Origin of the sequence: Mucispirillum schaedleri ASF457 (genome assembly GCF_000487995.2) — a bacterium.
Lineage (GTDB): Bacteria > Chrysiogenota > Deferribacteres > Deferribacterales > Mucispirillaceae > Mucispirillum > Mucispirillum schaedleri.
On the sequence record NZ_CP097562.1, the window covers coordinates 901,028 to 958,698 of the forward strand.

General features: G+C 31.2%; 49 protein-coding genes (2 of these 49 running past the window's edge). 23 read left to right on the top strand and 26 right to left on the bottom strand.

Annotated features, from left to right (window positions below; all coding sequences use genetic code 11):
- Positions 1 to 460, top strand: the final stretch of a protein-coding gene (locus N508_RS04240; protein ID WP_023275164.1) for a DUF362 domain-containing protein. 605 nt of this gene lie to the left of the window's left edge; 460 of the gene's 1,065 nt are visible here — the last part of the coding sequence; its start codon lies beyond the left edge, outside the window; the stop codon is at positions 458 to 460.
- 259 nt (positions 461 to 719) lie between these two features.
- On the opposite strand, the gene N508_RS10970 is transcribed toward N508_RS04240, so the two are convergent.
- From N508_RS10970 to N508_RS04275, 6 genes are all read right to left on the bottom strand, one after another.
- Complete coding sequence (locus tag N508_RS10970) at positions 720 to 2,084, bottom strand: methyl-accepting chemotaxis protein (RefSeq protein ID WP_023275165.1); 1,365 nt, start codon at positions 2,082 to 2,084, stop codon at positions 720 to 722.
- Between the two features lie 124 nt (positions 2,085 to 2,208).
- Positions 2,209 to 4,029, bottom strand: a complete 1,821-nt coding sequence (gene uvrC / locus N508_RS04255; protein WP_023275166.1) for an excinuclease ABC subunit UvrC — start codon at positions 4,027 to 4,029, stop codon at positions 2,209 to 2,211.
- Positions 4,030 to 4,034: 5 nt separating this feature from the next.
- Positions 4,035 to 5,246, bottom strand: a complete 1,212-nt coding sequence (gene argJ / locus N508_RS04260; RefSeq protein ID WP_023275167.1) for a bifunctional glutamate N-acetyltransferase/amino-acid acetyltransferase ArgJ — start codon at positions 5,244 to 5,246, stop codon at positions 4,035 to 4,037.
- Positions 5,247 to 5,480: 234 nt separating this feature from the next.
- Positions 5,481 to 6,482 (bottom strand): N-acetyl-gamma-glutamyl-phosphate reductase, encoded by a 1,002-nt coding sequence (argC, locus tag N508_RS04265; protein ID WP_023275168.1) that lies wholly within the window; start codon positions 6,480 to 6,482, stop codon positions 5,481 to 5,483.
- Positions 6,483 to 7,042: 560 nt separating this feature from the next.
- Positions 7,043 to 7,450, bottom strand: coding sequence for a pyridoxamine 5'-phosphate oxidase family protein (locus N508_RS04270; protein ID WP_023275169.1), 408 nt, complete (start codon positions 7,448 to 7,450; stop codon positions 7,043 to 7,045).
- A 198-nt stretch (positions 7,451 to 7,648) separates the two neighbouring features.
- Complete coding sequence (locus N508_RS04275; protein ID WP_023275170.1) at positions 7,649 to 9,697, bottom strand: methyl-accepting chemotaxis protein; 2,049 nt, start codon at positions 9,695 to 9,697, stop codon at positions 7,649 to 7,651.
- A gap of 569 nt (positions 9,698 to 10,266) precedes the next feature.
- Between N508_RS04275 and N508_RS04280 the strand changes: the two genes are divergently transcribed.
- The gene (locus N508_RS04280; RefSeq protein WP_023275171.1) at positions 10,267 to 10,869 is read left to right on the top strand and encodes a cytidylate kinase-like family protein; all 603 of its coding nucleotides are present in this window, start codon (positions 10,267 to 10,269) and stop codon (positions 10,867 to 10,869) included.
- 44 nt (positions 10,870 to 10,913) lie between these two features.
- Positions 10,914 to 12,290 carry an MFS transporter gene (locus N508_RS04285; RefSeq protein WP_023275172.1) on the top strand — a complete coding sequence of 459 codons (1,377 nt, stop codon included), beginning with the start codon at positions 10,914 to 10,916 and terminating at the stop codon, positions 12,288 to 12,290.
- A gap of 53 nt (positions 12,291 to 12,343) precedes the next feature.
- Here N508_RS04285 and N508_RS04290 read toward each other — a convergent pair whose 3' ends face one another.
- Positions 12,344 to 14,308, bottom strand: a complete 1,965-nt coding sequence (locus tag N508_RS04290; protein WP_023275173.1) for a heme lyase CcmF/NrfE family subunit — start codon at positions 14,306 to 14,308, stop codon at positions 12,344 to 12,346.
- A 306-nt stretch (positions 14,309 to 14,614) separates the two neighbouring features.
- On the opposite strand from N508_RS04290, the gene N508_RS04295 reads away from it, so the two are divergent.
- The 6 genes from N508_RS04295 to N508_RS04320 all read left to right on the top strand — a co-directional run bounded on the left by N508_RS04295 (position 14,615) and on the right by N508_RS04320 (position 18,715).
- Complete coding sequence (locus N508_RS04295) at positions 14,615 to 15,052, top strand: DUF6194 family protein (protein ID WP_023275174.1); 438 nt, start codon at positions 14,615 to 14,617, stop codon at positions 15,050 to 15,052.
- Positions 15,053 to 15,118: 66 nt separating this feature from the next.
- A complete protein-coding gene (locus N508_RS04300) occupies positions 15,119 to 15,679 on the top strand; it encodes an RNA polymerase sigma factor (protein WP_023275175.1) in 561 nt (186 codons plus the stop codon).
- Between the two features lie 11 nt (positions 15,680 to 15,690).
- Positions 15,691 to 16,230 (top strand): hypothetical protein, encoded by a 540-nt coding sequence (locus N508_RS04305; RefSeq protein WP_023275176.1) that lies wholly within the window; start codon positions 15,691 to 15,693, stop codon positions 16,228 to 16,230.
- Entirely contained in the window at positions 16,231 to 16,899 is a 669-nt protein-coding gene (locus N508_RS04310; protein ID WP_023275177.1) for a hypothetical protein, read from the top strand.
- A gap of 431 nt (positions 16,900 to 17,330) precedes the next feature.
- Positions 17,331 to 17,888 (top strand): hypothetical protein, encoded by a 558-nt coding sequence (locus tag N508_RS04315; RefSeq protein ID WP_076654094.1) that lies wholly within the window; start codon positions 17,331 to 17,333, stop codon positions 17,886 to 17,888.
- On the top strand, positions 17,819 to 18,715 hold the full coding sequence (locus tag N508_RS04320; RefSeq protein ID WP_143815552.1) for an IS3 family transposase: 897 nt from the start codon (positions 17,819 to 17,821) through the stop codon (positions 18,713 to 18,715). The genes N508_RS04315 and N508_RS04320 overlap by 70 nt, the downstream gene beginning before the upstream one ends.
- Before the next feature lie 296 nt (positions 18,716 to 19,011).
- On the opposite strand, the gene gatB is transcribed toward N508_RS04320, so the two are convergent.
- The 10 genes from gatB to ftsY form a co-directional block, all read right to left on the bottom strand.
- Positions 19,012 to 20,478, bottom strand: coding sequence for an Asp-tRNA(Asn)/Glu-tRNA(Gln) amidotransferase subunit GatB (gene gatB / locus N508_RS04325; protein ID WP_023275178.1), 1,467 nt, complete (start codon positions 20,476 to 20,478; stop codon positions 19,012 to 19,014).
- On the bottom strand, positions 20,478 to 21,938 hold the full coding sequence (gatA, locus tag N508_RS04330; protein WP_023275179.1) for an Asp-tRNA(Asn)/Glu-tRNA(Gln) amidotransferase subunit GatA: 1,461 nt from the start codon (positions 21,936 to 21,938) through the stop codon (positions 20,478 to 20,480). Before gatA ends, gatB begins: the two co-directional genes overlap by 1 nt.
- A complete protein-coding gene (gene gatC, locus N508_RS04335) occupies positions 21,938 to 22,213 on the bottom strand; it encodes an Asp-tRNA(Asn)/Glu-tRNA(Gln) amidotransferase subunit GatC (RefSeq protein ID WP_023275180.1) in 276 nt (91 codons plus the stop codon). The genes gatA and gatC overlap by 1 nt, the downstream gene beginning before the upstream one ends.
- 67 nt (positions 22,214 to 22,280) lie before the next feature.
- The gene (locus N508_RS04340) at positions 22,281 to 23,645 is read right to left on the bottom strand and encodes an aldehyde dehydrogenase family protein (protein WP_023275181.1); all 1,365 of its coding nucleotides are present in this window, start codon (positions 23,643 to 23,645) and stop codon (positions 22,281 to 22,283) included.
- 328 nt (positions 23,646 to 23,973) lie between these two features.
- Positions 23,974 to 25,101 (bottom strand): DNA recombination protein RmuC, encoded by a 1,128-nt coding sequence (locus N508_RS04345; protein ID WP_023275182.1) that lies wholly within the window; start codon positions 25,099 to 25,101, stop codon positions 23,974 to 23,976.
- Positions 25,102 to 25,104: 3 nt separating this feature from the next.
- Positions 25,105 to 28,485: an AAA family ATPase gene (locus tag N508_RS04350; RefSeq protein WP_023275183.1), complete on the bottom strand. Its 3,381-nt coding sequence runs from the start codon at positions 28,483 to 28,485 to the stop codon at positions 25,105 to 25,107.
- A gap of 70 nt (positions 28,486 to 28,555) precedes the next feature.
- Positions 28,556 to 29,569, bottom strand: a complete 1,014-nt coding sequence (locus N508_RS04355) for an SPL family radical SAM protein (protein ID WP_023275184.1) — start codon at positions 29,567 to 29,569, stop codon at positions 28,556 to 28,558.
- 33 nt (positions 29,570 to 29,602) lie between these two features.
- Positions 29,603 to 30,391, bottom strand: a complete 789-nt coding sequence (locus N508_RS04360) for a hypothetical protein (protein WP_023275185.1) — start codon at positions 30,389 to 30,391, stop codon at positions 29,603 to 29,605.
- Positions 30,392 to 30,394: 3 nt separating this feature from the next.
- Positions 30,395 to 33,946, bottom strand: a complete 3,552-nt coding sequence (locus N508_RS04365) for a hypothetical protein (protein ID WP_023275186.1) — start codon at positions 33,944 to 33,946, stop codon at positions 30,395 to 30,397.
- Positions 33,933 to 34,883, bottom strand: a complete 951-nt coding sequence (gene ftsY / locus N508_RS04370) for a signal recognition particle-docking protein FtsY (protein WP_023275187.1) — start codon at positions 34,881 to 34,883, stop codon at positions 33,933 to 33,935. Before ftsY ends, N508_RS04365 begins: the two co-directional genes overlap by 14 nt.
- 197 nt (positions 34,884 to 35,080) lie before the next feature.
- Here ftsY and N508_RS04375 point away from each other — a divergent pair, with 197 nt between their 5' ends.
- From N508_RS04375 to N508_RS04435, 13 genes are all read left to right on the top strand, one after another.
- Positions 35,081 to 36,652 (top strand): tetratricopeptide repeat protein, encoded by a 1,572-nt coding sequence (locus N508_RS04375; protein ID WP_023275188.1) that lies wholly within the window; start codon positions 35,081 to 35,083, stop codon positions 36,650 to 36,652.
- Positions 36,653 to 36,676: 24 nt separating this feature from the next.
- Complete coding sequence (locus tag N508_RS04380) at positions 36,677 to 37,318, top strand: hypothetical protein (RefSeq protein ID WP_023275189.1); 642 nt, start codon at positions 36,677 to 36,679, stop codon at positions 37,316 to 37,318.
- The gene (gene ispE, locus N508_RS04385; RefSeq protein WP_023275190.1) at positions 37,318 to 38,172 is read left to right on the top strand and encodes a 4-(cytidine 5'-diphospho)-2-C-methyl-D-erythritol kinase; all 855 of its coding nucleotides are present in this window, start codon (positions 37,318 to 37,320) and stop codon (positions 38,170 to 38,172) included. The genes N508_RS04380 and ispE overlap by 1 nt, the downstream gene beginning before the upstream one ends.
- Before the next feature lies 1 nt (position 38,173).
- Entirely contained in the window at positions 38,174 to 39,118 is a 945-nt protein-coding gene (locus N508_RS04390; protein WP_023275191.1) for a ribose-phosphate diphosphokinase, read from the top strand.
- A 3-nt stretch (positions 39,119 to 39,121) separates the two neighbouring features.
- Positions 39,122 to 39,679: an aminoacyl-tRNA hydrolase gene (gene pth / locus N508_RS04395; RefSeq protein WP_023275192.1), complete on the top strand. Its 558-nt coding sequence runs from the start codon at positions 39,122 to 39,124 to the stop codon at positions 39,677 to 39,679.
- A gap of 52 nt (positions 39,680 to 39,731) precedes the next feature.
- Positions 39,732 to 41,777 (top strand): sodium-translocating pyrophosphatase, encoded by a 2,046-nt coding sequence (locus N508_RS04400; protein ID WP_023275193.1) that lies wholly within the window; start codon positions 39,732 to 39,734, stop codon positions 41,775 to 41,777.
- A gap of 794 nt (positions 41,778 to 42,571) precedes the next feature.
- Positions 42,572 to 43,111 (top strand): TetR/AcrR family transcriptional regulator, encoded by a 540-nt coding sequence (locus tag N508_RS04405; RefSeq protein ID WP_023275194.1) that lies wholly within the window; start codon positions 42,572 to 42,574, stop codon positions 43,109 to 43,111.
- An 81-nt stretch (positions 43,112 to 43,192) separates the two neighbouring features.
- A complete protein-coding gene (locus tag N508_RS04410; protein ID WP_023275195.1) occupies positions 43,193 to 43,561 on the top strand; it encodes a twin-arginine translocase TatA/TatE family subunit in 369 nt (122 codons plus the stop codon).
- Positions 43,562 to 43,565: 4 nt separating this feature from the next.
- Positions 43,566 to 44,360, top strand: coding sequence for a twin-arginine translocase subunit TatC (gene tatC, locus N508_RS04415; protein WP_023275196.1), 795 nt, complete (start codon positions 43,566 to 43,568; stop codon positions 44,358 to 44,360).
- Positions 44,353 to 45,339, top strand: a complete 987-nt coding sequence (gene moaA / locus N508_RS04420) for a GTP 3',8-cyclase MoaA (protein WP_023275197.1) — start codon at positions 44,353 to 44,355, stop codon at positions 45,337 to 45,339. Before tatC ends, moaA begins: the two co-directional genes overlap by 8 nt.
- Positions 45,329 to 46,423: a hypothetical protein gene (locus tag N508_RS04425; RefSeq protein ID WP_155944388.1), complete on the top strand. Its 1,095-nt coding sequence runs from the start codon at positions 45,329 to 45,331 to the stop codon at positions 46,421 to 46,423. Before moaA ends, N508_RS04425 begins: the two co-directional genes overlap by 11 nt.
- Complete coding sequence (locus N508_RS04430; RefSeq protein WP_251930667.1) at positions 46,424 to 47,125, top strand: response regulator transcription factor; 702 nt, start codon at positions 46,424 to 46,426, stop codon at positions 47,123 to 47,125. It abuts the gene before it with no gap.
- A gap of 16 nt (positions 47,126 to 47,141) precedes the next feature.
- A complete protein-coding gene (locus N508_RS04435) occupies positions 47,142 to 48,266 on the top strand; it encodes a hypothetical protein (RefSeq protein WP_023275200.1) in 1,125 nt (374 codons plus the stop codon).
- 1,176 nt (positions 48,267 to 49,442) lie between these two features.
- Here N508_RS04435 and N508_RS04440 read toward each other — a convergent pair.
- From N508_RS04440 to N508_RS04475, 8 genes are all read right to left on the bottom strand, one after another.
- Positions 49,443 to 49,811: an META domain-containing protein gene (locus N508_RS04440; RefSeq protein ID WP_023275201.1), complete on the bottom strand. Its 369-nt coding sequence runs from the start codon at positions 49,809 to 49,811 to the stop codon at positions 49,443 to 49,445.
- Between the two features lie 102 nt (positions 49,812 to 49,913).
- Positions 49,914 to 50,381, bottom strand: a complete 468-nt coding sequence (locus N508_RS04445) for a universal stress protein (RefSeq protein WP_023275202.1) — start codon at positions 50,379 to 50,381, stop codon at positions 49,914 to 49,916.
- A 20-nt stretch (positions 50,382 to 50,401) separates the two neighbouring features.
- Positions 50,402 to 50,770, bottom strand: a complete 369-nt coding sequence (locus tag N508_RS04450) for a response regulator (protein ID WP_023275203.1) — start codon at positions 50,768 to 50,770, stop codon at positions 50,402 to 50,404.
- A gap of 2 nt (positions 50,771 to 50,772) precedes the next feature.
- A complete protein-coding gene (locus tag N508_RS04455; RefSeq protein ID WP_023275204.1) occupies positions 50,773 to 51,567 on the bottom strand; it encodes a TatD family hydrolase in 795 nt (264 codons plus the stop codon).
- Between the two features lies 1 nt (position 51,568).
- Positions 51,569 to 53,488 (bottom strand): methionine--tRNA ligase, encoded by a 1,920-nt coding sequence (metG, locus tag N508_RS04460; RefSeq protein WP_023275205.1) that lies wholly within the window; start codon positions 53,486 to 53,488, stop codon positions 51,569 to 51,571.
- A 20-nt stretch (positions 53,489 to 53,508) separates the two neighbouring features.
- Positions 53,509 to 54,324: a PSP1 domain-containing protein gene (locus N508_RS04465; protein ID WP_023275206.1), complete on the bottom strand. Its 816-nt coding sequence runs from the start codon at positions 54,322 to 54,324 to the stop codon at positions 53,509 to 53,511.
- The gene (locus tag N508_RS04470) at positions 54,311 to 55,207 is read right to left on the bottom strand and encodes a DNA polymerase III subunit (protein ID WP_023275207.1); all 897 of its coding nucleotides are present in this window, start codon (positions 55,205 to 55,207) and stop codon (positions 54,311 to 54,313) included. The genes N508_RS04465 and N508_RS04470 overlap by 14 nt, the downstream gene beginning before the upstream one ends.
- Positions 55,192 to 56,121, bottom strand: a complete 930-nt coding sequence (locus N508_RS04475; RefSeq protein ID WP_023275208.1) for an MOSC domain-containing protein — start codon at positions 56,119 to 56,121, stop codon at positions 55,192 to 55,194. Before N508_RS04475 ends, N508_RS04470 begins: the two co-directional genes overlap by 16 nt.
- 132 nt (positions 56,122 to 56,253) lie before the next feature.
- Here N508_RS04475 and N508_RS04480 point away from each other — a divergent pair, with 132 nt between their 5' ends.
- Positions 56,254 to 56,523: a hypothetical protein gene (locus tag N508_RS04480; protein WP_023275209.1), complete on the top strand. Its 270-nt coding sequence runs from the start codon at positions 56,254 to 56,256 to the stop codon at positions 56,521 to 56,523.
- A gap of 117 nt (positions 56,524 to 56,640) precedes the next feature.
- On the opposite strand, the gene N508_RS04485 is transcribed toward N508_RS04480, so the two are convergent.
- On the bottom strand, positions 56,641 to 57,671 hold the 3' portion of the coding sequence (locus N508_RS04485; protein ID WP_023275210.1) for a methyl-accepting chemotaxis protein. Its footprint extends 937 nt past the window's final position; 1,031 of the gene's 1,968 nt are visible here — the last part of the coding sequence; its start codon lies off the right edge, out of view — the gene reads right to left on this strand; its stop codon occupies positions 56,641 to 56,643.

A 57,671-nucleotide genomic window follows, 5' to 3' on the forward strand; every position in this document is an offset into this window, starting at 1 on the left:
TAAAATGGCATGCGATGCTGGAGCCATTACAATATCTAAACATGCTTCTATTAATGATAAATGTGTAGGCTGTGCAATGTGTATATCAGCATGTCCAAAACATGCTGTTGATGTTGATTACAATGTAGCATGTGATACTCTGCAGCAGAAAATTGTAGAATATGCAGCAGCAGTTCACAGCCATTTTAAAGAAGTTGTATATGTAAGTGTGCTTACTTCTATTGTGCCAGCCTGCGACTGCCATGGTGGAAACGACGCTCCACTTATTCACGACTTAGGATTTATGGCTTCAACTGACCCTGTTGCCATTGATAAAGCAAGCTATGATTTAGTTGTAAAAACAGCAGGAAAAGATGTATTTCAGGAGGCATGGCCGCATTTAAACCCACAAGACAGCTTTGCACATGCAAAAAAAATCGGCTTTGGAAATACTGAATATGAGCTTGAAATAATTAAATAATAATATATCAAGATATATGGGAATAGTGTTTTAAAAAGTTTGTAATTTTAACTACAAGAGAAATAAGTCATAATGAGCTTGAAATATAGCGAAGTATATAAAAGAGAAGACAACTTAAATATATTATACTCTACTGCAATATATATAATTTAGATTTTTCGCCTTTAAAATCAGGCTCAAAATGAATTCAATGTGAAAGCTATAGTCATACTGAGCCTAAAAGGCGAAGTATCTAAAAATAATAACTGAAATATAAAAGCTAATTTTTGTTGGCAAGCTGCTCTGAAAGTCTGTTATTTTCCTGCAGCATTTCATTAATCTGCTTTGTAGATGATGCAGTTTTTTCTGCCAGTTTTCTTACTTCATCTGCAACAACTGCAAACCCTCTGCCATGCTCTCCTGCTCTTGCCGCTTCAATAGCTGCATTTAAGGCAAGCAGATTAGTTTGATTTGCAATATCGTCAATAACTTTAATAATACTTGTTATATCATTTAAATTTTTAGCTGCAAGTTCTGACTGAGATTTTTCAATTTCTCGCATACGCTCTTCATTTTTTAATGCTTCTATATTACTTAATACACCTACAATTCTTAATGGACTGCCGTTTTCATCACTCTGCCTTTTGCATTGAAGTCTAAACCATTCATAATTATCACTATTTGCAGTTTTCATTCTGCATTCTATATCAAAATAATGTTTAATATCACTGCTGTGTAAAAGAGTTTCAAAGGATTTTTCCACAAGCGGCAGTTCTTCCCTGTGGATAACACCAAATAATGTTTTAATATGATTATCAAGGGTATCTTCCGAAGAATAACCTAAAAGCTCTTTAAAACGCATAGACCACCAAAACTTGTTCTGGCTGTCTGTAATATTTTTTGAATTATCATAAAGTCTGGCACTCCAAACACCATCACTTACCATATTTTGCGAATAATTAAACCTGACAAGCGTTTTTTCAAGCTCTATTTTGTTTGTTCTATCTTCATCAATATCTGTTAAAGAGCCGCCAATCATTAATGGGTTGCCTGCTGCATCTCTTTTTACAGTTCCTATTGCCTTAAACCATTTATATTCACCACTTTTTAACTGCAAACGATATGTTACATTATAAGGTGTTTTGTCTGTTTTATCTGTGAGAGATGCACAAAAAGCTGCAAATATGGCATCATGTTCTGCTGGATACAGTTTTAATGACCAGCTGCCTAAAACATTAGGAAAATCTTCTTTATCATTATAACCTAACATTCTTCTAAATTTATCCGACCACACAAAAGGAGTGTCTTCATTGATTTTACCATCTTTTGGATAGTGCATATACCATAAGCCGTCATTAGATGAATCTACCATTAACTGGTTTTCTTCCAGGGCAGTCCTTACTTCATCAAGCTCTTTTCTAAACTCTTCTTCAACTGCTTCAATCTGCTGCACACTAACACTTTCTCCCTGCTGGTCAGATTTACTTAAAATAGAAGACAAAAGTTTTGGTATAGCTTCATATTTACCAAGAAATAAGTGCTTATTTTTTTCAACTACATTTGAACTGCCTGTTTTATTAACATCTTCCAAAATATTAATAATATCATCAAGTATTTTTTCTTTATATGCACCGCTGCCAAACATAAACTTATCTCCTTTTTGCAGAAATATAATCAACAGGATAAAACACACATTTAATGTTTTATTATATAGAAAATATACTTATTTGTCAATCATAAACAAATATAGAATATAACATCGTTAGGAATTATTTATTTTTTTCATTAATAATATATTCATAGACTTTTTCTGCCAGTTCCTGTGGCAGCTTGCCGTAATCCCTTATAATATTAACTGATAATTCTTTTCTGGTATGTATATCTGGTATTGCTGTTAAAAGATGTTTCAGCCTTTTTTCACCCATTCCAGCAATATTTAAAAGCGGTGATTTAGAAATATTTTTTAAAGCAAGGTTTCTAGAATATGTTATTGCAAAGCGGTGAGATTCATCTCTCAGCCTTTGTATAAAATGTAAAAGCGGGTCATTTTTACGCATAATAACAGGATTTTTTCTATTTAAAAGATGTATCTGCTCAATAGTATCTTCAAAATCATGCTTTAATGGACGCAGAGACCTGCTTTTACTAATTGATATAAAAGGTGCAGTAATACCAGCATTTTCTGCTGCTTTCACAGCAGAATTAAGCTGACCTGTGCCACCATCTATAATATATAAATCTGCCTCATCGTCGCTGCCTTCTCTGATATTTTCACCTTTTCTGCTGAAAAGTTCACTCATAGATTGAAAATCATCATTTTCAGCAGACTTAATTCTATATTTTTTATAATACTGTTTTGCAAACTCTCCATTTACTGCCACAACAGACACCCCAACAGTAAAGCTGCCGCCTAAATGGGAAATATCCACACATTCTACTCTTGATACTTTTTCCACACCAATTAACTCTGCAAGCCTGCTGGATACATCTTTTCTTTCCCCTACTTTTAAAAGATACTGCTCTGTCTGCAGCTCTGCATTTTTTTGAGCAAGGTTTATGAGCCCCTGTATACCCCTTTTTCTTATATGCACCTTTTTACCTGCCATTTTAGAAAGAGCCTCTTCTAATGTTTCATTATATTCTTCCCCATCACCTTCTAATGCAATAAATTCTGGAAACTGCCTTGTATTTGAATAAAACTGCATAACAAATCTTTCTAAAAGCTCATCTTCTGTATCTGCAAAAAAGTGAGTAGATACACCAATCATTCTGCCGCTGCGGACAAATATCTGAGTAATACCTGTTACTCCAGAAATAGAATGCTTGTAAAATACATCAATATTTCTTTCATCGCTTATATTTGTAACAGATTGTTTTGAAAACAGCTTATCAAGAGATATTATTCTATCCCTTATTTTTCCGGCTTCTTCAAAGGCAAGGTTTTTTGCATATTCTTTCATTTGTGCATTCATCATATCTTTTACTTCATCTACATTTCCTTTAAAGAAATTTTTGATAGACTGGACTGTTTTCATATAATCTTCACGGCTGATTAAATTTTCACAAGGTCCAGAGCATTTTTTTATCTGGTATTTTAAGCAGATTTTACCTTCTTTTAAGCGAAATGATGAACAAGTTCTTAATGGAAAGGCAGATTGCAGCATTTCAATAATATGCTTTAAATCTCCTACATTTACAAATGGTCCAAAATATACAGCATTTTCATCCTGAGTATTCCTTGTCAAAATAAGGCGTGGATATTCTTCATGAGTTAGTTTTACATACGGGTAGCCTTTAGAATCTTTTAGAAGAATATTGTATTTAGGCATTTCTGTTTTTATAAGGTTAGCTTCTAATAAAAATGCTTCTACTTCATTTTCTGTAATAATTGTTTTTACAGAAGAAGCATGAATAAGCATTTTTTCAGTTTTTATAGTTTTCTCCCCAGCATTAAAGTAAGAAGAAAGCCTGTTTCTTAAATTTTTTGCTTTGCCTACATATATTACTCTGCCCTTAGCATCCATAAACATATAGACACCGGGTTTTTGAGATATATCTGAAAGATTAATTTGAAATTTTGGTTTTGCCAAAGAAATCAGCTCCTGTAATCAGCATTGATTTTAATATAATCCTGAGTTAAATCGCATGTATAAAATTTTGTCATACTGCTGCCAGCATGCAAATCTATTGTAATTGTATACTGCATTTCCTGCATGATATTATATGCTTTTTCTTCTAATGAATAGTCTATAATTTTACCACCTGAAACATAGTGCATATCATTAAAATAAATATCTGTCTTATCTGGGTCAAATTCAGCACCGCTTGCACCCGCCGAAGCCATAAGCCTGCCCCAGTTTGGGTCGCAGCCTGCAAACATTGTTTTTACAAGTGGTGAATTGGCTATTTTTGATGCACATAATTTTGCTTCTTCAAAATTAGCAGCATTTTTTACTTCAATAGTTATCATTCTGCTGGCACCTTCTCCATCAAGAGCAATCTGTCGTGCAAGATAATCCATAATATCAAGAAGCCCTGCTTTAAAATCTTCATAATTATTTTCATCTACTTTTGTGCCACTCATACCATTTGCAAGTAAAAGAATGGTATCATTTGTGCTCATATCACCATCAACAGTGACCCTGTTAAAAGTTACATCTACACATTCATTTAATGCAAGCTGCAAAAGTTTTCTATCAATTAAAGCGTCTGTCGTAATGAACGAAAGCATTGTGGCAAGGCTTGGAGCTATCATACCTGCACCTTTTGTGCAGCCGCCGATAGTAAAAAGCCCTGCTTTTGTTTCCACACATACTGCTGTTTCTTTTACAGTAGTATCAGTTGTCATTATTGCTTTTGCAAAATTAATACCATTATCATCTGCAAGACTGTCTATTAAAACATCTTTTAAATCTATAATTTTTTCAACAGGTAAAGGCACCCCTATTACGCCAGTTGATGCTATTAACACACTTTCACTTTTTATTTCTAATCCATCTGCATAAACTTCTGCTATTTTCTGGCAGTTTTTATATCCATCTGCCCCAGTGCAGGCATTAGCATTGCCAGAGTTTGCAAATACAGCTGAAACTTTGCCGCCTTTTTTTAATATTTCCATATCATATAAAACTGGTGCAGCTTTTACTACATTGCTTGTAAAAACAGCAGCAAATTCACAAGGCTCATCGCTGCAAATTAATCCACAGTCATCTCGCTCTGCTTTTTTTCCTTTTATATCTCCACTAGCAGAAGCTGCCCTAAACCCTGCTGGTGTTGTTACCCCGCCATAGCTTACTTTACCTAACATAATATCCTCCTTATTAAAAAATACATCCTGTATTTTTTAAAACACGGAAATGCCCGAATAAATCGGTCATTCCTTACGCTTCGCGTCGCTTCGTCCTGAAGCTCCTATATATCCTCCTTATTAAAAAATACATTCTATATTTTTTAAAACACGGAAATGCCCGAATAAATCGGTTTTCCAAGCCACTTTTTCTTTCTACTCATCTGGAAAAAGCAGCTTCATCTTATTAATTTATTATATTAATCCAGTTGTTTCTTCAATATTCTGCATTATATTAAAACACTGCACAGCCTGACCAGATGCACCTTTTAAAAGGTTATCAATAGCAGAAACTATTATAGCTGTATCATCTTTTTTATATACTGCAATATCTATAAAGTTAGTGTTTGCCACATACCTTATAGCAGGTATTGTATTTTTAATCCTTACAAAATATCTGCCTTTATATTTTTCTTTTATAGTATTTTCAAGCTCATCTTTTCCTGCTTTTGTTTTAAAATAAATAGTAGATAATATACCGCGGTTTACAGGCAGCAAATGTGGTGTAAATATTACATGAGTATTTTTCTGTGCTTCTGAAAGTATAAAATCAATTTCAGAATTATGGCGGTGAGAAAATATACCGTATGGTTTTAAATCTTCATTAGCTTCACAAAATATATTAGTAAGGCTTGGTTTTCTGCCTGCTCCACTTACTCCTGATTTGCTGTCTGCTATAATAAACGAATTATCATCAATTAAGCCGCTTTCAAGCAGTGGATAAAGTGGGGTAATAATAGATGTAGGATAGCAGCCTGCACCTGCAATAAGTGAAGTTTTTTGTATTTCTTTTGTATATATTTCTGCCTGACCGTAAACTGCCTTTTCTAAAAGATGACTTGCAGTATGATCTGTGCCATAAACTTCTTCATAAATATTTTTATCTTTTATACGGAAATCAGCACTTAAATCTATAACAATTTTACCTTTTTCATATAAAAATTTTGCTGATTCCATAGCTGTTTTATGTGGAAGACATAAGAAAAAAACATCTGCTTTTTTTGATACTTCTTCTAAATCATTTTCTACAAGTATCATATCACATACACCCTGCATTAACGGATATATTTCAGAAAACGGCTTTCCTGCATAACTTTCTGATGTGATAACTGACAGCTCTAAATGGCTGTGCCTTGCAATTATTTTTACAAGCTCCACACCTGTATAACCTGTTGCACCAATAATACCTGCACGCATAACTTCTCCCTTAAAATAAAATGATTACTTTGTTACTTATATAATTTATTTCAGCAAAAATAAATAGAAATATTTATAAAACTTATTTATAATTGTAAAAAATGGATAATTAATTAACGAAATTTTTAATAAATGTCTTACTGAACCTGCCAGACAGACGAAGGAACTAGATTGTAAATACTGCATATAATTATTACGCTATAATTTGCTGCTGGCAGTAGAAATTTGTATATTCTAGATTCTTCGCTATGCTCAGAATAGACATTGTGCAGCGGTAACTCCGAATAATAAAACTATTACAATCAAGTCATTTTGAGCCTGATTTTAAAAGGCGAAAAATCTAAATTATATATATATTACGATAGTGCATAATATATTTAACTTGTATATTTTTTAGATACTTCGCTTAAACACTTAGTAAGACACAGAAACAGGCTCAGGATGAGCCATCTGAAAGCGAGCGATAGACGAACTTGTTTCAGCAGAGCATGATTAAAAAAATACATATTATTAGCCAATAATTTCTATAAATATTAAAAATATAATCAATAAAATTAAAGTTAAAATTTTATTTTTAAATCTCTTTCTAAATCAGATAATACTCCATTCTCTATTTCAATATAGAAAACTTTTACATTTTCTTCTGTTTCATTTTTATTTTTATAAAATTTATCTGTTATATCTGAATGCTCTAAAACATGTGTAATAATTGATTTATCATACTCAAAAACAGCTTTTCCTTTTATCCTTATCCATCTGCCTAAAATAACTGAGCACAGCTCTAAATTATTATCTTTTTGAAGCTCCTGATATACAAGTTTACTTTCAGTAACTGCAAACCATAATGTTTCTCTAAAAAATCCAAGAGTTATCATAGGTCTTATTTTAGGAAGTCCATCAAGCCCTATATTTGCAAGCATTAATATAGAATTATGCTCAATAAATTTCTTAATTTCTTTATTTATCATATATTTATCCTGTCAGTTATAAGTCATTAAATTTTATTAATGAAAGATTTTATTATATATAAATTTGAATATATATTATTATAACTTTTTTTATAAAAAAAGATTTAGTTACTTTTTAAATATATTAAGGTCTCAATATAAAAATGAGACCTGTATATTTCAATATCTTACTGAGCCTGAAAGGCGAAATATCTAAAACTATTTACTAAGTTTAAACACAGATAAAGCATTTCTTAATTCTGTAACATGGTTTTCTATTTCATCAGCATAAGAATGCATACTTGTCATTTGCTGACCAATTTCTGCAATAGCTCCATTGATTTCACCAAGACCTTCTATCATATCTTTTGATTTACCATCAATACTATCAGAGCTTTCCATAGAAGATTCTGCTACTTTTGCTACTTCCTGCATACTTCCAGCCATTTCAACGGCACTTCTGCGAACAACATCAGCAGTATCAACCATTTTATATATTTCTTTGGAATTTGCAGTAATAGTTTTACTAGCATTAACAATACCCTGCAAAACTTTATTAATAATATTATTAATTTCTCCAAGTGAGGACTGTGTTTTTTCAGCAAGTTTTCTCACTTCATCTGCAACTACTGCAAACCCCCTGCCATGTTCACCTGCACGAGCTGCTTCAATCGCTGCATTAAGTGCTAAAAGATTTGTCTGGTCTGCAATTTCATCAATAACTGTTAAAACAGTTTTAATATCTTCCGCTTCTCTTACAAGCTCGTTAATATCATTTGCTATTTCATTTTCCACTTTACTTTCAGCTTCAACTTCCTGACTTAATGTATCAATAAGTTTCTGCATATTTGTAAGTTCGTTTTGAGTTGAAAGCATTAAATCCATAGTTCGTTTTGATTCTTCAATATTATCTTCAGATATTCTGCCAATATCCATACCTATATCAATATTGCTGTGTGCAAGCTGCTCGCTGTTTGTAAGAGTGTTTGTAACTGCATTTGATGCTTCCACAAGTTTTCCTGCAATATTCATATTAGCTTCACTCTGGTCTTGCAGTGAAAGTAATATTTTCTTAATGAAAACAATAAAATCATTAATGGAAGCAGCAATATGACCTATTTCATCTTTTGAAGATAATGCTAATTCTTCTGATAAATTTTTATGCTCAGCAACATTTGTAAGATATTTTTTTATTCTATCTATTCTAATAATAAAATCAGATGCTATTATAAGTGCAAAAGCAACATTAAATATTAAGCCAAATACAAAAAATACTATCAAATATATTAATTTAAGATTACCTTTATGAATATTAATATACAATACTTCGTTTACAAGTTCGCCAATAATTTCTTCAACCAAATACATGTTATCAATATGTTCTGTTATATCTGAAAACCATTGTGAAGCTTCAATAGAAAAATTTAAACTTTTTGCATTAGTCATAATATCTTTTTCATATTCCTGTATTACAACCCCTGTTTCTTCAACGGTTAAATGATAATTTTCAATAATTTCTTGAGCTTTTGAGTAATTATGAGGCAGTAGTTGAAAAAAGTAGTTCATATATACATCTTTTTTAGCGATAGTTGCCACAAACTTTGCATACTGCACTTCAGAAAAAACATTTGACCTTAATATAATATTTCCGTTTGCTCTTTCCTGACCAGTATATTCTTTTGCATACATAAAGTTTAAATATGCTATTAATACTTTTGTAATATCGTTATCAGGGCTTATTTTTGAGGCAATAACTACAGATTGAAGTAAGTCACCAATTAAATTGGTATAAAAATTTACTACTTCAGGACCATTTACTGAAAAATTATTGATTTTATTCCTAAATTCGCTTATTGTTTTTAGATTACTGCTTATTTTATTTATCTGCTCCATATATATTTTATCATATTTTTCCACATCCATAGTGTTTACAAATTCATAATATTCCTGTATAGCTGAGTCAGATGCTTCTCTTTGTTCGTCTAACAATGCTCTTGTATCGTCAAGTCTATCAGTCATATATCCTGCACTCATACCGCGTTCTATTTGCAGATTATGTGCAACAAGCGATACTTTATTGGAAATATTGATAATACTTGTCATATTTTTATTAAAGACTAAATAGTCGTATGTATCATAAAATACCAGAGAAAAAAATGCAATGATGCCAACTGCTGGGAAAAAGACAAGCAGCACTATCTTAACTTTTATACTGATACTGCGGACTATTGTAAATACCCATCCAAATAATAAATTTAGCAACTTCATCACCGTACCCCCAATAAACTAACTCTATACTATATATTTATAACATAATTATAAAAATTGTCTACATCTTTTTATAATAAGTATTCGTGGAACTTTTTGATAAGTATATATTATATAAGAAGTTGCTTTGAAAATTTGACTATGAGAAAAAATATAAACAATACTGATTAAAAATATATTAAAATTACTAAACTTATCCAAAAAAAATGATGCATTCAGACCAGAGCATATTATATCAGGCTAATGAGTTTAGAAATTTGTTCAGTGGCTTAATCCAAAATTTTTGGATAAGTTCAAAGTCTATAAAGAATACTGATAAGCTCAACTATGTCATTTTGAGCCTGATTTTACAGGCGAAAAATCTAAATTATATATATTGCAATAGTGTATAATATATTTAAATCATTTGTTTTTTAGATACTTCGCTTAAAAATCAAGCTTAGCAAGACACAGAAGCAGGCTCAGGTAATGGTGCAAGTCCATACTAATATTTTATAGTTATTGTTCTTGTATTTCAAAAATCTGTGTGTTACTATGTATTTGAAATATTACATATATAGGAGGCAGATATGGCTGGCTGTATTATCACTATAAGCAGGGAATATGGTTCTGGTGGCAGAATTATTGGTCAGGCACTTGCAGAACAGTTAAATATTCCTTTTTATGACAGAGGCCTTGTTGAAATGATTTCTGCAAAAAGCGGTTTATCAGAAAAGTTTATTAATGAGGCAGAGCTTTATAGAGAAGAAGCTATAAAATATGCAGGCTATGATGTAACACTGCAAATGCCTTTAACTCATGTGGTATTTCATGCAGAATCAGAAGTTATACAGAAAATAGCTGATGAGGGCGACTGTGTCATAGTAGGAAGATGTGCTGATTATGTGCTGCAAAATAGAAAAGATGCTTTAAATGTTTTTGTCTATGCTTCTATTGAAAACAGAATAGAAAGAGTTAAAAAACTATATGGTGATAAAGTAAACAATGTTAAAGCATTTATTAAAAGATATGATAAAGACAGAGCTGCATATTATGATTACTATACTGATAAAAAATGGGGTGATTTACGCTCATATCATTTAAGTGTAAATAGTGATATGGGTATTGATTCATGTGTAGAAATAATAAAAACAGCATACAACAAATGGAAAGATGGAGTTCAGCTTATTTAAGTCATATCTTCTTAATCTGCATTATATAATATGCAGGTGAAAATATGAGTAATTTATTTTCAGCAAGGCTTATTGTAACAGTAATATCACTTGCTGTCCTTACTTTTATGGGAATTTTTTCAGAAACAAGTTTAGCTATTGTATCTCCCCATTTAATGGAAGAATTTAATGTGTCTGCTGTTGCTGTTCAATGGCTTACTTCTGGATTTCTGCTGCTTTTAGCTGCTGCTATTCCGCTTTCCCCTTTTTTAATAAAAACAATATCTACCAAGCTGCTTTTTAAATTTGCAGTTACTATATTTATTGCAGGAACTATCATAGGAGCTTTTGCCAGTAATTTTGCAATGCTGCTTGCAGGCAGGCTTATTATGGCAATAGGCACAGGCTGTTCCCTGCCGCTTTTAACAAATATAGTTCTTGAAGAAACAACACCTTATCAGCGTGGCACACTGCTTGGTATTGTAGGGCTTGTTGTAAGCTTTGCACCAGTATTAGGTCCTGTTTTAGGTGGATTAATAGCAGAATATCTTGGCTGGCGGTGGGTATTTCTTTTTATGCTGCCTATTCTTGTTGTTTCATTTATTATGGGCAGTGCTGCTATAAGAGATATTAGAAAAGGTGAAGTATATCATCTTGATATAAAATCTTTTTTTATAAGCAGTGCAGGGCTTATATTATTTATTATGGGATTAAGCAGCCTTTCTGCAAAATATGGCATACTGCTTATATTTATAAGTTTAGTATTTTTAGTTATTTTTATTCTACTGCAGCTTAAAGTAAAATATCCGCTTATAAATATAAGAATATTAAAATATAAAATGTTTACATTAGGTCTTATAACAGTATGTATGCCAATGGCATCTGTTCTTGCTCTTGCTTTTTTAATACCAATACTTGCACAAATGGGATTAGGGGAAAATGCATTAAAAGCATCATTTATTCTGCTTCCGGGCACATTGCTTTCAGGGCTTCTTGCACCTTTTATGGGTGCAAAATATGCAAAATTTGGTGTTCGCAGGCTTATTATACCCGGCTTTATTATTATGAGCCTTGCAATGATTTATCTTTTGCTTGTAGAAGTATCATTTAGCACGACTTTAATAGGTTATATATGTTTTATGACAGGAGCAGCATTTTGTCAGGTGCCTGCACAGACTAATGCATTAAATGCACTGCCGCAGAAATATAATGCAGACGGCATTGCAATACTCAGCACTTTGCAGCAGACAGCAGGGGCAGCAGGCACAGCACTTGCTTCTGTATTATTATCTTATGGTGCCAAAAAGGCATATAATGCAGATATTGATAATATATATGTTTATGGCATTAATTATGGTTTTATGCTTTGCCTTGTGTTTGTGTTGACTGGGTTATTTGCAGCTTTGCAGATAAAAACTACACTTGAAAAAGAAAATGAATAAATGATACAAAAAAATACCCCATTTGTTTATTTTAAAATGGGGTTTAATATATATTATATATGTGAATTATTTTCAGCTACAAAATAGCTTTTTTTATTGACAATATCCTGCTCTTTTCTTTTAAATACAAATGCTCCAAAGAAAGCACCAATTACCATTATAAGACAGCCTGCCCAAATCCATGAAACAAATGGCTGATGTATAAAAAGTATAACCATAGATAAATCATTATGGTTAATATTATAAAGAGCAAAGTATAAATCACCAGTCAACTGTGAATAGTATGCAACTTCTCTAAATTTTTCAGTAGAATGACGGTTATATGTTCTTATTTCAGGGTATGCTGTTGTAATAAGTTTATCATCTTTATATATTTTTATAGGCACAAACTCAGAAATATAGTTTTTCTCTTGAAGATTTGAATAAGAGCCGACCTGAAATACATAGCCTTTATAATCTAAAACAAATTCAGGTTTCACACTGTATTCGCCTTTAAACATATAAAATGATGACATTACTATGCCAAAAGCAATAATAACAAGTCCAATGTGTATAATCATAGCTCCGTAAAATCTATTTGCCTGCAAAATAGATTTTAAACCGCAGCTTTTAAGTGATGTAAATGTGCGGATAAGAACTGCAGCTGCAGAAAAGAATATTGTAAAATTTAATGCTAATGACATTTTATTATTATATCCAAAAGCTGCCATAATGATTACTCCAATAACTGCGGCAGCAAAGGAAATTATTAATCTTATTTTATATTTTTTCATATTTGATATTTTAAAGCCAGTTAAAAGTCCATAACCGCTGGTTAAGAAAATCAACATAAAAAATGGTGCAGTAGCTCTGTTATAGTATGAAATTGCATAATTAGCACCTGTAAATAAAGGTGTTAATGTGCCAAAAGCAATAGCTAATGATATTGCTAAAAACAGCCAGTTAGATATTAATACAAAGCCAGTTCTTGATAAAAATTTAAATTCTTCTTCATCTGCTTTAATAAGCTCTTTAAATTCTTTGTTAGAAATGAGTGTAACAATATATACAACTAATGATATTACAATATATACTAAAAAGTAGTAGCCGATAGGATGTGGTGCAAAGCTGTGCACAGAGTTTATTAAACCGCTTCTAGTAATAAATGTTCCTAAAATAGTAAGTTCAAAAGTAATTATTAATAATATAAATGTCCAGACTTTTAATTTGCCAGTTTTTTCATAAACATAAGCAGAATGTAAAAATGCTGTAGCTGTAAACCAAGGCATAATAGAAGCATTTTCAACAGGGTCCCATGCCCAGTATCCGCCCCATCCAAGCTCTACATAAGCCCACCATGCACCAATAACTATACCTACAGTTAAAAATGCCCATATAATCATAGACCAAGGTCTAGCCATTTTAATCCAAGTGGCAGAAAAATCTCTTGATAAGATTGCACCAAGAGAGTGTGCTGCAATTACAGTAAAGCCAACATAACCAACATATAAGGTAGGCGGGTGAATAACCATGCCGGGATTTTGAAGCAGCGGATTTAAACCAGAGCCATCACTTGGCACTATTCTTGTAAGCTCAAATGGATTTTGTAAAAATGAAACAAGAAGTGTAAAAAATAATGTTGTCCCAGCCATAATAAGCATAACACCAAGCTGATATGTATCATTCATATTTTTTATGCGAAAAAGCTCAATTGTCCCAAAAATAACAAGTAAAAGCACCCATAAAAGCAAAGAGCCTGCCTGACCACCCCAAAATGCACTGATTTTATAAAACATTGGAAGTGAGTTATCACTGTAACGGGCAACATAGTCAATAGAAAAATCACTGATTGCAAAAGCCATAAAAAGCACTAATGATGCAATGATTATGGCGATTGTTGTGCCAATAAATAACCAGTTACCTATAGATTTTATATTGTAAGATTTTGTTATGTAAGCATATATATATGCTGCAACAGAAGCTAAGCAAAGTATGAGAGCGGATATTTGAAAAAACATCCCAATAGAGCCTAATTCCATAAAAGCACTCCGTTTGTTAATATTGATAATAATTTATAGCTTAAAATTATGTAAAAAGTATGTAATACTTATAGAATACATATAAAATTGATATATAAGATTTTTAAGTGGCAATACATATTATTTGACATATCAGAAATAAAACATTATTGTTTTTTAGCTGGATGATTTATTAAAATATCGGCATTGAATTATGGCAGCTCTTTTAGTTAAAATATTTTTAATTCCAGTAATGAATAATTAGTTATTATTGAAGATGTTAAAGCCATAATAGAAGCCACTTATAATAACCATTGAGGTATAAAAATGAAAGCTGATGATATTATTACATATTGTTTTGATAATTATGGTTATATAGACTATCGCCATACTTCTTATGGACAGGAGCTTTTTTACAGGCAGGGCAGTATAAGCACATTTTTCTTAAATATTTTGGAATTTGATACTGATGACGATAATTTTTCAGACCTTAACCACCCAGATAAATATAGAGTTTCATTGTGTATACCTTCTGAAGAATATAATAAATTATTCAGCCAGTTATGCCCTTATGATAAAAAGTATGTATGTTATAAGGGGTGTGATTATACTAAGCCTGATATAATAATGCCGCACCCTGTAAAAAGTAAAGAATATTTTATTCAGTGCATAAGCCCATCAAAACTAATATTTGAAAAAGTTTTAGACAATCTTATATCTCTAAGTTATAAAAGAGCAAGGCAGGAATATTTACTTAAAAGATAATGTTCTATGTAACTTTTTAATTTTTTTTGCGACTAAAACAGTGATAGGTAATTAAAGAGGGATACTGTGGAGATTAATGATATAGATATTATCATTGAAGTATTAGATGGTAATACTGATAAGTTTGCAATACTTATAGATAAATATAAAAATAAAATATTTAAGATAGTATCTATGCATGTTCCACAGGACTATGTGGAAGAAGTTGCAAACGATATATTTTTTAAAAGTTATAAATCGCTTAAAACATTTAAAAATGATTCTCCACTTATTAACTGGCTGACTGTTATATCTATTAGAACATGTAAAGATTTCTGGCGTAAAAAATATGCTCAGAAAGATATGCCGATGTCATCTTTTAGTGAAGAAACAGAGCAGACTATTGAGCAGGGTATAGATTACAGAACACCTGAAGATAATATTTTAGGTGAAGAAAAGTATAAAATGCTTATGAAAGCAATGGAATATTTAAAGCCTGTAGAAAGAACTATTATTTCTATGATGTATGCAGAAGAAAGAAGTGTTGCAGAAATTGCTTCAATTACAGGCATGACAGAATCAAATGTAAAAGTAACAGCATTTCGTGCCAGAAAAAAATTATCAGAAATACTTAATACTATGATGTAGAGGAGTATGATATGGAAAAAAAATATACTGAAAAAGAAATTGAAAATATATTAAAATCATTAAAACATAAAGAAATATTGCCGAAATCTGATTTTACACTTAGTGCTATGCAGCGTATAAAAAATGACAGCAGTTTTGATGATGATATTATGAAATTAGACGAAACAGATGATATGCTTGAATGTCTTGCTTTTATAGATGAAGTAAAACCAAGTGATAATTTTACAAATAATGTAATGGCAAAAATAAAAACAGAGCAGAATTTTAAATATGATGAAGAAAATATTGATAGTGTATTAAGCCTGCTTAGTAAACAGCCAGTTGTAACTCCGTCAAAAGATTTTACAAGTAAAGTAATGACAAAAATTGATGAAACTGATGTTAATTATAATGTTATATCCTTTGAAAAAGTATATAAAAAATTCTTAATAGTTTCAGCTGTTGCAGCAGCTGCTGCTGTTCTTTTAGCATTTAATCTTTTTTCAAATTATGACCCTGCAATGGCAGAGTTTATGGTAACAGATTATTTTAATATGGGGTTGTATAAATAAATGACAGTTAAAAAATCTATTAAATTTATATTTGCATTTTTGACTATATTTTTTCTAGGTGCATTAACTGGTGCATCTATTATGCCAGTTGTTTTTAATAAAGTAGGCGGCAACCCTTATTCTATTAATGTATTATCTGAGCGAATATATAATACCCACCTTTTAAAAAATGCAGGTCTTACACCAGACCAGAAAGCTGCTCTTGATGAACTTTCTGCAAAATATGTATTAAAATACACTGCAGAAAGAGATATGTTTATGGCAAAACGAAGAACATTATACAGTAATTTTAAATTTGATGTAGATAAAATATTAACACCTGCTCAGTATACCAGCTTTGTTAATAAATCTGATGCTTTAATTAAAGAAAGAGAGCGTTATAATAAATCTGTAGAAGAAAAATGGCGTGCAGAAAGAGCCAAAAAAACAAATGCAAAATTACAGTCAGCAGGCTATGAGCAAAAACTGAAATATATAACTATTTCTGTGCCGACAGAAGATATTATTCCTAAAGATTTAAAAGATGCTGATAAGCAAAATAAAGCAGTTTTTGACTTTTTAAATAGATATATGATAGACAGAGTTAAATATAACTGGGATACATATCATGTGTATCATGAAGTAACAAATTATAAAGATATTATTAAGACAGAAGATGTAGAGCCATAGGTAATATAGATAATTTAAATATATCATACACTACTGCAATATATATAATTTAGATTTTTCGCCTTAAAAAATCAGGCTCAAAATGACAATATATGAACTATTATAATAACTGTGACTATGAAAACTTATACAGAAATACAGCTTATTACAGTTAGGTCATACTGAGCTTGATTTTTAAGCGAAGTATCTTTATTTATCTTTTATTAAAAAATTCATCCGTGAATTTTTTAAACCACACTTTGCCGAAACAAGTTCGGATATCGCTTACTTTCAGACGGGACTTCCTGTCCCTACATTGTCATACTGAGCCAAAAGGCGAAGTATCTAGAATATACAAACTGCAACAATGATAAAAATAGTATGTATAGTTATTGAAACTTATAATATTGAACTTACCCGAAAAAGTTGGACGAGCCATATAAGGAGTGTATATGGCAAGAAAATACAGCTATGAGTTTAAGAAATATCTAGTAACAGTCTTAGAAAGCGGTATAATGAGTGCCAGTGAATTATCAAGATGCTGTAAAATTCATAAAGGAGTAATATGTAATATCTATAACAGATATAAGCATTCAGGCGAATCAAGTTTACATCATAGCTTTACCCGCAATGAATATAGTAGAGATTTTAAATTAAATGTGTTAACTTATAAGGCATCAAATAATTTAAGTTATGAGCAGACAGCACTATATTTTAATATACCATCAGCATCAGTAATATATGACTGGAATAAGTTTTGCAGTAAGTTTATTGGAGATAATATGTCAGATAAGAATATCCCGAACAGTAAAAAGAGTAAACACTCAAACTCTACTGATATTAAACTCACTAAATCAGATGATAGTGAAGAAGTAAGACAATTAAAAGAGAGAATATCAGAGCTTGAAAAAGAGCTTTATTACAAGTCAGCGGAGAATGCATATTTAAAAAAGCTGGAAGCCTTAATGCAGTCAAAGGAACAGAGAGTTCAACAGAAAAAGCACAAATAATAACTGCATTAAGGCTGTATTACAGTTTGGATATCCTGTTGTCTGTGAGTAATATGAAAAGAAGCACTTACTATTATAATGTTAAAAAGCCTGCTGCATTAGATAAATATGCAGAAGTCAAGACATCTATATTAGAAATATATGAAAAATCTAACAAGACTTATGGTTATCCAAGAATATCAAAGGTATTAGAGAAACTGGGTTATACTTATGACAGGAAGACAGTGTATAAATTGATGAAAGAACTAAAAATTTCATCACTAATCAGGGTTAAGAAAAGGTATAAACAAGGCAGAGTAAGTCATATATGCAGCAATAAATTAAACAGAGCCTTTACAAGTGAGAGACCATGTTTAAAATGGGTAACAGATGTGGCAGAGATAAAAATTAATAATGAAAAGGTGTATTTATCAGCAATAATGGATTTGTATAACAGAGAAATAACAGCATACAGTGTAAGCAAATATAATAATGAAGAAATGGTAATAGATAATTTAAAACAGGCAATAGATAAAACAAAAGATACAACAGGGTTAATGATACATTCAGACCAGGGTATATTATATCAGGCTAATCAATTTAGAAAGTTATTAAAGGAAAATAATATAGAGCAGAGTATGTCAAGGCGTGGCAACTGCTATGATAATGCTGTTATGGAAAGTTTCTTTGCTACTTTAAAATGTGAATTGGTTTATATTAACAAATTCAAAAATATAGAACAGTTTAAATATGAACTTGAAAAATATATTGATTTCTATAATAATTACAGAATAAAAGCTAATGGACTTACACCTTTACAGGAAAAAGAAATTTATTTAGTGGCTTAGTTCAAAATTTTTGGGTAAGTTCATACTTCGCCTAAAAATCAGGCTCAAAATGACTTATATGACAAAATTTTTTGGACTAAATTAAAAGCCTTATCTAATAATCACTGGATGCACTAAACAGTAAATAATTACTGCAGTTCATTGAGACTGCATACTGCCAAAAGTATAAAAAATTAAACCAAACTTATAATAAAAGTTTGGTTTAATATATTAAATTATAATGCAAAAACACTACTTAATTTACACTGTTTAAGAAAAGTGATTTTATAATGTATGATATATTTATCAACACAGTTTTATTTTAACTTTTCTTTTAGTATATTATTAATAATTCCGGGGTTTGCTTTACCCTGTGTAGCTTTCATTGCCTGACCAACAAAAAAACCAAAAAGTTTTTCTTTACCAGCTTTATAGTCTTCCACATTTTTAGGGTTATCAGCAATAATTTTATCAATAATTTTTTCTATTTCTTTTGTATCTGATACCTGTTTTAAACCTTTTTCATCAATAATAGCTTCAGGCTCTTTATCAGTTTCTTCAATCATAGGCAAAAGCTCTTTTGCTATCCTTAAACCTATTGTGCCATCTTCAACTAATGCTGTAATTCTGCCTAATCGGGAAGCAGTAGTTTTTAAATCTCTAATATTATCAACCTGTTTTTCACCCATAATGGCTGCAAGCTCTACAAGGATTAATGATGCAGCTTTCTTTGCATCACTGCCTTTTTCTCTAACTGCTTCTTCAAAATATTCTGCAACAGATTTTTCTGCAACAAGCCTTTTAGCATCATCTTCACTTAATTTATATTCTGCCATAAATCGTTTTGATTTTTCATCAGGCATTTCAGGCATACTGCTTTTTACTGCTTCAAGAAGTTCATCACTAACTATTAAAGGAAAAGCTAAATCAGGGTCTGGAAAATACCTGTAATCATTAGCATTTTCTTTACCCCTCATACTTCTTGTTTCTTTTTTATGTGCATTAAAAAGCCTTGTTTCCTGATATATTTCTTCTCCATTGTCATAAGCATCTACATGGCGGTTTGCTTCATATTCAATAGCCTGCATAAGATAGCGGATAGAGTTTACATTTTTTATTTCGCATCTTGTTCTAAGCTCAGTAGAGCCAGCAGGTCTAACAGATACATTGGCATCGCATCTCATAGAACCTTCATTCATATTGCCATCACATGTTTCAAGATAACGGACAATACTTCTTAATTTTGTAAGATAAGCACCTGCTTCATAAGGTGAACTCATATCTGGTTTAGAAACTATCTCCATCAATGCAACACCAGAGCGGTTTAAATCTATACAGCTTTTGCCTGAAAGCATATCGTGTATTGATTTACCAGCATCCTGCTCTAAATGCAGCCTTTCAATACCTATTGTTTTAGTAGAGCCGTCTTCAAGCTCTATTTCAAGACTGCCGTTGCCAACTATTGGTTTATCAAACTGGCTTATTTGATAACCCTGTGGCAAATCTGCATAAAAATAGTTTTTTCTTGCAAAAACTGATTCTTTATTAATCACTGCATTTAATCCAAGCCCTGTTTTTACTGCCTGCTCTACACAAAATTTATTTACAACAGGCAGCATTCCGGGAAACCCCGCATCAATAAATGCCACATTATCATTAGGTGTTCCACCGCTTGCAGCAGAAGCACCAGAAAAAAGTTTTGCATTTGATATAACCTGACAGTGAACTTCAAGACCTATTACAACTTCATAGTCGCATGTTCTTCCTTTTATTATGTAACTCATTATTTTCTGCTCCAACTATTATTTTGTTCCAGCACATAAGCACCTTTAAAAAGAGTTTCTTCATCAAAGTCTTTACCAATAAGCTGTAAACCGATAGGCAGTCCGTTTTCTGATGTTTTTAAAGGCACTGATATTGCAGGAAGTTTTGCTAAGTTTACTGGCACTGTAAAAGCATCCTGCAGATAGTTTGTTACTGGGTCAAATGTTTTACTCTCTTCTATTGTAAAAGCAGTTGTAGGTGCAACAGGTGTTAAAATCGCATCTACATCTTTAAATGCATTAATATAATCCTGTCTAATAAGTTTGCGGACATTTAATGCTTTTAAATAATATGCATCATAATATCCTGCTGATAAAACATAAGTGCCTATCATAATACGCCTTTTCACTTCTGCACCAAACCCTGCACTTCTTGTATTTTCATACATTTCATCAAGAGATGAGCCTTCAACTCTTAAACCAAAGCGGACACCATCATATCTTGCCAGATTAGACGAAGCCTCAGCTGGTGCAATAATATAATATGCAGCAAGAGCATATTTCATATTAGGAAGTGATATTTCTTTTACTTCTGCCCCTGCTTTTTCTAATATTTCTTTTCCTTCCTGCCATGTGGCAGCAATTTCTGCATTTAAGTCATTATTTAAAAATTCTTTCGGCATACCTATTTTTAAGCCTTTAACACCATTTTTCAGTGTGGCTTTAAAATCTGGCACTGCAATATTTGCACTTGTTGAATCAAATTCATCAAACCCTGCCATTTGTTCAAGCATTATTGCTGCATCTTCTACAGTTTTAGTCATAGGTCCTGCCTGATCAAGTGATGAAGCATAAGCAATTATTCCATAACGGGAACATCTGCCATATGTTGGCTTAATACCCACAATACCGCAAAATGCAGCAGGCTGACGAATAGAGCCGCCTGTATCTGTTCCTGTTGCTCCTGCACACATACCAGCAGCAACTGCAGCAGCTGAGCCGCCTGATGAGCCACCTGTTACAACTTCTGCTCCATCAAGTCTTTTCACAGGGTTTACTGCCTGACCAAAATAACTTGTTAAGTTAGCTCCACCCATAGCAAACTCATCAAGATTAGTTTTACCAATAAAAACACTGCCTGCTTTTAAAAGTTTTGATGTAACTGTTGATTCATAAGGGGGAACAAAATTTTCTAATATTCTGCTTGCAGCAGTAGTTCTAATATTTTCTGTGCAGAATAAGTCTTTTATACCAAGCGGCACGCCATCTAAATCTGAAAGTCTTTTGCCACCAGATATTCTTTTATCGCTTTCTGCTGCCTGTCTTAAAGCATATTCTGCCGTTTCAGTAATAAAAGCATTATACTTTCTTCCATTTTCCATTTTTTCTATATATGCTTTTGTAACTTCTGTTGAAGAAAACTCTTTATTATTCAACCCTTTTGAAAGTTCTGCTATTGATAATGATGTTATATCTGCCATTATTCCACCACCTTAGGAACAGTAAAAAAATGCTCGTATGGCTCATAAGCATTTTTCATAAGTTTTTCTGACAAATTGCCAGTAGTAACTTTATCTTCTCTCTGCCTTAATGGTGCCGCTTCTTCTATACCATTAACAGAAGATGTATCTGCACTTTGTAAAATATCCATCCACTTTAAAATGTCATTTAAGTCTTTTGCCATACTGTCTACACCGCTTTCATAAAATTTTAAGCGGGCAAGTTTGGCAATATGATTAATTTCTTTTGTATCCATAACCTGTCCTTTTATATTTTTTGTCAAAGTAATATTACATAAGTTTTTATATATTGAAAAGTAGAATTTATCTGTAATACCAAAATCTTACTAATTTTTCTTTATTTCCTTTTGGAAAAAACCGTAACTTATTATCAAAAAAAGAATATTTTTTATATATATGCTTTTGGTGAGAAAATGTTTCAAAGCTGTATTTTCCATGATATGCACCTATACCGCTGGCTCCTACTCCGCCAAAAGGTGCATAGCTGTTAGCAATATGCATTACAACATCATTTACTGCACCACCGCCAAAAGAAATATTACTGATTATTTTATTTTCAACTGTCTTATCTTTTGTAAAAATATAAAGTGCAAGTGGTTTTTCAAGAGATTTTAACTGGTCTATCACATCATTAATATTAGTGTATTCTATTACGGGCAGGATAGGTGCAAATATTTCTTCCTGCATTACTTTATCGCTGTATGTTACATTATCCATAATAGTTAAATCAATTTTTAATTTCTGCGGGTCAATTACACCGCCAAACACAACTTTTGAGCTGTCTATAAGACGGGCTGCCCTTTCAAAATGCTTTTTTGATATAATTTTAGGAAATTCTTCATGCTTTGATGAATGAGCACCAAAAATCATAGAACTTTCTGCTGTCATTGCTCCTATTAATTCATTTTTTATTCTTGAATGGCAGAGAATATAGTCTGGAGCAACACAAGTCTGACCAGCATTTAATACCTTACCCCATATTATTTTTTTAGCTGTATCTTTTATATCTGCACATAAATCAACAATACATGGACTTTTGCCACCTAACTCTAATGTAACAGGGGTTAAATTACTGCTTGCTGATTTCATTACTATTTTACCAACATTTTGGTTTCCTGTAAAAAATATATAGTCAAACCTTTCTAAAAGCAAAGCAGCTCCTGCAACTGCATCTCCCCTTACTGCTCTTACATACTCTCTTGAAAATGTTTCATTTATTATCTGAGAAAGTATTAAAGATGTATTTTCAGAAAATTCTGAAAGTTTAACTAATGCACAGTTGCCTGCTGCAATTGCTGCTATTAAAGGGGATAATGTAAGCTGCACAGGATAATTCCACGGAGAAATAATTAAAACTACACCATAAGGCTCATAGTGGATACTGCTTTTTGCAGGCTGAAGCGTTAGTGGAACTTTTATTTTTTTAGGTTTAGCAATTTTTTTAAGGTGTTTTATATAATAGTTAAGTTCTTCCATAACAATACCAGTTTCTGTTATAATGGAATCAAAGGAAGATTTATTTAAATCATCATGCAAAGCCTGTAAAAGTGCTTCATCATATTTAAGCAGTGTTTTTTTCAATGCTTTCAGCTGTTCTAATCTATATTTTATGCTTAATGTCTCGCCACTTTTAAAAAACTCCCGCATAGCAGGCACAATATTTTTCATAATATACTCCATACAAATTATGTATGAATTATAAAATATTATTACTGAATAATCAAGCAATATAGAAAATGATACACCACTATTTTTTTAAACTTATACAAAAATTTTAGACTAAACCACTAAATAAATTTATTTTTTATGGAAAATGTAAGTTTGGTATTTAAAAGATAAGATAATTGAAATATATTATATGCTGCTGTAATATATTTAATCTAGATTTTTCGCCTGTAAAATCAGGCTCAAAATGACTAATACATAAAATTTTTATAAATCCAAAAACTATCTATCTGGCTGCTTACCACAAAAAAACTATGTCAATGTGGCAGATTTATTCAATTTCATCACTTTTTAAAGCCTCCAGCTTATTCATTGAAGATTCTAATTTATTATTTCTTGTAGTCCTTAAACTGTCATATTCTGAAGATACTTTGCCTATTAAATCACCAAGTTTTATAAAGCCGTCTGAATATTTTACCCATTCTTTACGAAAAGCACTCATTGCCTGCATTAATTCTTTTGCCCGCTTTTCCACAGCAAAATTTTCTGCTGCCTGTCTGATAACTGCCAAAACTGATATTGTTGTAACAGGAGAGCATATCATAATACCTTCTTTTGATGCCATATCTAAAAGTTCTGGTGCTGTTTCAAAAATAAATGAATATATTTTTTCATTAGGAATAAACATTATGGCACAGTTTACAGTGCCGTTTTCTGTATCAATATATTCTCTGCCAGAAATTGCTTTTATATGGTTTTTTACATCTTTTATAAACTCTTTTACATAAAGTGCTTTTTCATTTTCTGGAGCTTCTATATATCTTTTATAATTTTCATAAGGAAATTTTACATCCATATTTAAAGTTGTGCCGTTAGGAAGTAAAAATGTAAAATCAGGTCTTTTTCCTGTAGCTTCACTTTTCTGCTGGCGGGTATAGTTTATGCCTTCTTTAAGTCCAGCATAGCTTAATACATCATCTGCCATACGCTCTGCCCACTGACCCCTGCACTGCTTTGATGAAAGTGTTTCTTTTAAACCGCTTGTAACATGGAAAAGCTCTCTTGTTTTAGCACGGCTGTCATCTATAATGCTTTTTAATTCACCCATCTGCATATTTCTTGCATTTTCCATAGTATTAATAAGACCTGTTAATTTCAAAAGCTCACTGTTTAATGTTTCTATGCGTTTTTCTATAATCTCTTTCTGACCGCTTATTTCTTTTGCTGATATTTCACACTCACTTTGGAGCCTGCCAGAAAGCATATCCGTAGTTTTTGATAAAGTATCAAGTGAGATTTCTGCAAAATTGCTTTTTAAAAGAGCAGTTGCTTCATCAAGAGCTGCATTAAACTTTTCATCACTGCGTTTAGATATTAGTCTTGTGATAAACCATACAAATAATGCACCAAATACCATACCAGAAATAAATATACTAATAATATATACTGTATTTGACATTAACTACCTGCCTGCTCTTGCCATCTGCTCTAATGTAACAGACAGTATTGTAGATACACCATATTCCTGCATAGCAACACCATATATAGAGTCTGCTATACTCATAGTATTATGGTTATGAGTAATAAGTATAAACTGAGTTTTATCAGAGAGTGCTTTTACCATACCAACATACCTTTCAACATTCGCATCATCAAGCGGTGCGTCTACTTCGTCAAGAAAGCAGAATGGAGTAGGTCTTTGTAAAAATAATGCAAATAAGAGTGTCATTGCAGTAAGAGCTTTTTCTCCGCCTGATAAAAGTCCCATGTGCTGTAATCTTTTGCCCGGAGGCTGGATATATATTTCCACACCACTTATAAGCATATTATCAGGGTCAGTTAATTTAAGCTCCGCCTCCCCGTTGCCAAATAATATATGAAATACTTCTACAAATTTATCTTTAACAGAGTTAAATGTTTCTTCAAACATTCTGACTGTTGCTTCATCTGTTTCATGAATGAATGAGTTTATATCATCAATAGAGCCTTCTAAATCATTTCTTTGGTCTGTTAAAAATTTATATCTTTCTTCTGCATCTCTGTAATCATTTAAAGCATTTAAGTTAATAGGTCCTAAATCATCTAAACGGCTTTCTATTTTATTCATTGCTTCTTTTATTTTTCTGGGCTCTCTTTCCATATCTGCATAAGTTAAATAATCATGGGATATTTCTAATCCATATTTTTCCATATACTGTGCTGCACTTGCTTCTAAAACAGAAGTAATACCTGCTAAATCAAGCTCATATTTACGGATTTCATCATCACCAGTTTTGATTTCTGCATTAATATTTTCTGCTTTGTTTCTAATATCTTCTATATTTTGACGCATTTCATCAAGCATTAGGGAAGCATTTCGCACTTCATCTTCTAATGACAGAACATCTTTTGATAAATTATCAAGTTTTTCTTTCAAAAGCTCCAGTTCTTCATTCCATTTTATTTCATCTATATTTAAAAGATGATGCAATCTTTCTTCAAGTTTTTCTATATTATTTTTTACTTCTTCCCTGATGCTTCTTTTACTTTTAAGCTCTCTTTTAAGAGAATTTGTCTTTTCTTCTTTCTGAGCATACTGTATTTTTATTTCTGTATGTTCCTGTCTTTTTTCATCTAAGTTATCTTTTATCAGCTCCAGCTTTTCTTCAAGACATGAGCGTTTTTCTTCTAACTCTGCCTGCTTTTGGCTTGCAATATTAATATTATCTTTCAAATTTCCTATCTTTTTAATATTTTCTGATAAAGTAATGTCTGAAAGCTCTATTTCCTTTGCAAGAGTGCTTTTTCTTTTTTCAAGCCTTTCATATTCCTGCAAAACACCAGTATATTCTGCTTCTTTTTTAAGAAAAGCATCTCTTGAATTATTATATACTGCCTGCATATCATTTAAAATATTTATCTGTTCTTCTAAATGATTATCTATATAGCCAATAATTTTTTCTGTTTCATAAATATCTGCACCAAGCCTGTCTATTTCTCTTTCTGCATCTAGTATACTTTCTTTTAAAGATATAATCTGAAACCCTTTATCTTCTTCCCCTGCTTTTCTATAAATATTATTAACAAGATAAATATTTTTATAAACTTCATTTACCTGCATATTTTTAAGATTACTGCTTATATTTTCTATATCACTTTTAAAAACAAATTTTACAGAAGAATTAAGTGTAGATATTTTTTCAAAAAGCTCATCTTTTCGTTCATCATTAAATACTATCACATCACCAATATCTATAAGTTTTGTGTATTCCATATCCAATAAAAAATCAATTAAAAGCCCTGCAATATATGGCTTTAATACTGCAGTATCATCATTAAAAGAAGTAGCAGCCTCAAGCTGTTTATTAAAAAATGCTATATTATTTTCACAGCTTTTTATTTCTGCTTTTAATTCTCTGTTTTTTGCTTTTTCTTTTTCTTTCTGTTCTTTTAAATTTTCAGTATTTTCTTTTGCAGTATTTAAGTTTTCTTCATTCTGCATCATTTTAAACTTTAAGTTATCCATTTCCTGATAAAAACTATCTTTTTTATAAGCAGCTTCATTAAAAGCATCATTTATAGACTGCTGCTCTTTTTTAAGCCTTTCTATATCCTGCTTTATATGTTCATAACCTGCTTCTACCCTTATAAGCTCATTCCGCTTATTTGTAACAGTGCCAGTATATTCTATATAAGCAGTATCTGTTTCCTGAAATTCATCTTCTATATCTTCTTTCTGGCTTATTAAATCATCAATAATATCAGACAGTTCTGCAAGTTTATCTCCTACAAACTCTAAAGCATCACTTGCAGTATCAAGCTCATCTTCAAGGCTTTCTATACTTTCTGCCATTTCTTCATATCTTGCACTTTCCTGTTTAATGCTTGCCTGTAAACTTGCTTTTATATCATCACTTGATGCAATTTTAGTTTCAAGAGCTTTAATATCGCCTTCTGTATTTGCTTTTTTTGTAGCAGTCTGCACTCTTTTTTCCTGCAAATGCTCATATTCTTCCTGTCTAGTGTTATAGTCATTATTTGCTACATTTTCTATGCGGACAAGTTCTGCATATTTTGCAAGCATATTTTCTAAATTCTGCTTTTTCTCAATTAAAAAAGATTTTAACTTACTGCTGTCTTCTGCTTTTATGTAGTAAGATGTGCAAAGATATGACTGTTCAAGCCTTTTGAAATTGCTTTGCAGCTCTTCATAAATTTTCAGCTGCTCCACCTGAGATGATAATGACTGCATCTGTGTAACAATTTCTTCAATAATATCTGTTACTCTGTCAAGATTATCCCTTGTCTGCTGCAGTCTTCTTTCTGCTTCTTTTTTCTTATCTTTAAATTTTGTAACACCCGCAGTTTCTTCTAGAAAAAAACGCAGTTCTTCAGGGCTTGCATTAATTATCTTATCAACTTTGCCCTGCTCAATAATAGATATACTTCTAGCACCAAGCCCTGTATCCATAAATATATCTTTAATATCTTTTAGGCGGCATTTCCTGTTATTTATATAATATTCTCTTTCACCAGTTTTATAAAATTTGCGGGTAATTGTTATTTCTGAAAATGTGCCGTATTTTGCAGCAACTGCCTCATCAATTTCTGATAAAGTAAGACCTACTTCTGCAAAACCAGCAGGTTTTCTTTTTTGTGAGCCGTTAAATACAATATCTTCCATTTCAGCACCACGAAGCTCTTTTGCATTCTGCTCACCAAATACCCAGCGGACAGCATCCATTATATTACTTTTTCCACTGCCATTAGGACCTACAATAGCAGTTATTCCATCAGGAAAATCTACTGTTGTTTTATCTACAAATGATTTGAAACCGTGAAGGTATAATTTATTAAATTTCATAATGCTGTATTTTGCTTGATTTTGATTTTTTTTTCAAGGACTATTTTATATTTTTAAGCATATATACTGATTATATCTGTAGAAAATATTTTTCAAATTCTTCCCGCTCTCCCGGGTCATAATTTAATATCTTTTCCCATATACTGCTGTGCTCCATACAGTAATATATAAATGGCTTATTCCAATATTTTTTAAGTTTTTTTGTAACAAAGTGTATCATTTTTATTCTTTCAGCCTTAAAATATCTTGTTTTACCGTCTATTCCTTTTATAAAATCACCTTTTGTTAAAATAGATGGATTTTTTCTCTGCCTTATAATATTCATAAGCTCATAAGGACATCTAAATGTAGATATGCTTATATATTCTACGCTTTCTTCTTTTATTCTTGATGTTAAGTCCTCTATTAATTCACCATATATTTTTTCAAAATTATCTGACATAATTAATGGGTCAAAATGAAATCCTACTTTATATCCATAATCAGATACAGTTTCTGCTGCTTTTAACCGCCTTTCAAGAGCAGCAGTGTATGGTTCTTCTGTATCTATAATAGAAGCAGGGTTTAAGCTCCATGATACCATTACATTTTTCGGATTTAGGTTAAGCAGGTTATCAATAACATCTGATTTAGTTTTAAATTCAAATAAAATATTATCTAAATTATTAACAAATGGCACTATTATTTTTGAAAGCGGGATAGTTTTATCCATTGCAAGACTATCGCTTAATTCACCGCTTCCAATACGCCGTTTCTGCTCTTTTACTGCGGATTTTATATCTTGCAGCACATTATCTGTATTTCCTGCAACTCTTATATGCTTGTGTGGAAGATACAGCTGTAAAATACAGTAAGCACAGTCAAAAGGACAGCCCTGCATAATATCTACCACATGATAATTACAGCACCTGTATATATTTGTTGCAGGGCAGCGATGAACAAAATTATCTGTATGGCATGATATTACTATATTGCTTTTTTTATCTTCTATATCAAACCCGTCATCTATTACTTCTATATTATGCTCTTTTGCAGCAAGCTCCGCAAGGCTGGTATTTTGAGCTGATTTTTCTACATATATCATATATTTTAATGCATCCCTTTTTTATGAAATAAACTATTTTAATCCATATTTTTCTAACAATTCATAAAATAATTGAATATTTAATTTATTCTTTTCTAAAATATTCAGCATATTTTCATAATCTTTTATATTATTAATATCAAAATAAATATTTAATTTTGGTGTTTCAAAGCTGTCTAAATTATTTATTTTTATATTTTTAAAATTATTAATTAATTCTGCATACTTTTCGTCTATTTCTATATGGCTTTTACTTCTTGTATCTGGAAAAATAAAATCATTTCTGTATTTTTCTGGGATAATATCTTTAAAATCACATACTTTTTCAACATATTTACGGAAACCCTGCATAGAAAAATCATTATATTTAATATGCTCTGCAATAAAATTAATAACATTTGCCTGCAGATTTATTATTAAAGAAACGGTTTTTAGAGGTATATCTTTTTTATCAATAAAATCTATTAAATTTTCAGGCAGACCTAATGCTTTTTCAAGTGTTTCAAAACTTTTCCTGCCCTTTATATTTTTTTCTTGAAATATATTTATTTTATTAATATCTGCATTTAATTTCTGACATATTTCATAGACTTTCATAAGTGTTTTAAATGAAATATTATTTATAAAACTTACCAATAAATTTATGGCTTGTATTGCAGAATATTCCCCATAATAAATATATTCATCTGCATTATTTTGAAAGCCGCTTATTTGATAATGCAGACCTTTTATAGATAAAGCAGCAGGCAGAATATTTTTATCGTCATATATATTAAATAACTCACTGTTTATATTATCTATTTGCTTTACTATTATTTTCATATCTTACCTGCTGAAAATATCTGCATAAGATAATATACTTTCCATACATTTATCCTGCATATTATCTGCACAGGAATTAAGAGACTGAAAATCTTTATAAATCATTTCATAGTTTTCTACAACATCATTAGGATAAAAATATTTAGATGCATTTTCTGATTTTATTTTATAAAGTTTTTCAATATATGCTTTTGCTGTAAGCAAAGGTCTGTTTGTGCATATCAGCATTTCTTGATACCAGCCGTCATTACAATTAATTTTTGCTTCTTCTCTTAAAACAGGAAGTATCATATTAGATATTTCTTCAACTTTATCTATAATAACTTTTTCGCTTTTATAATAGTATGCAGGGAAAAAGCCATAGCCAACTTTATTATCAATAATACTTACTGCAAGTATATTGTTATCTGACCTGATAAAGCCTATAAAAGCAGTATCTCCATTATTAGATATTAATGATTTATAATATTTATCATCTGATATAATTTTATCTATCTCTTTTGCTGCCTCTTTATCAAGTATTTTAAGATTTTTATTATTAACTATAAAAAGTATTTCCTTTTTTATGCCAACACCGTCGTTATAGGTTATATCATTTTTTTTATCATAAAAATAAGCTGCTGCAATGATTACTGGATTATCTTTTTTTGCAGATATGTCATAAAAATAAAGCTCGTTTTTAATAAGTGTTTGCGAAGAAAATTCCTGTAAATAATCAATATATTCATTTACAGCTTTCATAATATCTTTTTTATCAAATTTGGAAATATTAAACCGTTCTTTTACCTGCTCAGGCAAAATTTTATCCCCCCGTCTTTCCTTTGCTTTATCCACATCGCCAAGCGGAGACTGCGGCTCTCTATCATATTCTTTTTGATATACAATATTATCTATATATGAAAATGTTCCCATATTTGAAACACCGTGCAGTAATTTTTGTTTTTTAATATCTTCTGTATCTTTTCCTGTAATTGCATTTATAGAATAATTTTTTTCATATTCTGTATTGAAAAAATAAGGGGAACGGATTTCCATTTTAGTTATTTTATTTTCAGTTTCTGTTGTATTTACTATATAAGTCTTATTATTAAATGGGAAAATATATAAATGACCATTATATACATTATCTGTGCAGTGCTGTGGTCTGTAAGAATTACTGTCACCCTGTTCTTCCATATCTAATTTATAATATCTTGGGTATAGATAGCTGTATTTATCATCAAGCACTTTGCTTTCTAAAATAGTAAGAATAGAAAATTCATTAAACTTCTCAATCTGCACCATTTCATAAAAATCATCATTATATATATCAAAATACCCCTTATTAAATGCAGCATAAGGCAAAAGTCCCATATCTTTAAGCTTATTAAAAGACATAACGGGGTCATAAGCATCTAAATCAGGTATAACAGTTATAAGATTTGCAATATCATCAGCATAATAAATGTGAATATTAGATAAATAAGATACAATATCATCTTTTGTAACATTATTTTCAATTAATAAATAATTGATTTTGTCTTGAAGTTCATCTATATTATGCAGCCCGTTCAATAGATAAAGAGAAAGTATATAATAAAATCTATCCTTATTATTTTCCATATTGTCTCTTAGAAAATTAGCAGCTTTCAGCATTTTCCTGTTTCGAAATGAGAGACCACGCGTTCTGCTTATTTCCATATCTTTTGTCTTGTGAATACTGCCTTTTAAAAGTTCGTCAGAGCAGGAAAGCTGTGTGCTTTTGCTATCATCATATTTATATCCTAAATAAAATATATTATACCAATTTTCTCTGTGCTGCACTCGTAATGATCCAACTAATGTGTCTGCTATCAAACCAATAATATCATCTTTTGTATAATCTTCTCTTAAAAGAAAATCATTATCTGAAATATCATCATATCTTGATAAAAAACGGGAATAATTAAGCCCGTCAATATATTCATCATATTCATTTAACTCATATTTATTTAACAAGTCTTTATCTATATAAAGATTAATTGGTTCATCATCAAAATCGGTATTTTCGGTATTTTCAGACACATTTTTATTCATATATCTGCCATTTATATCACTGCTTTTAATAAAACAGTCTTTTTTACCGTCGCATTTTAATTTATACAGATATTTAGCCATAATCATACTTTCTCTATTACCGCAGATTTCAGCAGTGCCTGTTTCTGTATCATTTAAACAGTCCACAACACCACGAAACTTGAATAATCTGCTTTTATCTGGCTGCTGCTCTCTTATATCGCCATTCCATACTGTTGCAGCTTTTCCATTATTATCATATTTTATATAATCTTTTTGAATATAACCATATTCATATTCGCTTGATATTTTAGGAAGATTGTTTTTTTCTCTGTTTAAATAACCTGTGCGGAAATAAGCAGGATTTCTGAACTCTGCTTTTAAAGGCATGCCGTTATTAATTTCAACAGTATATACTGCTCCATTTAATGCTAAAATATATACAGGATTATCATAAAGCACATCATATTTCTTTTGTAAATCATAATGGTTATTATTTATTTTATGCAAAGGCTCCACAATATCTGCCATATATGTATCAATGCCAGTATTTTCATATTCAATAAAAAACGGATTTAAAGCATATTTATCCCCTCTTTTCATTACAGTAACAGGAATATAATCATCATCATTTAAATAGTTATATATGCCGCCTTTTGATAAAACTAAATCCATAAAACCTTTTTCAGCACTATCTCTTAATATCTCCACAACACCTGTATTTTCATTATATGCAGTATAAGTCAGCAAAGATGTCATTTTTTTATTAATATCATCATCAAATATATTTACACTTATTCCGCCCAGTTCTTTCCAAAGAGCTGCATGCTCTTTAATTTTTTCTAATCTGTATAACTCATCTGAAGCAATATAAGAAACAGCAATCATTAAATGTGCATCAGCTTTTATTTTATCACTTTCTTCTTTTAAATCATTATCAAGAGCATATAAAAGCATATTCCTTGCTTTCAAAAGGGATAAATTTACTTTATTGTAAAACCTTGTGCCTTTTTCAAAATCTGCATAACATTTGTTTCTAATATCATTTTTATAAATCTTATCCTGCTCAAAGGAACCTTCAGGAAAACAGTATTTTCCAAAGTTTGCTGTTTCTGTCAAAAATTCTTTATTTATATATACATACGATATGATATTATATGCATCATTTATAGATACTCCATTATTTAAAAATTCATCAAGTTTTTTTGCCGCATCATTATCTAAATTATAATTATTTTCTTCACCAATAACATATTTTTTAGGAAAATATTTCTCATAGTCATTTTCTTTTGAAACATCCAGCAAAAAAGCATAAGAAGTTTCTTTATTATATTTATTTGTTCCAGCATTTTCAACATCAAGTTTATTATCAGCTTTTTCAAAAAGCACATAATCTTTTGGAGCCTTAATATTATCAATATTAAACTCTTCACTTTTTTTGCATGCTGGCAGCAAACATATAATAACACATAACAAATATAATTTTTTCATTACTGCAGCTAATATTTTATTTTTCATCATTAAACATAGCCTCCACAAATCTTTCTGCATCAAAGGGGCGTAAATCATCTATACCTTCCCCAAAACCTATATAACGAACAGGAAGTTTTAATTCGCTTACTACTCTCACAGCAACACCGCCTTTTGCAGTGCCATCAAGTTTTGTAAGCACAACACCATTGACATTTACTGCATCTTTAAACATTTTTGCTTGAAGCAGAGCATTCTGTCCACTTGTAGCATCAAGAACTATTAAACTTTCCTGCACAGGATATCCAAGAGCTTTTTCTGCCACTTTATATATTTTTATAAGCTCCTGCATAAGATTATGTTTTGTATGAAGTCTGCCAGCAGTATCAGCAATTAATACATCTATATTTTTTGCCTTTGCACTCATTATGCCGTCATGAATAACAGCAGCAGGGTCACTGCCATCTGGCTGTCTTATGACAGGAATATCAAGCCTTTGCCCCCACACTGCAAGCTGGTCTGCTGCTGCTGCCCTGAAAGTATCGCCTGCTGCAAGCATTACTGATTTGCCTGCTTTTTTATACATATTAGCAATTTTTGCAATACTTGTTGTTTTACCTGCACCATTTACACCAGATACAAGCACAACATAAGGCTTTTTAGACATATCTTCTTTGAAATCTTCTGTATCTTTTAACAGCTCTGTTAATGTATGCTTTAAAGCATCAAGAATACGCTCAGAATCTTTTAATGTGCCGCGAGTATAGTCATTTCGGACTTTTTCTATAATCATATCAGCAGCCTGTGGACCAATATCTGCTGTAATCAAAAACTCCTCTAACTCTTCTAATAAATCATCATCAATAGTTTTTCTGCCTAAAAATATTGACGAAAGACCATCACGGAATTTTCCGGAAGTTTTTTTCATACCTTTTTTAAGATTATCTTCACTTTGTTTATCTTTTTTGAAAAAATCAAATAAACCCATACTATCCTCATTTAAATATAAATTCAAACGATATGTTATTATAAAACTTGGCAAAGTTCAATAAAAGAATTACTGTAAATTCTAGAATGCTCTTAACTAACAAGAAATATGCTGCATATTATTAAGTAAAAAATAAATATTGTCTTTATTATAATAGTAGTTTAAAATAGATTAATTAAATTACAATGGAGTAGTTAATGAAAAAGAATTTATTATCTTTTTTTATGATTTTGTCTTTATTTATATACATATTCCCTGCATATGCACAGCAGTCTAACACAAGCCTTTTTATTCAAGCAAAACAGTTAAGTTTAAATGGAAACTATAAAGAAGCAGCAGAAGTTTTAAAAAATATATTGAAAAATGAAAAATCTATGTATATTTATGATTTTCTTATAGAAAATCAGTTAAATGCAGGGCTTATAGATGACAGTCTTGAAACTGCAAAACAAGCAGTGCATAACTTTCCAAAAGAAGCAAAATATCTTCATTTAACAGCATCAATATATAAAACATATAAAAACAACACACAGGCAGCTTATGAATATATGGAAAACTGCCTGAAAATTGCTGGCAGTATAGCAGAAAACCCAGACTATGCCTTAAATACTGCATTGCTCGCATCAGAATTAAAAAAATACAAGCGTGCTTTAGAAATTACAGATGAATTAATAAAAAAAGACCCTGAAAACTCACAATACTATATTGTAAGAGCCGATATTTATTCTTCTCAAAATAAAAAAAAACAAGCCATTAAAGATTTAGAAAAGTCCATAAAAATAGATAATAACAGCACAGCAAAACTTATGCTTGCAGAAATTTATCTTATGCAGAATAACGAAGCAAAAGCTATAAAACTTTTAGAAGAAGTTAGTATTAATAATGAAAATATAAGTGCTGTTATTGAGCAGAATATTGGTAAAATATATACAGAAAGCGGCAATTTTGATAAAGCTATTGATGTATATAAAAGGCTGGCAGAAAAATTATATGGCAAATCAAAAGCTATTATTCTTATGCAGCTTGGAGATGTGCTTAATAAATCAGGCAGATATGAAGAAGCAGGACAGGTTTTTGAAGAGCTTACCACTCTTGCACCAGATGAAACAATTAACTATTACATAGCAGGCAAGTTTTATGAATATACTAAAAATTATGATAAAGCAGAAAAAATGTATCTTGGTGCATTAAACCTTAACCCAGCTTATGCTCAAACATTAAAACGCCTTGCAGTTGTATATCTTCTGCAGGATAGAACAAAAGATGCCCTTAAATATATTAATCTTATAGATGAAGTAGAGCGTGATGTAGATTATTATCTATTAAAAGCAGAATGTTACTCAATAGATAAAGATAATAAAACAGCTATACTTATATTAGAAGAAGCATTAAAAGAAAATCCAACTAATACTCAAGTGCTTTCATTCCTTGCATCATTATATGAAGAAGAAAAAAATATAGATAAAACATTAGAACTTGTAAAAAAAGCCCTTGAAATAGAGCCTGAAAACCCAGTTTTCCAAAACTTTTTAGGGTTTATGTATGCAGAAACTGGCTCAAATTTAGATGAAGCACTTGTTTTAATAGAAAAAGCATTAAAACAAGAGCCTGAAAACGGTGCATATCTTGACAGTCTTGGCTGGGTGTATTACAAAAAGAAAGATTATAAAAAAGCATATAAATATATAAGTGAAGCATTAAAATATATGCCAGAAGAGAAAGAGCTGTATGACCATTTAGATGCTGTAAAAAAAGCTATGGGAAAATAAAAATTTTATTTAAGGTTTATTGCTATGAAAAACTTTTATATTACAACAGTTTGTATCATACTCTTATCAATAAGCAGTGGCTGTTCTCTTACAAATTATCATATTGATAATTCACTTACTCTTGAAAATGCAGCAGCATTAACAGTGAAAAACACTCCAAACTTATGCAGTTACAGGGGAAGAGCAGTAGTGAACCTTGAAGAACAGCAGAGTATATCATTTTCAGTGCTTCTAAATAAAAAATGCAACGATGATGCATTGATTAATGTATTAGGTGCATTAAATAATCCCCTTGCTTCTATTAGATATGAAAATAAAAAGCTGGAAGTGCAGACTAGAAGTAACCAGAATAGTGAAGATATTAAAAAAATTGCAGATAAATCCATATTTCATATAATAAGTTTTTTTAAAACTCCACAAAGAGTGCCAAATGCCAGCAGCTATACAATAACTTTCAGTAATTCATCTTATATATTTACAGAAAAAGACGGCACAAAATTATATGCTGATGACAAATTTAGACTTTATAAATATATATATGGAAATATTACATCAGAATATTTATGGGATAAAGATGACAACATATTAAAAGCAATTACTGTTACAGCACCAGAAGGAAAAGTTACTGTTAAATTTTTAAATAAAACAGGCTGGAGCTCAAAATAATGAAAAATAAAATATATACATACCTTTGTCCTGCAAAAGTAAACCTTTTTTTATATGTTTTAGGCAGGCGTCCTGACGGATACCATAATATTTATACTCTTTTTTACCCTGTTTCTATATATGATACACTTTCTATTCAAAAGGCAGATATAACAACATTAACATGCAGTAATAAAAATATACCAGAAAATGCAGACAATATAATTATTAAAACTCATAATATATTAAAAGAAAAATATAATCTGCATGATAATTTTCATATTACACTTGAAAAAAATATTCCATTTGGTGCAGGGCTTGGCGGCGGAAGCTCCAATGCAGCATATTATTTAAAAGCAGTTAATGAAATAAGCAGCCTTTCTTTAAGTTATGAGCAGATGGCTGAAATTATGGCTATGGTTGGAAGCGATACAGTATTCTTTTTAAAAAATATTCCTCAGCTTGCTTCAGGCAGGGGGATAGATTTATCACCTGCTCCAAAACTGCCAGAGCTTTATTTTATTATAATAAATCCAAATATTTATGTTTCTACAAAAGAAATTTATAACAGTGAAAATTTAGAACTGACTAAACTTAATACTATCAATATTAAAAAAGAATATACTTTTAATGAATTAAAAAGTATAATGAAAAACGATATGCAGCAGGCTGTGTTTTCTATACATAAACAGGTAGAAGATATTGTCTATTTTTTAAATACAGAAACAGCAGGCTTTGCATTAATGAGTGGCTCAGGCTCTACTGTTTTTGCAGTATATCCTGATAAGCAGACACAGGAAGAAGCATACAACAAAGCAAAAAATAATTTTAAAACATATTTTATAGAAAAAGCGGTGACCGCTGCAAGAGGTTAAAATGGATTTTTTAATTTTTTCAGGCAACTCTAACAAGAGTCTGGCAGAAAGTATTGTTTCACGCCTTGGCATGAGGCTTGGAGCAGCTACTGTTTCAAAATTTTCTGATGGAGAAATAATGGTTAAAATCGATGAAAGTGTTCGTGGAAGAGATGTTTTTGTTGTTCAGCCTACAAATGCACCATCAGACTCTAATCTTATGGAGCTTATGGTAATGACAGATGCATTAAAAAGAGCATCTGCAAATACTATTACAGCTATTATGCCATACTTTGGTTACAGCAGGCAGGATAGAGCAAGCGAACCTCGTGTGCCTATTACTGCAAAACTTGTGTCAAATTTAATTGCAACATCAGGTGTAGACAGAGTTGTTACAATGGATTTACATGCAGGACAAATTCAAGGATTTTTTGATATTCCTGTTGATAACCTTTATGCTCTTCCTGTATTTTATAAATATATGCAGGACAATAATTTATGTAATGATGATACTGTTATTGTATCACCTGATGCTGGTGGTGTGGCTCGTGCCAGAATTTATGCAAAAAAATTTGGAATGCCTCTTGCAATTATTGATAAACGCCGCTCAGGTCCTAATGTTGCAAAGGTTATGCATGTTATTGGTGAAATTGCAGGCAAAAAATGTATATTAATAGATGATATGATAGATACTGCCGGCACTCTTACAGAAGCAGCTGTTGCTTTAATGGAACATGGTGCAGTCAGTGTTAAAGCTATGGCTACTCATGGTATTCTTTCAGGACCTGCAATAGATAGAATAAGCAGCAGTGTTATTGAAAAAGTTATCATAACAGATACTATTGATAATACAAGGCTTAAAGATTTTACAAAATTACAAATTCTTTCAGTAGCCGGTATACTTGCAACATCTATTGAAAGAATACATAATAAAGAAAGTATCAGCTCACTTTTTACTGGTAATTAGTAAATGATAAAATTAGTGGCAGGACTTGGCAACCCTGGAGATAAATATAAAAATACACGCCATAATATTGGTTTTGATGTTATAGATATATTAGCAGAAAGATTAAATATTTCATGGAGTGATAAATATGATGGTGCATTTGCTGAAATAAAATATAATAAAGAAAAGTTATTTCTGCTAAAACCTTATACATTTATGAATTTATCAGGAAAATCTGTTGCTGCTGCTGCTAATTTTTATAAAATCATTCATCAGGATATTCTTATTATTCATGATGAAATGAATATCCCATTTAATATTTTAAAACTGCGGCATAACGGCTCTGCAGGCGGTCATAACGGGCTTAAATCTATTATTGAGTGTCTAGGTTCTCAGGATTTTCCAAGGCTTAAAATGGGTATAGGCAGAGATAATTCAAAAGATGTTATAAGCTATGTTTTAGGAAAATATAAGCCAGAAGAAACAGCTCTTTATGAGAATTTTTTAAATAAAGGGGCTGATGCGGTAATAGATGTATTAAATAATGGTCTGCAAAAAGCAATGACTGTTTATAATAAATGATATATTTTTTAAATTTAAAGCCAGACAAAAGGCTATAATATAGGGGGACAGTATGGATTTTACAAACTATACTCTTTTCATACCTGTAATAGGTATAATTGGTATTCTTGCTGCATTTACAATCTATCAGGCAGTTAAAAAGCAGCCTGACGGCAGCAAAGAAATGCAGGATATTGCAGCTTCTATTCATGAAGGTGCTATGGCATTTCTTTTCAGAGAATACAAAGTGTTGGCAGTATTCATTATCATAGTTGCTGTATTAATGATATTTGCTCCGGGGCTTGGTATAAAAACCGCATCCGCATTTATTTTTGGTGCAGTAAGCTCTGTGCTTGCTGGTTTTTTTGGCATGAGTGCTGCAACAAAAGCCAATGTCCGCACATCTGAAGCAGCAAGAAGCTCAGGTCTTGCTAAAGCCTTATCAGTATCATATAACGGTGGTGCTGTTATGGGGCTTTCTGTTGCATCTTTTGGGCTTTTTGGTGTTGGCTTATTATTCATACTGCTTGGCTCGCCTGAAAATGCTCAGTATATAAACGGCTTTGCAATGGGTGCATCAAGTATTGCACTTTTTTCTCGTGTTGGTGGTGGTATTTACACAAAAGCTGCTGATGTTGGTGCAGACTTAGTTGGTAAAGTAGAAGCTGGTATCCCTGAAGATGACCCTAGAAACCCCGGTGTTATTGCTGATAATGTTGGCGATAATGTTGGAGATATTGCTGGTATGGGTGCAGATATATTTGAATCTTATGTTGGCTCTATTATTGCAACAATAGCAATAGCAGCAACAGCTGCAGCAGCAACAGTAAGCACACTTGCTCCATCATTATCAGAAGAAGCAGGACGCTCTGCATTAATGCTTACTCCGCTTATGTTTGCTACACTTGGTTTAATAGCTTCATTAATCGGTGTATTTTCTATGAAAATATTAAAAAATTCTGACCCTGCAAAAGCTCTCCGTTATTCTACCTTTATTGGTGCAGGTCTTTTCCTTGTGTTTGCTTTTTTTGGCATAACAGGTATTCTGCAGGTTTCAGTTAATATATTCTATGCAGTATTATGCGGAACATTAGCAGGAACTTTTATTGGCTTAATTACTGAATTTTATACATCAGGCTCACCAATGATGCGTATTGCAAGAGCATCAAAAACAGGCCCTGCTACAAATATTATTCAAGGTATTGCAGTAGGTCTTGAATCTACTATCTGGCCTATTTTAATAATATGTGCAGCAATTATTACAAGCTTTCAGCTTGCTGGTCTTTATGGTATAGGTATAGCAGCTGTTGGTATGCTTGCAACTGTTGGTGTAACTATGACAGTGGATGCTTACGGACCTATTGCAGATAATGCAGGCGGCATTTCAGAAATGAGCGGATTAGGTGCAGATGTTCGTAAAATTACAGATAATCTTGACTCTCTTGGCAATACTACTGCTGCTATGGGTAAAGGTTTTGCAATAGGCTCTGCAGCTTTAACAGCACTTGCACTTTTCTCTGCTTATGCAGCTGCAGCAAAAGTTGATAAAATAGACTTAACTAACCCTGATGTTATGGTTGGAACATTTATAGGCGGTCTTTTGCCATTTATAGTTGGTGCATTAACTATGACATCAGTTGGTAAAGCTGCAGGTAAAATGGTAGAAGAAATAAGAAGACAGTTTAGAGAAATACCCGGACTTTTAGAAGGCAAAGCTGGTGTTAAACCAGACCCGAAAAGATGTGTTGATATTTCCACAAGTGCAGCATTAAAAGAAATGATACTGCCCGGTGTTTTAGCTGCTTCTATGCCTGTAATAGTAGGCTTTATTCTTGGCAAAGAAGCTCTTGGCGGTATGCTTGGTGGTGCAACAGTAACTGGTGTGCTGCTTGCATTACTTATGGCAAACTCTGGCGGTGCATGGGATAATGCTAAAAAAGCAATAGAAAAAGGTGAAGTTGAAGGTGAAGCAAAAGGCGGCGAAGCTCACAAAGCTGCTGTTGTTGGCGATACTGTTGGCGACCCTTTTAAAGATACATCTGGTCCTGCTATGAATATATTAATAAAATTAATGAGTATTGTTGCTTTAATTATAGCACCAATACTTGCAAACTTATAGACAAAATAAATTATGGGGAAAGTCAAAACTTTCCCCGTTTTGTTATTTTTATAATTATCAAATAATTTATATCAGGCTGTCAAAATAAGTGTTAAAAAATTAGTAATTCAAGTGGACGAGTAATGATATTAGGTGTTACAGAATAATGTAAAAATATATAAAAACTTATGGAAAACAAAACTTTTATCTGTTTTTATATAATGTATTATATATTTAAATCATTTGTGTTTTAGATACTTCGCCTTATCACTCTCAGTATAACATAGAGTTCACACATTGCAGTCATTTTGAGCCTGATTTTTAAAGACGAAAAATATAAATTATATATATTGCAGTAGTATATAATATATTTAATTATCTGTTTTTAATTTATAAGTTATTTATACGAGTTAATCTAATTTTTTTGGATAAGTCTGTAACAAAATATATAACTATCTTACCGCTGCAAATCTCATAAAGTAATATTTTGTTATTTCATTACTTATGCTCCAATTGTATAACCATTCTCAATTTTTTCTTTCAGCCACTTTTTTTGATTCCTCACTTCTCAGTCGGAAAAAAGTGTCCTCGCAAAAAACGCTCGCATTGCTGCTGCAACTCGCTTCGCTCAAGACTTTTAGCTGACAAAACATTCCAAAAAAATTGTTCATATAAAATTAAGTCGCAAAGATAATGAAATAACTTAGGGGTATCTGCTTTAAGCGGAAATAATCAATAAATATTTCATCTATTAAAATTGATTTTTTAAAAAAAATTTTTATATATATAAAAGAATAAAATAACAGGTGATGAAAATGTATAAAGAAACTAATAAAACAGCTTTAAAATCGCAGAAAAGAATATTAGAAGCATTATTTGAATTAATGGAACAAGAAGAATATAATAACATAACAGTAAAAAACATTTGTAAAAAAGCAGATATTTCAAGACAGACATTTTATTATCTTTTTGAATCAAAAGATGAAATTGTAATATATTATTTAAACATATTTTTTGAAGAACTGGAACAGTATATTAATGACAGTCAAATAATTTCCCTTTATGATTTGATTTATAATTATTTTTATGCCATTGATAATAATATAAATATTAAAAAATTTATATTTATTCCAAATATAACACCAATATTTATAAATATATCATTAAAATTTATGGCAAATATGCATTTTATTAAAACAAACAGACAGGCAGGTAAAGATGAATCCTATGCCCATTATTTCTTATCTTTCGGTCTTCACGGCATTTTTTTACTATGGGAAGAAAATAAAGATATTACTTTAAAAAATCTTGTTTCAATAAAAGAAAATATTTTACAAGAAAAAGTGTTTGAATAAAGCATTATCTTTATTTTTACTTGAAATTTATTTATAAATATTGCATAGTAATAGCATATTTATAAGAAATGAGGCGCTTCAATGTTTGGTTTAAGTATGTGGGAAATTGCAATAATTGCTCTTGTTATATTATTTGTTGTTGGTCCTAAAAGACTGCCTGATGTGGCTAAATCTATAGGCAAAGGTTATGGCGAATTTAAGCGGACATTTAATGAAATGAAGCAGACAGTAAATATAGACGATAATAACCTTAGAACATCAAACAGAACAAAAGAAACAAGCAGTGATAAGATAAACTCTTATGCTGAACATTATAGAAGTCAGTGGGAAGATAAATTTGTATCAAACCCTGATGATAACCCAAAACCTACAAAATTAGAAACAGCAGCATTAGAAAACACATCTAACATAAATACAAATACTAATAAAACAGAAGAAAATAAAGGTTAAGGCAGTGTCAAACAATATAAATGTTAATAAAAAATCAAAACAAGTGCAGACAGAATATCCACTTGTTGAACATTTGGAAGAAATAAAAAAACGCTTAAAATACATTATTTTAATTTTAATTGTCCTTTTTATTGCAGGCTATTCACAAGGAGAAAAACTTGTGCAGATTATTCAGGCACCAATACTTGCTGCACTGCCTGAAAATGCGACAATGACTATGATAGAAGTTACAGAAATGTTTTTTGTAGAAGTAAAAGTTTCGTTTATTGCAGCACTTATGGTATCTACCCCTTTTATTCTTTATCAGCTGTGGCTTTTTATTGCTCCGGGGCTTTATATGCATGAAAGAAAATATATATACGGATTTGTATCTTTTGCTTCTATTCTTTTTATTCTTGGTGCTGCTTTTGCTTATTTTATAGTTTTTCCATTTGGATTTAAATTCTTTTTAGGATTTGCTGCAAACCCTGCATATAATGTAGACGCAACACTTTCTATGTCAAAATATGTTTCATTTGTAGTGCATTTAGTGCTTGCATTTGGTATAGTTTTTGAGCTGCCTGCAATAATATTTCTGCTTGCAAAAATAGGTGTGATTAATGATGAAATGCTTATAAAATACAGACGATATTCAATTGTTATTATATTTATTTCAGCAGCTGTTCTAACCCCTCCAGATGTTATATCTCAACTTGCAATGGCACTGCCTTTACTAATGCTTTATCAGCTTAGTATATACATAGCCAGAGTGTTTGGCAGAGAGCCTGAAAATATAAAAGAAGTAGCAATTTATGAATAAAGAAACATTTGATAAATTTGGAAGACGGCTTAAATATTTACGCATATCAGTTACAGACAGATGTAATTTTCGCTGCAAATACTGTATGCCTAATAATGATTTTGAAATGGTGGAATGTTCAGATATATTAAGGTATGAAGACATTCTTTTTGCCAGTGAAGTATTTGCATCTCTTGGTGTAAACAGAATAAGAATAACAGGTGGCGAACCACTTGTGCGAAAGGGAATATGCCAGTTTTTAGACAAACTTACAAAAATAGAAAATATTTCAGAAGTAATGCTTACTACAAACGGCTCACTTTTAGAAAAATATGCTGCAGATTTATATAATGCAGGTGTTAAAAGGCTTAATATAAGCCTTGATTCTCTTATACCTGAAAGAAATAAATATATTACAGGTGTTGATAAAACAGATGCAATACTTGCAGGAATAAAAAAAGCTGCTGAAACAGGCTTTGCACCTATAAAAGTAAATTCTGTTATTATAAGAGATTTTAATGATGATGAAATTATTAAGTTTGCAGAGCTTTCTGCAAAGTATAATATAATATGCAGGTTTATAGAATTTATGCCTATTGGCAACTCTGAAAACTGGAATGAGAAAAATATTGTATATGGCAGTGAGATTATAGAACGCCTTAAAGATTTTGAGCCGCAGGAAATGTTAAAAGATAAAAACTCTGGTCCTGCTGTAAACTATAAACTTAATAACGGCGGTATTATTGGTATTATTACACCTATTTCTAAACATTTTTGTTCAGAATGTGATAAACTGCGTATTACTGCTGACGGAAAAATTAGACCATGCCTTTTATCAGATAATGAAATAGATATTAAAAAGGCTATAAAGGATAAAGATAAAGAAATGCTTATAAAACAGATTATGCAGTCATTAAATATAAAACATAATGAGCATAATATTACTACTGGGGAACAAAATCATGATTTTAAACGGACAATGTCTAAGATTGGCGGATAAACCTATAAAAACAATAAATACTGATATTAATTGTGTAATTAATGCAGTAGAAAATAATCCTTTAATGAGCGAAAGCCTTTCCAGCCTTATTAAAGAAAGCAGCAGTATATTATTTATTGCAAGCCCTGATATAAATATAGAAATTTATGATTATACAAAAGATTTATGCCATGGTAAAAAATTTGCAGTTATTTCTGATAATATCCCATCAAAATATATGCAGTATCAGGCTGTGTTTAACCAAAGTGATATAAATGATTATGTATTTTTTGGTGCATGTGCAGGCAGAGCACCAATGCTTGTAAATAAAAATATATATGATTATGATTTAGTAATTTCTGCAAGCAGTGTTATTATGAATGCTTATTCTGGATTTTTGGGAAGCATAACAACTCTTTTTAATGCTGTTACTGCTCCAAAAACTGTTGCAGCTGTTATTAAATATGCCCTGCAGGACAGCATTTATAATGTGCAGAAATTATCAAGCGGTTTAACTATCCGCAACCCAGTGTATGAAAGCCTGCGGGAAGGACTTATTACAGCAGGCAAAGCAATACATTCATTTTCAATAAATATTGCAGCAGATTATAAAGATATAGATAATATACACAAAGATATTTTTGCAGGGGATACTTTTATAAGCCAGATAGAAGCTCAAAATGTTATCCTTAACAGACAGAAAGCCCAAACTGCCCCTTCACTTTTTGATGGCCTTGAAATAAATGCAAAATGCTATGATAATGTAGTTTATTTTATTACATTAATTGAAGAAGCCTGCAAAAAATTAACAAAAGGTGGCAGACTTCTTATAAATATAGGTGATATGTATTCTTTTGGAAATAAAGTATTTCAGGAAATATTTTATAATAATACATTATCAGAAATAGCAGATAATGTTGATGAAAGCAACTATATGGAATCATTTTATGCTTTTATATTAAAATATTACACTTTAAACTATCATATTGCACTGCCTGAAAATGAAAAACTTAATGCTGCATTTATTCAGTCTGGGCTTAATCCTTTAAATAATGATGAATTAAGCAGATTTTTAGACAGCTGTTCAAATAAAGGTGTTATATAGATGAATAAAACTGTATTAATAGTAGATGACGATAAAGAAATCTGCGAACTGCTTAATATGTTTTTAACACTGGAAAAATATAATGTTATTTCTGCTAATACTGGTATGGAAGGCCTTGACAAATTCCGCAGTGATAAATTTGATGTTATACTTTTAGATATATCACTGCCGGATATAAACGGTCAGCAGCTGTGTAAACTTATCAGACAGGAAAGTGATATTCCTATAATAATGGTTTCAACTAATGACAGTGTGTCTGATAAAGTTATCTGTTTAGAATATGGAGCAGATGACTACATTTCAAAACCATTTGAAAATATGGAGCTTATTGCCAGAATAAAAGCTGTTTTAAGACGGTCTGATAAGCATATAGAAGTTAATGATGACAGTGAAAATGGTATTATTAACTTTCAAGGTCTGAAGATTGATTACTCTGAACGGCATGTTACTACACATAATAATATACCTGTAAACCTGACACCTAAAGAATTTGAACTGCTTGTTTATTTTGCAAAAAATGCTGGTGAAACATTAAACAGAGATACTATAATTGAAGATTTATGGGGAAAAAATACTTTATACAGATGGAGCAGAAGTTTAGATGTTCATATACAAAATTTACGGCAGAAAATTGAAAAAAATCCTAAAAATCCTTCCATTATACAGACAGTTTCAGGTATTGGATATAAAATTGCAAAGTAAAATTTCAAGGCTCTATATGAATAAATTACTTTTAGTCTGCATAATTTTTATTGTATGTCCTTTTTATTCTTTTGCAGTATCAAATACAGATATATATAGCCAGCAGTATATTTCAGGCACTTGTATTGAAAGTGGATATGCTGATATTTCATTACAAAAAAATGCAAGAAATACTGTTATTGATATAGTTTCAAGAAATATTATTAATTACATTCTTGATAATACTAACCCTAATACAGCAAAAATATTAAGTATTAATATGCCTGCTGATATTCAGACATGTGATGATGAATATAATGAAAATATAAATAATAATATGGGTCTTGATTTAGCTGATAATATACTTCAAACATGCAAAGAAACTATTTATTCTAAAAATATAGCTTATATTATTAAAGAAACTGCTGTTGTCAGCAAAGGCTCATATTATATTCTTCTGGAAAATATATTTAAAGACCATACAAAAGAATTTTTAAATATGAAAGACTTTAATATGGATTATTTTATTAATAAAATGGCTGTTTATAACCTGCTATCTTTTAATGGCAGACCTTTTTATAACACTCAAACTAATATTAAACTTGAAGATATTAAATGCGAAAATAATCATACTAAAATCAATGTTATAAATGAAAAAACAATGCAGCCAGTTTCAGAATTTAATATTAATGGCAGAGATTTCTATATTACTGCATGCTTAAATAAAAACAATAACAGTTACTTTAAATATTTTATGCTTTATATTAAAAATAATGATGTATATACACTTTATGAAAGACTGCCTGTTTTTTCCAACTTTTTCTCACCATTTAATCAGGAATATAATAACAATCAGTTAATAATAAATTATCATAATACAAGGCTTACCATAAGCGATAAACTAAATGACCATACAGCACTTGTATATAACTATATGCTTTATAGAAAAGGAACATATCTTTTAAATTTTGCAATAAAATATGATAATAATACAGAATATATATTTAAAAATACTTCTGAAGATAAATATATAATAAATTCACTAAATATATCATTAAAATTATATAAAGATATGGTTGAAAAATACTGTAAAGATAATGCTGATACCTGTAAAACTATGCAGATAGAAAAAATACTTCCTATATTTTATGGCATAAAGTAAACTGGCAGAAAAATAGCAGAATGTATTTTCTATTATAAGCATAGACTAATTTATTTCTGCTATTTGACAGTTATAAAAATTCAGGCAGTAATTTTGATTATAAGAAATCAATATAATCTTATTTAATAAATGAAATATTTATAGATTATTTCCGCTTAAAGCATATATCCTAGGTTATTTCATTATCTTTGCGACTTAATTTTATATGAACAATTTTTTTGGAATGTTTTGCTGTCTGATTGTTTGAGCAAAGCGAGTTGCAGCAGCAATGCGAGCGTTTTTTGCGAGGACACTTTTTTCCGACTGAGAAGTGAGGAATCAAAAAAAGTGGCTGAAAGAAAAAATTGAGAATGGTTATACAATTGGAGCATAAGGAATGAAATAACAAAATATTACTTTATGAGATTTGCGGCGGTATGACAGTTATATATTTTGTTATAGACTTATTCAAAAAAGTTGGACTAACCCATATAAGCAGCTTATAAAATAAATAAACTCATACTTAGCTTGACTTATAAGCGAAGTATCTAAAAAAAAATAATTTAAATATATTATTCACTACTGCAATATATATCATTTAGATTTTTCGCCTTTACAAATCAGGCTTAAAATGACTGATAATGTGAAAACCGAAATACATAGTTTTTATAAAATAAAAATTATTTATTGATTATTTCCACTTAAAGCAGATACACTAGGTTATTTCATTATCTTTGCGACTTAATTTTATATGAACAATTTTTTTGGAATGGTTTGCTGTCTGATTGTCTGAGCGAAGCGAGTTGCAGCAGCAATGAAGAAAAAATTGAGAGTGATTATACAATTGGAGCATAAGGAATGAAATAACAAAATATTACTTTATGAGATTTGCGGCGGTATGACAGTTATATATTTTGTTATAGACTTATTCAAAAAAGTTGGACTAACCCATATAAGCAGCTTATAAATCAAATAAGGTCATACTGAGCTTGAAATATAGCGAAGTATCTTTATTTATCCTTTATTTTCAAATTCGTCCTTGAATTTGAAAAAACACACTTGGTCGCAGTAAATGCTCCCATCGCTCACTAAAGACGGCTCGTCCTGAGCCTGTTTCCGTGTCACATATGTAATTTAGATTTTCGCCTAAAAATAATTTCAGACTAATTTAAATTGAGATTTTTTAAATACAAATCATTATTTCTCTCTTGGAATAAATAAATATTCGCCAATTAAAAGATTATTATCTTTATCAAGTTTTACAGGCAGGCTTTCTTTTAGGCTTGAAAGATATTTTGTTTCATTATCCATATCTTCTTCTAATCCCATCATCATAGTTGAACCCATATTTCCAAAAGTGATACTGCCATTTTTTATAGAGTATGAGCCAGTATAGCTGTTTACTCCACTGGAACCAAAGACAGAACCATTATCAAACCCTATAGTTATTTTTGGATTAGTCGCAAGCCTGTATTCTTTTTTATTAATAACTTCTTCCATATTTCCTGCCTTACAGCCAAATATAAAAAGAGATAATAATACTGCTGATAATATTAATTTTTTCATTTTACTTCCATACAAAAAAAGCCCACTGATATTTATTAAACTTAAAAAAAGCATTTAAAATTTTAAAAGTATAATAACTCACAGCAGGCTTATATAATTATATTATGCTTCATTACTGCCTTTTGGACGGACAGTTAAAACTGGGCATGGTGCTTTGCGGACAACAAGCTCAGCAGTAGAGCCAAATAATACATGCTCTAAACCTGTTCTGCCATGAGTTCCAATAATAATCATATCAAAGCTGCCATTTTCAGCCTCTTTGATAATCTCACTGTAAGGATTACCTCTTAATATTTTTGTTGTAAACTCAACATCTTTTAATTCTGGAGCATTAGCAACAAATTCATCAAACTGTTTTTTTGCACCATCTTCAAAATCTGGTGATAAATTCTGCATAGGCATACCCATTTGTGGTATGTAAAATGCAACAATATTTCCCTCATCAAAAAGGATATGCACTATTTCAAGCTCTGCACCTAAGATTTTTTTCATCTCTACAGCGTATGCTAAAGCATAGTGTGATGCTTCTGAAAAATCAGTAGGAAAAAGTATTTTTTTTACAGGATTCATATAAACACCTCCTTATAATTTTACGAACTTATTACTGCACATTCTATTAGTTTTTTTATTTCACCTTTTTTATAATCCTTAGGTAAAATTTCTAAAAAACCAAATTCATAAGTAAGTAATATATCATCAGCAGTAATATTTGATGATAAAAGCACAACAGGCATATTTGTATGAACAAAGCCTATATTATTAAGCATATCCACCATAAATATTTCTTTCATACTTAAATCAGCAACTACTGCATAATAATTATTGTTATTCAAAATTTCAACAGATAAAAGCGGGTTAGTAAGTCTTTGCAGTTCATATTTATTTGCATCAAATTCAAAATGCAGCTTTGTAAATACATCATCATCATTTGTAATAACAAGTATTTTTTTAACATTCATTACTACCATACCCCCTTCATTAGTTTTTGGAGATTATTTTCTAACTGCTCCATAAGTATATTATATGGTATATTTAAAAATTCTGCAACATATTCGCCAGTATAAGACACATTTGCAGGCATATTTTTCTTTCCACGAACAGGAACAGGTGCAAGATAGGGGCTGTCTGTTTCTATTAAAAGCCTGTCTAATGGTGTATTTGATAAAGCATACCTTAAATTATCTGCATTTTTAAAAGTTACATTACCTGCATAGCTTATGTAAAAATTTTTATCCTTTATCCAGTCAAGCACACACTCTTTTCCATCAAAACAGTGGAAAATACCTTTTAACTTGCTGTGTTTTTTTATTGCTTCATCTAATATTTTAATAGTTTCCTGTGCTGCATTTCTGCTGTGTATCACAAGAGCTTTATCAAGCCTGCCTGCAATATCTGCCATATCTTGAAATAAAATATTTTGATACTTTTCATCAGGGTTTTCTTCATAATAAAAATCAAGCCCAGTTTCACCTACTGCGATTACTTTTTTATTAGAGGCAAGCTCAAAAAACTTATCAAAATCTCTATCTCTTATATATTTATCTGCATATTCTGGGTGCATTCCAACAGCAGCATATATATTATCATAGAGTTCTGCTGTTTTTAATGCCTTAATACTGTCATCATAATCTATGCCGATAGTGATTATACGCTTTACATTTTTATCACTGGCAAGGCTTATAAATTCATCAACACTTCTGCCATACTCATCATCATGAATATGTGCATGGGTATCTGTCCAAAAATTAATCTCCATATTATTTTATTCTAGTTCCTGCTGGCACTGTATCTGGCAGTATCATAACATTATGACACTCCCCGTCAAAAGCTGCTAAAACCATTCCTTGAGATTCTATACCCATTAATTTAGCAGGCTTCAAGTTTGCAGCTACTGCAATAGTTTTACCTTTTAAATCTTCAGGGTTATAACTTTTTGCAATACCTGCAACAATTATTCTGCCGCCATCACCAACATCTACTTTTAATTTAAGCAGTTTTTCGCTTTTTTTCACATTCTCTGCATCTATTATTTTACCTGCTTTTAATTCCACCTGCTCAAAAACACTGAAATCTATCAGCGTATGCTCTTCTTTCTTTTCTTCTTTTGCAGGTGCTGCTATTTTTTCAAGCATTTCTTTTTCATCTATCCTTGGAAATATATTTTTACTATTGTTAAGTTTTATGCCGCTTTTTAAAATACATACATCGCAAAGTGCTTTTTCATCTGATAAATTAATATTATCATCTGCCCCAATCTGCCTGCGTATTTCAAAAGCAGTATCTGGCATAAATGGATATACTAAATGAGAAACAGCTCTTAATCCATCAAGCACTGTATATAACACAGAGCCAAGTCTGCCTTTATTAGCTTCATCTTTTGCTAAAACCCAAGGTTTTGCATCATCAATATATCTATTCATTGCACCAATACTTTCCCATATAGAAAGCAGTGCTTTATTATAAGCCATTTGATTTAAGTGCATATCTGCTTCTTGAGCTGATTTAGATACAGCATTATGCACATTTTCATCAAGCTCATCTTTATCTGTATAAGCAGGAATCACTCCATCAAAATATTTTTTAACCATGCCGATTGTTCTTGAAACAAGATTTCCTAAATCGTTTGCCAAATCACCATTTATTCTATGAATAAGTGCTTTAAATGAAAAATCACCATCAAGACCAAAAGGCACTTCTCTCATTAAAAAATATCTAAAAGCATCTATACCAAAAGTTTCTGAAAGCCATACAGGGTCTATTGCATTACCCATAGATTTAGACATTTTCTGCCCGTCCACAGTCCACCAGCCATGAGCAAATACTGATTTTGGAAGTTCTATTCCAGCACTTATCAGCATTGCAGGCCAGTATACTGTGTGAAACCTTAAAATATCTTTACCTACTAAATGAAAATCTGCAGGCCAGTATTTTTTCTTATCGCTTTCTTCATCAAAATATCCTAATGCTGATAAATAGTTAGTAAGTGCATCTACCCATACATATATAACATGTTTAGAGTTTTCTTCCATAGGGATACCCCATGAAAAATTAATACGGCTGATAGATAAATCTCTAAGACCTTCTTTAATAAAAGATATGATTTCATTACGCCTTGATTCTGGGCGGATAAATTCTGGATGATTATTAATATGTTCTAAAATAGCATCTTGATATTTACTCATTTTAAAGAAATATGAAGATTCTTTTAATTTAGCAGTTTCTCTGCCACAGTCTGGACAAAGGTTTCCTTCCATAAGTTGAGTTTCTGTCCAGTATGCTTCGCAGGGAGTGCAATACCAGCCTTCATATTCACCAAGATATATATCACCTTTTTCCTGCATTTTTTTAATAATTGCAAGCACTGATTTTTTATGCCTTTCCTGAGTAGTGCGTATAAAATCATCATGAGATATATTTAATATTTTCCAAAGTTCTCTAAACCTTGCATTATTTTTATCAGCAAGCTCTATAGGTTTCATATTCTGCTTTTCTGCAGACTGCTCCATTTTCTGCCCGTGTTCATCTGTGCCAGTTAAAAAGAATACATCATAACCACACATGCGTTTATAACGGCTGATAATATCAGCTGCAACAGTTGTATATGCATGACCGATATGGGGTTTATCATTTACATAGTATATAGGTGTTGTTACATAAAATGTTTTTTTCTGGCTCATAATTACCTCAAATCCTTAAATTACTGCTGTTTACTATTGTTGTTGTGCTTATTATACTTATTATGCTTATTGTATTTATTATTTTCCTTACTGCCTGATATTTTTATAATATTTTCATCATTTTCTTCTAAAAGACCGTCAAGAGTATCATTTAATTCAATATATTCTATATCATCACATTCGCAGCCTTCACAGCCATACTGCTCTTTTTCAAACATAAGGCAGCACATTAATCTGCCGCATACACCTGATATTTTATTAGGGCTCATAATCAGGTTTTGGTTTTTAGCCATTTTTATAGATATATTATCAAAACGGCGTAAAAAATTAGTGCAGCAAAGCTCTCTGCCGCAAAGACCAAATCCGCCAACCATTTTAGTTGCGTCGCGAACACCTATTTGACGCATTTCTATACGAGTTCTGAAAACTCGTGCTAAATCCCTTACAAGCTGTCTGAAATCTACCCTGCCTTCTGATGTAAAATAAAAAGTAATTTTGCTTCTATCAAGGCAGTATTCAGCTGATAAAAGTTTCATATCAAGTCCTGCATCAGCAGCTAATTTTTTACATACTTCAAAAGCCTTTGGCTCATCTTTAAAATTCTGCTCTCTTGCTTTTAAATCATCAGTATCAGCAATACGCAGAATTTTTTTCATTACCTGCTCATCAGGCACACTAATCATTCTAGGAGCAGCACATACCCGTGCCATATCCTCCCCTTTATCTGATTCTACAACGACAAAGTCGCCATGTTTTATATCAAACCCTTCGCATAAAAAATCATATATCTTACTTGCCCGTTTAAATATGACCCCTACCGCATTATATTCTTTCACTAAATACCTCATATGTTTTACTTACAAAATCATGTTTTGCTAAATCTATATTAATATTATAATTGAGCCTTTTTAACATTTCCAGTATATACTCGCCATAAGCACAGTATGAATATATACCCGTTGTTTTATATTTTTCAAGTGCTGCTGGATATATAAACTCCATAACAGATTTTATTATCTGAATATCATTACAGTTAAGCACAAAATCTGTAAATTTTTTAAAATTTCTGCTTTCTATTTCATTAATCAGTGAGCCTATTTTTAAATCATCAATCATTAATGCCCGCTCAACTGACCCGCCTGAAACTTTAATAATATCTGCCATATTATCCATATCAGGTCTGATATTTGATAATATATTATTCATATCGCTTTCACTAAGAGGAGCAAAATCCACCACAGAGCATCTAGAGCGTATAGTAGGCATAATCATTTCATATTTTGATGTAATAAGCAAAAACAAGCAGTCTTCACCGGGCTCTTCAAGTGTTTTTAAAAAGGCATTGCCTGCCACTATCTGAGCAGAGTTAGAAAGTTTTTCTGCCTCATCAAGAATAAAAACTTTCCATTTAGAAGCAAGCCCTGTCATTCCAGCACTTTCTGATATTTGGCGAATATTTTCTACTTTTAATTCATTTCCACCATATATATATAAATCAGGATATGTGCCTGCTTTTACCTGCATGCAGCTGCTGCAGGAACATTCTGTAAAATAGCTGCCATTCCTGCAAAAAAGGCTTCTAGCAAGCTCGCAGGCAAACATTCTCTTTCCAATACCAGAAATACCAGAAAATATATAACTGTGGCTTAACCTGCCACTTGCTATTACTCTTTTAAAAAAATCCTGCTGTTTAAGATTACCTGCTATCTTACTGCACAATCGGATTTATCTCCCTGTAATTTTTTTATAGTATGCTCAATTACAGGCATAATGAATGACAAGTTTTCAACTGCACCTTTTGGACTTCCGGGAAGGTTTATAATAAGAGAGTTTTTTCTTGTGCCGCATACAGCTCTTGAAACTATAGAATTAACAGTTATTTTAAAGCTTTCTGCACGCATAACTTCTTCAAATCCCGATAGTCTTTTTTCTATTACTTCTATTGTAACATCTGGTGCAATATCTCTTGGTGAAATACCTGTTGAGCCATTAGTTATTATTAAATCAAGCATTTGAATATCTGCAAAATCTTTTAAAGTAATATTTAGTTTATCTTTATCGTCTGCTATAATTTCTTTACGGATAAAAGATGTTTTTAAATTTTCGCTTATATATTTTTCAACAGCAGGACCAGTTAAATCTTCATATTCACCTTTGCTTGCCCTGTCAGAAAGAGTGATTATACCAACAGAGTAACCATCTTTACCAAGATTTTTTATTTCATCACCAACATGCAGTTCACCATTTCCGCGAACAACACCAAATATACCTTCTTTTGGCATAACACATTCGCCGGCATGATAATATACTGCACATTTATGGTGGCACACTTTACCTATTTGAGAAATGATTAATTCAATACTGCCTATCTGCAATTTTGTGCCAACAGGAAAAGAAAGCAAATCAATACCTTCTGTTGTTATATTTTCAGCAAAATCACCACTTTTAACTTTTAAGCCTTTTTCCTGCATTTTTTTAACACTTTCAAGAGCAAGCAAACTTACCTGTCTATGCCATTTTCCTGCATGAGCATCCCCTTTGATACCAAAATCATTTTCAAAAAAAGCTGCATCCACATTTTCTTTAATGACACCTTTTCTATCGCTTACAGATATAGCCTGTATTTTACCCATTGTATTCTCCTGATTTGTTTCATTTTACAATTTCATATCATATCAATAAATCAAATTTTATGCAACAAGATATATTTTTATTTTTTAGTGAACTTTTTTATTTATAAATTGTAATATATATATGGAGAATATATGAAATATTTTATTATTATATTAATAGTAAGTATTTGTGCAGTAAATATATGCTTTGCTCAAACTGGTATGAAAAGCAGAGATATTATTTCAAAAAACAGTAGTTCAAGTTCAAGTTATTCTGAAATAAAAGCAAGGACAAATAAGGATGCACAAATGAATAAAGTAAATAATGATTTAAATTTCTACCGCAGTAAAAATGATGGAGCTTCTAACCAAAAAGTTATGGAGCTTGAAAGACAAAAATCTAAAATGATTAATAGTAAGTAAAAATGTTCTTTAATTTTAAAAATTTAATATTTTAGTATAAACCTGCTTCAATATTCTTATCCTCACTCAATAAAATTATGCGTTATCCCCCGTAAAAAGGGGGATAATGTATAGTTTTTATATTCTAAACCTGCTGACAAGTGTTTTAAGTCTTTCTGCTCTTTCCTGTAAATGATTAATAGTTAATACTACCTGCCCAACAGCCGCATCACTTTCTTCAATACCTGCTGCAACACTCTGAGCTTTATCTGACACCTGCTGCATATATTCATACTGCCTGTTAACTTTATCAGCTGCACTCTCAGTATCACTTACAGCTTCATTTACTCCTTTTACCACATTACTAAATGATGATGCTGTTTCACCAATCATATCAACACCTGATGTTACTGCTTCACCAGAAGATGCCATTTCTTTTGATGCTCTGCTGCTTTCCTGCTGAAAAGATGTAATAATAGACTCTATCTCTCCTGTTGCATGCTGAGTGCGTTCTGCCAGTTTTCTCACTTCATCTGCAACAACTGCAAACCCCCTGCCTGCTTCCCCTGCACGAGCTGCTTCTATTGCAGCATTTAAGGCAAGCAGATTAGTCTGAGATGCTATATCATTAATAACTGTTAAAATATTCCCTATTTGTGACGAGCTTGCAGAAAGTTCATCAATAGTTGCTGAAAGTGATGATGTTTTATCCTGAATATCAAGCACATTAGTTTTTACATAGTCAAGCTGTGCTGCACCTGCTTTTGTCATATCTTGCGAGCGGTTCATAACCACTAAACAGTCTTTAAGCTGAACTGATGATGCCTGAGAAAGTTCTCTTATATCCTGAATATTACCTGCCATATCTGAAATCTGCTCAGACTGAGATGCAAAAGAGGCAGCCAGTTCTTCCATTGTAGCAGAAAGCTGATTATTTCCACTGGCAACTTCCCCTGCTGCTTCTTTTACTTCGCTTACTATTTCCTGCACATTTTTTATAAACGCATTAAAACTTACTGCTAAATCATTTAATTCATCTTTGTTTTTAGCTGATAATCTGACAGTTAAATCGCCATCACCTTTTGTTAAATCTTCAACATTAGTAACAAATCCTTTCAACTGTTTTATAACACTAAAATATAAATATGCAACACCAACTGCACCTGTCA

Excerpts from the sequence above, each read along its gene's own strand:
- N508_RS10970 (WP_023275165.1), bottom strand. The coding sequence starts at position 2,084 with ATGTTTGGCAGCGGTGCATATAAAGAAAAAATACTTGATGATATTATT.
- argJ (WP_023275167.1), bottom strand. The coding sequence starts at position 5,246 with ATGTTAGGTAAAGTAAGCTATGGCGGGGTAACAACACCAGCAGGGTTT.
- argC (WP_023275168.1), bottom strand. The coding sequence starts at position 6,482 with ATGCGTGCAGGTATTATTGGTGCAACAGGTTATACAGGTGTGGAGCTT.
- N508_RS04270 (WP_023275169.1), bottom strand. The coding sequence starts at position 7,450 with ATGATAAATAAAGAAATTAAGAAATTTATTGAGCATAATTCTATATTA.
- N508_RS04275 (WP_023275170.1), bottom strand. The coding sequence starts at position 9,697 with ATGAAGTTGCTAAATTTATTATTTGGATGGGTATTTACAATAGTCCGC.
- N508_RS04280 (WP_023275171.1), top strand. The coding sequence starts at position 10,267 with ATGGCTGGCTGTATTATCACTATAAGCAGGGAATATGGTTCTGGTGGC.
- N508_RS04285 (WP_023275172.1), top strand. The coding sequence starts at position 10,914 with ATGAGTAATTTATTTTCAGCAAGGCTTATTGTAACAGTAATATCACTT.
- N508_RS04290 (WP_023275173.1), bottom strand. The coding sequence starts at position 14,308 with ATGGAATTAGGCTCTATTGGGATGTTTTTTCAAATATCCGCTCTCATA.
- N508_RS04295 (WP_023275174.1), top strand. The coding sequence starts at position 14,615 with ATGAAAGCTGATGATATTATTACATATTGTTTTGATAATTATGGTTAT.
- N508_RS04305 (WP_023275176.1), top strand. The coding sequence starts at position 15,691 with ATGGAAAAAAAATATACTGAAAAAGAAATTGAAAATATATTAAAATCA.
- N508_RS04310 (WP_023275177.1), top strand. The coding sequence starts at position 16,231 with ATGACAGTTAAAAAATCTATTAAATTTATATTTGCATTTTTGACTATA.
- N508_RS04315 (WP_076654094.1), top strand. The coding sequence starts at position 17,331 with ATGGCAAGAAAATACAGCTATGAGTTTAAGAAATATCTAGTAACAGTC.
- gatB (WP_023275178.1), bottom strand. The coding sequence starts at position 20,478 with ATGAGTTACATAATAAAAGGAAGAACATGCGACTATGAAGTTGTAATA.
- gatA (WP_023275179.1), bottom strand. The coding sequence starts at position 21,938 with ATGGCAGATATAACATCATTATCAATAGCAGAACTTTCAAAAGGGTTG.
- gatC (WP_023275180.1), bottom strand. The coding sequence starts at position 22,213 with ATGGATACAAAAGAAATTAATCATATTGCCAAACTTGCCCGCTTAAAA.
- N508_RS04340 (WP_023275181.1), bottom strand. The coding sequence starts at position 23,645 with ATGAAAAATATTGTGCCTGCTATGCGGGAGTTTTTTAAAAGTGGCGAG.
- N508_RS04345 (WP_023275182.1), bottom strand. The coding sequence starts at position 25,101 with ATGTCAAATACAGTATATATTATTAGTATATTTATTTCTGGTATGGTA.
- N508_RS04350 (WP_023275183.1), bottom strand. The coding sequence starts at position 28,485 with ATGAAATTTAATAAATTATACCTTCACGGTTTCAAATCATTTGTAGAT.
- N508_RS04355 (WP_023275184.1), bottom strand. The coding sequence starts at position 29,569 with ATGATATATGTAGAAAAATCAGCTCAAAATACCAGCCTTGCGGAGCTT.
- N508_RS04360 (WP_023275185.1), bottom strand. The coding sequence starts at position 30,391 with ATGAAAATAATAGTAAAGCAAATAGATAATATAAACAGTGAGTTATTT.
- N508_RS04365 (WP_023275186.1), bottom strand. The coding sequence starts at position 33,946 with ATGATGAAAAATAAAATATTAGCTGCAGTAATGAAAAAATTATATTTG.
- ftsY (WP_023275187.1), bottom strand. The coding sequence starts at position 34,883 with ATGGGTTTATTTGATTTTTTCAAAAAAGATAAACAAAGTGAAGATAAT.
- N508_RS04375 (WP_023275188.1), top strand. The coding sequence starts at position 35,081 with ATGAAAAAGAATTTATTATCTTTTTTTATGATTTTGTCTTTATTTATA.
- N508_RS04380 (WP_023275189.1), top strand. The coding sequence starts at position 36,677 with ATGAAAAACTTTTATATTACAACAGTTTGTATCATACTCTTATCAATA.
- ispE (WP_023275190.1), top strand. The coding sequence starts at position 37,318 with ATGAAAAATAAAATATATACATACCTTTGTCCTGCAAAAGTAAACCTT.
- N508_RS04390 (WP_023275191.1), top strand. The coding sequence starts at position 38,174 with ATGGATTTTTTAATTTTTTCAGGCAACTCTAACAAGAGTCTGGCAGAA.
- pth (WP_023275192.1), top strand. The coding sequence starts at position 39,122 with ATGATAAAATTAGTGGCAGGACTTGGCAACCCTGGAGATAAATATAAA.
- N508_RS04400 (WP_023275193.1), top strand. The coding sequence starts at position 39,732 with ATGGATTTTACAAACTATACTCTTTTCATACCTGTAATAGGTATAATT.
- N508_RS04405 (WP_023275194.1), top strand. The coding sequence starts at position 42,572 with ATGTATAAAGAAACTAATAAAACAGCTTTAAAATCGCAGAAAAGAATA.
- N508_RS04410 (WP_023275195.1), top strand. The coding sequence starts at position 43,193 with ATGTTTGGTTTAAGTATGTGGGAAATTGCAATAATTGCTCTTGTTATA.
- moaA (WP_023275197.1), top strand. The coding sequence starts at position 44,353 with ATGAATAAAGAAACATTTGATAAATTTGGAAGACGGCTTAAATATTTA.
- N508_RS04430 (WP_251930667.1), top strand. The coding sequence starts at position 46,424 with ATGAATAAAACTGTATTAATAGTAGATGACGATAAAGAAATCTGCGAA.
- N508_RS04435 (WP_023275200.1), top strand. The coding sequence starts at position 47,142 with ATGAATAAATTACTTTTAGTCTGCATAATTTTTATTGTATGTCCTTTT.
- N508_RS04440 (WP_023275201.1), bottom strand. The coding sequence starts at position 49,811 with ATGAAAAAATTAATATTATCAGCAGTATTATTATCTCTTTTTATATTT.
- N508_RS04445 (WP_023275202.1), bottom strand. The coding sequence starts at position 50,381 with ATGAATCCTGTAAAAAAAATACTTTTTCCTACTGATTTTTCAGAAGCA.
- N508_RS04450 (WP_023275203.1), bottom strand. The coding sequence starts at position 50,770 with ATGAATGTTAAAAAAATACTTGTTATTACAAATGATGATGATGTATTT.
- N508_RS04455 (WP_023275204.1), bottom strand. The coding sequence starts at position 51,567 with ATGGAGATTAATTTTTGGACAGATACCCATGCACATATTCATGATGAT.
- metG (WP_023275205.1), bottom strand. The coding sequence starts at position 53,488 with ATGAGCCAGAAAAAAACATTTTATGTAACAACACCTATATACTATGTA.
- N508_RS04475 (WP_023275208.1), bottom strand. The coding sequence starts at position 56,121 with ATGGGTAAAATACAGGCTATATCTGTAAGCGATAGAAAAGGTGTCATT.
- N508_RS04480 (WP_023275209.1), top strand. The coding sequence starts at position 56,254 with ATGAAATATTTTATTATTATATTAATAGTAAGTATTTGTGCAGTAAAT.